Genomic DNA, 57,671 nt, shown 5'->3' with positions numbered 1-57,671 from the left:
TCACCGGGTAACGCTTCTCCGTATCCTTCAGGAAAGAGTAATCGGCGAAGTCGATGCCCATGCATTGCAGGTCGCTCTCACCCGCACCGGTCTTGGCGGAAATGATCGCCGATGAGCTGACATTCAAGACAAACCGGTCAACATAGGGTAACTGCCTGCCATTCTCGTCTATTCTATGAAAGAACGGATTTCGCTCGAAAATGAACTGCTCAGCCGGCGGCTTGGTCCGGTTCTGCCAGGGATCGAGCGTCGGCAACTCCGGGTTCTCCGGGCGATACTGCCGCGACATGCGGATATGCAGGAGCGTCCATTTCTGGACCCGGTTCTCCGTCATTAGGCCGGCGAGCCGGAACGGATCTTGGTATTTCTTGTGGAACTGCTTGAGATAGGCGCCCGGCAGAACAAGCGATAGCGGCGAGGCAGCAGCGAGCTTGGGCAGGAAGTCGGGATTTGGCGCCTCCCAACTGTAGCGGACCGTCAACGGGTCGACGATCTCGAAGCGTGGCGGCTTGCCATCTGCCACCAGGCCCGGAGCAAGCCCGCCTGGCGACAGCTCATCGTTCAGCCAGACATCTTCCCAGCAATAGCGGAAATCTTCCGACGTCAACAGGCTGCCGTCAGACCATTTATGTCCTTCCCGCAGCTTGAATGTGAAGACACGATCATGCGCGACGTCGAAACTTTCGAGGATGTCGGGTTGCATGTTAAGCTTTTCGTCATAGCCGACCAGGCGAGCATACCCATAGATCGTCATTATCCGGATATCTTTCTGGCTGCCGATGATCGTGCGCAGCGTGCCGCCATACTGGCCGGGTTGCCGGCCCATCGCAGCCAGATTCAATACGCGCGGGCTCTTGGGCAGGCGTTCGGCGAGTGCCGGCAGCGCCCTGGCCGTGAGCTGCGGCTGAAGAAACTCCGGCTCCAGATCGCCTGCGCGTAACGTGCCCGGCACAAATGCCGAAGCCATGAGCCCAAGGGCAGTGCGCCGGCTGATCAAGATCGTAGCTCGCTGACATTGGCCGAACGTCGGGCCAGCACGAGGTGGCCGCCGCCAAGGTCGAGCGGCGACAGCACATCCTCGTCGCCCTCGTCGCGGAATTGCGGTCCCCATGCGCTCTTGTCGGAAGCACCGCTGAGCTTCAGCGTCTTGAAATCCATTGGCCTGTCGAGATCGGGAAAGGGTACTGCGGCGACCAGTGAGCGCGTGTAGGGATGGACCGGTTTCCTAAGCAGAATTTCGCGCGGCGCAAGCTCGACGATACGCCCCCCGCACATCACCGCGATGCGGTCTGCCATGTAGTCCACCACCGCTAGGTTGTGGGATATGAATAGGTAAGTCAGGCCCAGTTCCTTCTGCAGGTCCTTCAGGAGGTTCAGAATCTGCGCCTGGACAGAGACATCGAGCGCCGAAACCGGCTCGTCGCAAATCAGCAGTTCAGGCCCCAGCGCCAACGCGCGCGCGATGCCGATACGCTGACGCTGCCCACCGGAGAAACTGTGCGGATAGCGCTTGATGAAGCGCGGATCGAGCCCGATTGCCTGCATAAGGCTCTTCACCGTGGCTAGTCGGGACGCGGCATTACCTCGTTGATGGATTTCCAACGGCTCGCTCAATATGTTCTCCACCGTCATGCGAGGTGAAAGCGATGAAACCGGATCCTGAAATACCATCTGGATCTTCGCGCGCAGCAGGCGCAGGGCGGCTCTGTCGCCTCCCAACACATCGATCGGTCCATCGCGGCCATTGAAAAGCACAGAGCCGCCGCTAGGCGTGACAGCTCGCATGAGCATCTTGCTGACGGTGGTTTTGCCGGAGCCGCTTTCGCCGACCAGACCCAGGCACTCACCCCGGATGATATCGAAGCTCACGCCGTCCACGGCGCGAACTGAGGTTTGATGATCGCCGCCGAACCATCCCGACTTGCGGATGGTGAAGGTTTTTGTCAGGTCCCTGACCGATAGCAGGATGTCGTGCGGCCCCTTCGATGCCGGCGCCGTCTGTTTGCCAAGCAGGTTCTCGACATTCACCGGCACCTCGCGCAGCGCCTTTAGCCGTTCACCAGGCTTCAGGTCGAAATGCGGAACGGCGGCCATCAGGCCCTTCAGGTAAGGGTGACCTGGCCGGCGGAATATCGCCTCGACAGGTCCCGCTTCCATGATCTCGCCATGGTAAATGACGACCACCTCGTCGGCGACATTGGCGACCACGCCCAGATCGTGGGTGATCAGCAGCATCGCCATATTCAGCTTGCTCTGAAGCTCGCGCAGCAGTTGCAGGATTTGCGCCTGGATGGTGACGTCCAACGCCGTCGTCGGCTCGTCGGCGATCAACAGGGCGGGCCGGCAGATAAGCGCCATGGCGATCATGGCGCGCTGACGCAATCCTCCCGAAAGTTCAAATGGATACATGTCATAGGCGCGCTTGGGATTGGGAAAGCCGACAAGGCTGAGCATTTCCTCGGTCCGCGCCTTGCGCTCTGCCCGAGCCATGGGCGTATGGATCTGCAGCGATTCGCTGACCTGGTTGCCGATCGTGTGCAGCGGCGAAAGCGATGTCATCGGCTCCTGAAAGATCTTGCCGATGCGGCTGCCTCTCAAGGCCCGGATTTCGGGTCCATCGCGCGGCATCTGCAGGATATCCTGTGTCGTGCCGGGCTTTTCAGGATCGGAAAATAGGATACGGCCACGAACATGGGCTGTGTTCGGCAAAATGCCCATCACGGCCTGGCTGAGAACTGATTTTCCGGAACCGGACTCGCCGACAAGCGCGGTAACCTTGCCGGGAAGGACGCGAAGATTTGCCCGCCTGACTGCATGCAAGGGTCCCCCGATAATGGCAAAAGAGATGCCAACATCTTCGACCCGCAGCAGATCAACGCCCGAATTCATTCTCACCAGCCCACTTTGCCGGCCTGCCGGGCGGCAAACCAGAAAGTGAGACTAGCGTATTGCAGGCTTAGAGCAACTTGGATTCGAAAGGGTTGCCAGCGGCGAACCGGGCGACCGACATAACAAGGTGTTCGGATCAGATTGGGCCGGGCTACTGGAGCTTCCTCGGGTCGCCCGGCGACAGCCGTGCGGCATCGCGATGAAGCAGCATGACCTGCTCTGCCTCCGATCTCCGGTCGTAGATCGCCTCCAGCGCACTCTCTTCATCGAGCGCGAGAGCGCCCGACAGATCTGGTGAAAGCACCGTCAGCTTCTGCTTGAGCCCCGCCAGTTCCTCGCTGCCGAGCGTCAGCCAGCTGTTGGCGCCGCAATAGCTGGCGAAGTCCTTGCTGGCGAGAACGCGGTGCGGGTATTTCTTGGTCAGGGTCTGGAGACGCTGGACCTCGTTTACAGCCGAGCCAAACACGGAGAATGTGAGCCGGTCGGTAAGCCCGACATTGCCGAACATCACGTTGCCGACATGCAGGCCGATGCCAAATTTTATGTCGGACAACCCTTTTTCCTTTCTTCGCAGATTGAGCTCCATCATGCGCGCAGTGGCCTTGTGCGCTGCCGCCAGAGCAGCCTGGCAGGCGATCTCGGACTGCGAGCGATGCCTTTCGCAAGGATAGACGGCAATGAAGCCATCACCTATGAAACTCATGATCTGCCCGCCTTTGCGATTGAAAGGTGCGGCAATGGCGTCGAAAAATTGGTTCAGCGTATCGATGTAGATTTCGCGGCCCGACGTTTCGGCAAGCCGTGTCGACCCGCGCATGTCGGCCATGACCAGTGCGGCCCGGATTGTATCGCCCTCGCCGCGCTTGATCTGGCCGTCCAGCACGCGTCTGCCGGCGTCGCCGCCGAGATAAGTGGTCATCATGTTGTCGGCCAGCTTGGTGAGCACCGCCATTTTGGTTGCGATGGCGAGATGGTTTTGGATACGCAGCAGCGCCGAAATCATGCTGTCGCTGAAACCTGAAGCACTGTCGGTCGACCAGGACCCGATCATGCCCTGACTGGTATTGCCGTTGAAGGGATGGACGAAAGCCATGTAGTCGGTCACGCCCATAAGCCTGAGTTCATCGAAGACAGGAAATTCCGACGGGACCGACGGGTCGAGACGACGCCGCAGATGGTCGAGCTTGTTGCTGAGCAGATGGTAGTATGGGCTGGTCAGGAACGTGTCGGAATGAACGCCGTCCTTTTTGCGGAAGCCTTCCACTTCCATGCCTTGGCCGCGAAGCCAGGTGAAGCCGAGCGCGTCATAGAGCGGATGAAGCATCGAAAAGCTCAAATGCACCCGCTTCAACGGCAGGCCGGCAGCAGCCAGCCGCTCGCAAAACCCCTTTACCAGTGTTTCCAGCTCGTTGCCTGCCAGCGCCGACTGAGTAAGCCAGTCGGCAACCTTATCCATGAGAATTGTGGAAATTTCTGCTCGCGCCATGCTCATACCACCTCGAAACCCGTCGACTGCGATCCGCCATAACACAGTCCGCCAGCGACCCAAAGATACCCCAAGTCAACGGTCGCGTGCGGCGGCAAAGGCGAAGGAATTCCCGAATGACTGTCGTTGCAACCAAGGTACAGGCTTAACTGCATTCATGCCTTGCGGCCTTATGTGGCGAAGCTGCGGCCGGAGTGCAATCACGTTCCTGACATCGGCAAAGTCGCCACCGGGGCGCTTGTCAGGCCTTCACCACCGTCTCTCGGAGCAGCCCAAGACGGCCAAAAACATTGCGTGTGTCGACGATCAGAAGGGCGTGATCAGCGACAGCCTTATAGTCGATCGCGTCATGGTCGGTTGCAACGACGACAGCATCGAAATCCTTCACCACCGCCTCGGTCAACTCGAGCGAGCGGCGCCCCCTGAGGGCCATATGCTCCCGTGTGGTCGGGATCTCGGGAACATGCGGATCGTGGAATTCCGCCTTGCCGCCCCATTCCTCGATAAGTTCGATGAGCCGCAATGAGGGGCTTTCGCGGATGTCGGGCACATTCTTCTTGTAGGCGAGCCCGATGATGAGAATGCGCGAGCGGCTGAGCGCCTTGCCGCAGCGGCGGTCCAGTGCTTTGGCCAGTTCATCGACCACGTGACGCGGCATAGCAGTGTTGATCTCTGCCGCCAGCTCGATGAAGCGGGTCGGCAGTTCGTATTCGCGCGCCTTCCACGTCAGGTAGAAGGGATCGATTGGAACACAGTGCCCGCCCAATCCGGGGCCTGGATAAAAAGGCATGTAGCCGAAGGGCTTGCTCTTGGCCGCCTCGACCACCTCCCAGATGTCGATGCCCATCGCGCCGAGCACGACCTTCAATTCGTTGACGAGGGCTATGTTGACTGACCGGAATATGTTTTCCGTCAGCTTGACTGCCTCTGCGGTTGCCGTGCTGGAAACCGGAACGACGGTTTTGACGACCCCTTGGTAGAAAGCCTGCACGAGCGTCGCCGCTTCAATGCCGTCACCTGCCACGACCTTTGGGATCGTCGCGACTTCAAAGTTGCGGTTGCCGGGATCCTCGCGTTCGGGCGAGAAGCCGAGGAAGAAGTCTATCTTCGACTGCAAGCCGGTTTCTTCCAGTATGGGCTTGATCACATCGTCGGTGGTGCCGGGATAGGTGGTAGATTCCAGCACGACGAGGTGGCCGAGACGCAGATGCTTTGCGATGATGCCAGTCGTGTTCCTGACAAAGGAGAGGTCCGGCTCACGGTTTTTTGTCAGCGGTGTCGGAACGCAGATGATGATGATGTCGCAGGTCGACAGTTCGGCAAAATCCGCTGTGGCGCGGAACCGTCCACTCGCCACGTGGCCGGCGAGGGCTGTCGACGTCACCGCCTCAATGTAGGATTGGCCGTTGTTCAGGCTCTCGACCTTCTGGGCTTCAATGTCGAAGCCGAAAACCGGGAAGCCGGCGCGTGCGACCGCAATCGCGAGCGGCAACCCGACATAGCCCAATCCGATCACGCCGACATGCGCGGTGTGCGCCGAGATACGGTTCAGCAGACGGTCATATGCCGAAGATCGTGAAGCGTCCAAATCTGCTTTCCCGTTAGTTGGGACAGGATGGCCGGTGTCAGGCGCGGCTTACCAGTCCCACAGAACCATGGCCGAGGCATATTGCGGAAAGTGGATTCTCGCAAGCCGTCATCCGACCGGCAACTTTGCCTTCAGGTCTGCAGCAGCCATCGCATAGCCGCCAGCCGCACCGTCTATGAAATGAACATGGTCGCGGTGCAGCGGCGAGGCGACGAGGCATGTCATCAAGGCCGATTTCTGGCGGTGCAGGCCATAATTGCAGATGCCGGCCTCTTCCGCCTGTTTCAGCCGGTTCTCTATCCGTTGCAACACATCAGCATCAACGTCGATGGTCATCTTCAAGCCGTCGTCGAATTTCCGGAAATCCGAATTGCTGGCCACGTCGCGTTTGTAGATCTTCGGATCGAAACCGCCGACGGTCCAGCCATATCTATCGGCGACGGCCGTAAGCGCCATCAGGAACACTATCCACAGCTTCGACAGCCATCGCCGTCCCACCGGCGCCGTGGCTCGCGCCTCGATATCGAGGCCGGCGGGCAGCAAGCTGTAACTCGGCCCATTCACCGGCACCGGGTGGCCATCGCGTTCCTGTCTGCTGGCAATGGCGATGATGTCGGACGCCAGAAACTGAAAACCGCGCAGATCGCGCGACGACCCCGGAGTGGCTATGATCGAGACGATTTCGCCATGACGGGTTCCGATCGGGTTCCAGCGGCAGGACAGGCCGGTCAGGTCCGGCCGTGCGCCAGCCGGAGCAGGATCGATGCGGTAGCGCCCCGCTTTCATCTCGGCTTCCGCCCAACTGCCGCCACCGCCGGCGAACATGGTATAGAAGATGGCATCGGATGCTTGGAACCTTGCCACGCGAACGTCGAGGCCTTGCGCTCGAATATCCTTTATCGGCACGATTGCGGCACGCAGGGTTAGGTCCAGTTCGTCCGCCACCCATCTCTGGACAGCCGCCAGCGCCTTGCGGGTGGGCTCCATCGCAGAGCCGGGAAAGGCGACGAGCGCCCCATCGCCGCCGAAGACAAAGGGAAGGTCTTGCCGACCCAGCGCGTTGAGGAGGGCCGAAATGACACTGGCGCCGGCCATATTGACCGTTTTATAGCGTCCCGTCTCGATCGCCTTGGTCGAGCCGACAATGTCGGCGGTGGCCAGCGCCCAACCATCGGGGAGGGGCCGATAGTTGTCGATGTCGGCAACGCTTTCGAATTTTGCGAAGACCGGCAAAGAAGCGACAAACGGGTCCGAGGCGGCAGCTGTTTCCATAAGTATCAGATAGCACATTCCACTGCTTGGAGGTGCAGTCGATGGTGCTTGGAATTTGACTTGCGCATGCTTTCCGATGATAGGGTCGCGCAATGCGAATTGCCTTCTACGCGCCGCTGAAGTCACCCAATCATTCCGTTGCCTCCGGCGACCGCCAGATGGCACGCACGCTGGTCAAGGCGCTGGAGCATGGAGGACACAGCGTCGAACTGGCATCCGAATTGCGCTTCTATCTACGCGAACCGGAGCCGGAACGTTTCGATGCGCTCAAGATAGAGGCCAAAGAGGAAGCCGCGCGGCTGACGCGGCTTTGGGATCGTGATGGCAAGCCCGATCTATGGTTCTGCTATCATCCTTATTACAAGGCGCCCGACCTGATCGGGCCCGGGCTGGCGTCGACCTTTGCTGTCCCATATGTGACAGCGGAAGCTTCCTATTCGAGGCGCCGCAATGCCGGTTTGTGGGCTGATACACAAGCGCTGGTCGTCCAAGCGGTCCAACAGGCGGCGCTGAACATCTGCTTCACGCAAAGAGATCGTCAGGGACTGGCAGATGCGATACCTGAGGTCGCGGTTGATATGCTGTCACCCTTCATCGACACATCGGTCTTCCATGAACTGCCGGCACGAGGTTGCCCGACGCGCCTCGTTGCTGTTGCCATGATGCGCCAGGGCGACAAAGTCGAAAGCTATCGCATGCTGGCGCAAGCGCTGGGTCAGATTGGCCATTTGCCCTGGACGATGTCGGTCGTCGGCGACGGGCCTGCCCGTGACGAGGTCAAGGCGCAATTCGCCGGCTTCGCCGCCGAGCGTATCGAATGGCTCGGCGCGATCGATCCAGCCGCCGTGCCGGATGTCCTCTATGGGGGAGGAATTTACGTCTGGCCGGGTTACGGGGAGGCCTATGGCGTTGGCTATCTTGAAGCACAAGCCGCCGGTCTTCCGGTGGTGGCTCAGGACATCGCCGGCGTGCCGGAAGTCGTGCGAGACGGCCAGACCGGGTTTCTCACCCCGCCGCGAGATGTGGCCGCCTTCGCTTCTGCCATTGAAAGGCTTCTGGCCCGTAAAGACGAGAGAACCATCATGGCTGCAGAAGCCAGACGTTTCATCCTTGAAGAACGTTCCCTCGGCATTGCAGCGGCGCGCCTGGTCGAACTTCTTTCGAAGGTCTCGGTTTCATGACATCCTGCGATCGAGTCTGGCAGCCCTTGGTGGAAGAATTGGCGGGCCGGCAACGGGCCGGTCGCAAGGCAGAGTTCTGGCTGCGCGACGATGATGCCGTGGATCCGACGCCGGCGCTTGATCGGCTGCTCGACCTCACGGGTGAGTTCACCGTTCCGGTCACTCTGGCCGTCATTCCGGCCCTCACGGATGAGAAGCTTGCTGCCCGGCTAGACGAGGCGCCGCATGCCACAGTGGCCATGCATGGCTGGGTGCATCGAAATCATGCTCCCGAGGGTCACAAAAAGCAGGAGCTCGGCGCCCATCGGCCAGGGGAGGCCGTTCTTGAAGAACTGGCTGGCGGGCTGTCGCACCTAACGGGCCTGCACGGCGCGCGAACCGTCCCGATGCTCGTGCCCCCCTGGAACAGGATCGACGCCGGCCTGGTATCCGACCTTGGATCGATAGGATTTGCGGCATTGTCGGTCTTCGGGCCCCCGGACCCGGCTTCACTGGCGGTCATCAACTGCAATGTCGACATCATGGATTGGCATGGCACGCGCGGCTGCCGCGACCACGGTCTATTGATCCAGGCAATCGTCGCGCGCTTGCAGGATGCATTCGACGACGAACCGGTCGGCCTGCTCACTCATCATCTCGTACACGATGAATCGGCCTGGCTTTTCCTTGAACGGCTGTTCACGGTCACTGCACAGATTGACTCCTGCGTATGGCTTCCAATCAGGACATTGATCGGGCGCTGCGCAGGTAAGGGAAGATAGCTCGCTCACCGCTTTTTGGGCAAGGAGACTCGAAATTCGAGGGTCTGCCCATCCCGCGCCGCAAATGCGCCGGTAAACCTGTCTTTGGCCAGTTTCTCGATCTCATCCAGTTCCTCGTCGGTGCGTGTCGCATCGTGATGAAACAGCGCAAGCCCTCGCGCACCGGCGGCGCCACAGAGTTTGATCCCCTGTTGCCATGTCGAGTGCCCGTTACCGCGGCGGCGTTCCATTTCCTCATCGGTGTAGGTGCAATCGTAGATGACGAGGTCGGCATCTTGGATCAGGCCGAGCACTGCGGGATCGAGTTTGTCGGGCTCGTGCTCAGTGTCGGTGATCACCGACACCACACGGCCACCCCATTCGACCCGGTAGCCGATGCAGCCGCCTGGGTGAACAAGACTGCCCGTCCGGACCACCACCCCTTCGCGGGGCCGAAGCACGTCTCCGGGCACGAAGTCGCGGCAGTCGAGGCTTGCCTTGCAGGCCTCCAGCTTCACCGGAAACCAAGGCGGCCGGATGAATGCATCGACCATCTGCCGGGTCGTCATGCGCCCGGCAAGGTGCCCGGACCAAAGCGTAACCGTGACGCTCCGGTCGTAGATCGGCGCAAAGAATGGCAGCCCGATAATGTGATCGTAGTGGCAATGCGTGAAAAGTAGGTCGAAATCGGTCACGCCCAACGTCCGAAGCGCCCCGCCGGCAGGCCGCAGGCCAGAGCCCGCGTCGAACAGAAGCGTATGCTTACCACAGCGCATTTCAATGCAGCTTGTGTTGCCGCCATAGCGAGAGAATTCTGGCCCCGATACCGGGATGCTGCCGCGCACTCCCCAAAACCTGACCAGGAAAACGTCGTCGTCCATGGTAGCCCCTTCGCAGTCCCGTCGCTCATCGTAGCCAAACAACTGCCGCTAGCACCAGGAAAAGTGTGAACCGTTTTCCGTTTGCCGATGTCCTCCAGTGACCTTCTCAGCCAAAGGCTTGCGCTATAATGACGGGGAGCGTCGACCGCATCTCATTGGCTATTTGGCACTTCGTGCATCGATCAGATCGGCGGTGGTGTGGCTTAGGCGATCGGCAAGAACCCGCAATATCTCGATGGTCATTTCCGGGGACTCCTTCATGAGTCTCAGGAAATGATCCTTGCGGATTCTCAAGGCTTCCAGCTGACTTGCCGCTCTGACGGTGGCTGTGCGCGAGCTGTTGCACAGTATGGCGATCTCGCCAACAATCGAATTTGGCGCCATTTCGGCTACTTTTAACGGCCCTCTGTCGGAATCGACCAGAATATCTGCCTTGCCTGAAAGGATGACATAGGCGGCATCTCCCTCGTCGCCCTGCCGGAAAAGGATCTGGCCCGCGCCGTAGCTCACGCGATCGGAGGTGAACGCAAGCAGTTTGAGCTTTGTCAACTCAATGCCAGAAAACAAGGGAACGCGTTGCAGCATTCCAACTTCATCCTTGAGCAGCATTGTCGCAAACCTCAAAATTCGCGTTTGCCAGATTAGAGCAACGCGCGCCCAGATGGAATTGGTTCCGTATCCGGGACGTCGCTCTACGACACCAGTTCCTTGAAGACGCCGTCGCCTGCCAAAAGTGTCTCGTGTGTTCCGTCTTCCACCAATTCACCCGAGTCGAACACGATGACGCGATCGAACATCATCGCCATGGACGGATTCGTCACCACCCAGACAATTGCCGGCGAATGGTCGTCGCGTCTGGCTTCCTCGAGAACGTTCCGCAACACCTTATCTTGCATGCGTTGATCGAGCGCCGACAGCGGCCGGTTGAGAATGAGAAAATCGGGACGCTTGAGCAGCGCTCGGGCAACGTCGAGCTTCTGTCGCTGTCCACCGGTCAGCCGCCTGCCGCCGGCGCCGACGTTGAAATCCAGGCCGACATTGAGAAGCTCGCCATAAAGCCCCAGCTCGTCAAGAAGGTCATAGAGGATGGAGCGTATGCGGTCCGGCGCGTCGGGGTGATTGTTGCCCAGACGCCCGAACAGCACATTATCCATGACAGTAGCGGCGGCAATGTATTTGCCCGGATCGTACCGTTCGATCGCGTCATGCAGCTCGGTCGGCAGGTTTTCATAGAACCGGTTGCGGGCAGTGACGATCTTGCTCATCAGCTCATCGCTCAAAAGGCCGAAGCGGTGCCGGGGCTCGATATAGGCAAAGCTCAAGCTAACGATCATGGCGCGGTCGGTCTCCGAAACCGCCTCGTAGGGACGGTTCTTGAGCCGTTGCAGCAAGGTTTCGTAGGCCGGTATCTCCTCGGCGCTCATGAAGGCGAGCTGCTGGAAAAACTGGTGATCGGCTGGCAGGTCGGCAAACAGCTCGATCGCCTGTTCGGCGATCTCCATGCCCATTTCGTAGAGCGTGCGGTCGAGACCGGCTTCATTGAGCACAGAAGCAAAATAGGGGTTGGCAGCCAGCGCCCTATCCGCCAGTTCAGGGCCGGCCGCAGCGCCGAAGAGCAGGTTCTGGCCGATTGTCGCTTCCTTGTTGTAGGCGCCCGGTTCGAAAGGAACCACCAGTCCGCTCAGCCCTTCCTGTTCAAGCCGGGTTCGCAACGCCGCACGCAGTTCGACGATGCGCTTGGCAAGTTCCGTGTGACGCTTGAGGTCGGCCGAAGAGCGCAAGCCAAGGTCCAGAATGTCGCGCGACAGAACAACCGCGTCGAGCACCCGGCGCACGGCTTCAAAGAGGTCGTGCGGGCCGGTGGCGCCGGCGGAAGCATAGTTGATCCAGTCGCTGCGGATATCAAGATCCGGATTGCCCGACCGGCGCGCCTCTTCGATGTTCCAGCGGTGTTGGTCTGCCGCTGCACCGTCGTAAGTCACCGGTGTCAGCGGCGCATGTTTCAACCCGTAGAGCAAGTTATCGCGGAGGCTTGCCTGGAACAGGAAAACATCCGACGAGGCATACGACATGCGCCGTCCGGTCACCGCTTCGGGGAGTTCAAGCAGGTCGTGGGTGCCCGAAACGATCCTTCCGCTGTCGGGCCAGTTCAGCCGCGCAAAGGCCTCTGCAAGCGCTTCGGCTCCCCCTGTTGCAGTGCTGACCAGCGCCACCGTCTCACCCGGCTTGACCTGGAGGGAGACACGGTTGAGAAGGATCGCACCGCCATCGTCTGCTATGGACAGACCGATTGCCGACAGGGGGGCGGTCATCGGATCGGGATCGTCGATCGCCAACGCCCCGATTGTAGGCGAAATGAGACCCTCCACAGTGAACTGTTCAACCACCTGCTGATATTTGACCTGGACATCCTGCCGATCCTGGTCCCAGTCGATCAGTTCCTTCATCGGTCCGGGCAGGTCCTTGTAGGCGCCGATCACGGCCACGAGCTGGCCGACGTCCAGCCGACCCTCAATGGCTAGGTAACCGCCGATCATGTAGAACAGAAAGGGCGTGAGCTGCGCGAGAAAATTGTTGAGGAACTTTACCATGAATTTCCATTGGTAAAGATCGAAGCGGATCTTGAATATGAGCCCGAGCCGGGCAGCTATGTCGGCGCGCTCGTAGTTTGATGTATCGTGGACGTGAACCGCGCCGATACCGTCGACGATTTCGCCAACCCGGCCCGAAAGTGCGCGCGCCGTCAATTGCCGTTGGCGCCCGAGCACGAGCAGCCGCCGCCGCATTCGCGGGATGAGCACGATCTGGATCGTCACGATCACGACCGCTATCAGTCCGAGCCAGACGTTCTGGACCATGATGAAGAGCATGGCGGTCAGCGCCTGACCGCCGAGCAGTACCGGCTGCAGAAAGGCATCGCCGATAAAGCCGCCCAGCGGCTCCACCTCGTCCTTCACCATGGTCGCCACTTCGGCCGATTTCACCCGCTTGAAATATATCGGCGGAAACCGCAGCACACGATCGACCAGATCGAAACGGATACGCCGCAGCATGCGTTCGCCCAGACGGCCCTTGTAGGTGTTGATGTAGAGTTTAAATAGGCCGTTGATGACGACCAGCAGGAGGAACACAAGGCTCAGGGCAAACAGCGTCGCCTTGCGGCCGAGCTGAAAACCGGAGAAGAACAGGACCTCGCCAATGAACGGCAGGCTATAATGCAGCCTCATGAATGGCTGGGTCGCGCCCACTTGGTCGAAGCCTTTACCTTGGATCGGGCCGTTGACGATCAGCTTCGGCAGGTCGAAGGACATGAAATAAGGGACCATCGAAAGCACGACGATCATCAATATCCAAAGCTGCTGCTTTTTCGTGTGGGTCCAGATATAGCGGGCTAGGCTGGGTTCCATATGCGACCGTGGACCCTTTAGTTGGAAGGATGCGGGACGAAGAAGCGGCTACCGGCGCATGGCGTATCGGCAATTTCTGCGTCGCCAATGACAAGCTCGAAGATGCAGTGCACGAACGACGCCGATGGTCCCGACAGATGCAGCCGGCTCTCTCCGGCACCGGGCAATGGCGAAGCGGCTAACAGCATAATCAAATCCGCGGATCAAAACGGCCTTGCGGGGGGCAAGATTGCGTTGTGTCGCCCGAAATCCCACCATACAAGACGAATATGATGGATGTCACGCAACCACGCAATGCCGGCATGGACTGGCGCGAGCAAGCCTTGGACCTCACGCGCGGAATTGGGGCCTATGTCGACCGACCTCTCGTGGCAGGGCTGGCGCGCGTCATCGCCCAGCATCCGAACGCCGATATGGGCAACGCGTTCAACCACAAACAGGTCGCCTGCAAGATGTGGGCGCTCGATCGGCTGTTCGACAGCTGCGGCGGGCGCTTCGGGCGCATATGGGTTCTGGGTGGTTGGTATGGCGTGTTGTCGGCGATGCTTTTCAACGATGTCCGCTTCGACATTGCGGCGGTCGACAGCATTGACATCGATCCCGAAGTCGCGCCCGTCGCCCTGACGCTAAACCGGGACGCCGGCGACCGGTTCCGGGCCATGACGGCAGATATGTACGCACTCGACTATGCGGCCGGGCGTCCCGACCTGACCGTCAATACGAGCTGCGAACACATAGCCGATCTGCGCGCCTGGCTTGCGCTGCTTCCGCAGGGCACGAATGTTCTGCTGCAATCGAATGATTATTTCAGCGAGCCGACGCACGTCAACTGCGTGGCTTCGCTGGCAGCCTTCGAAGCAATGGCGGCACTGCGGGAGGTGCGCTTCTCCGGCGAGCTGCCGACCAAAAATTATACGCGCTTCATGCTGATCGGAACTGTCTAGCTTTTCGCCCAAAATTGCGTAGCGGTTTGGGGCATTAATACACGTCCTTGAAGCGCCTTGCACGAAGCTCACCAGAAGCGACACGCGTTAGAGCAAATTCCAGGAACATGTGAACGGCTCTCCGTTCGGACTTGCGGCAGAACAAGGAGGTAGAGCGGTTCAAAGGTTTACGCGAAACGAGGAACCGCGTTAGGATCCATCGTCTGTTGATCATGAGCTTTTCTTGAAGCCGGGGCCCTGTTTTAGGGACCATGTTCGATGCCGGTCGCGCAGGATTTGCGCCGAGTGACGGGCGCCGTCCAGATTGAGGCGATGCGCGGATGGTCTAGGTGCCACAAGCGCAGCTTCGATCGCTTTCGCCAAACCTTCAGGCGTTAGGTCCCTTTCCATAACAACCGTCGCAAGACCGAGTTCTTCAAGCAGCAGGGCGCGAACCGTTTGTTCTGTTTCACCGCCGGCTGCAAATGGGACGAGCAGGGAGCGACAACCCGCGCGCAGGACATCGCAGACCGTGTTGTAACCCGCCTGCGAGACGGACAGGCGGGCAGCTGTCAGCAGGCTCGCGAAATCCTCGCGGAACCGGAAGATGGACAGGCCCGGCGTGACGTCGTGTGCGATCGCGTCAAACTGGTCTTTCGGCAGGTTTGGGCCGGTGATCAAACACCATTTCCAACCGTTCTTGGCATTCCGCGCCGCTGCGATGGTGGAGCTTACAAGGCTGCTTCCGGCAGCTCCGCCGCCAACTGACACCAGAACGTCGAAGCGCTCGGAGGCCGGGGGCGAGGGCGGCGCGGCAACGAGCCCCGTGTAGGTGACCTCGGCCTTGATCGCCCCGGCCAGTGGAAATGTCTTGTCGACGGTTGCAAAAGCCGGGTCGCCGTGGACCATAACAAGGTCGAAGTGCGTATTGACGAGATCAACCGTTTCCTCATTTCGGCCCGGCTTCACGCGCTCCTGAAGGATGTCACGGATGGACGTCGCCAGCAGCGGTTTGGGCGACGTCGCGTTGATCGCCTCGATCAGCGGCAAGAGTTCGAATCGCATCTGCCGGCGTCCAAATGGAAACGCCTCGACAATCACGACATCAGGCCTGCAATCCCGGAATGCTTGGTGCAGCATCTCTGAACGGCGTTTCTTGAAATCATCGTCGACGGGTATGCCCTGCAGATCGACAAGTCCGGAAAATGTTTCATCACCGGAGGTGACAGGTGGCAGGGTTACAGATTTTACCCCCGGTCCCGGAAACCCTGCGACCGGCGCTCCGCCGGTCACGATCGTTACGTCAAACCCGTCATCGACCAGAGCCGCCGCGACGCGGCTGGTGCGAGCGAGATGTCCGATACCGAGCAGGTGCTGGACATAGAGGAAGGCACGGAGCTGCTTCAATCGATGGCCCGCCACTCGCGCTCGAACAATTCCTTGAGTTGTCCAATGCTCGCCGTATGATCGAAATTGCCGCGCACGTGCCGCTCTGCGGCGTCGCCCAGGCGGGCGCGCAGGACGGGATCCCGGATCAGGCGCTCCAGCGCCTGTGCCAGGGCGATTGGGCTGTTTGTCGGTACCAGCAGCCCGGTTTCATCGGGCGATATAAGCTCCGGCACACCAGAAACATCGGTGGACACGCATGCGAGCCGCTGGCTAGCTGCCTCGACAAGAACATTTGGCAAGCCGTCCCGGTCCCCATTCGCGGTGATCCTGCAGGCCAGGGCGAAGATGTCGGCGCAGCGGTAGTGCTCAAGCACCTGCTCCTGCGCAAGCGCCCCTTTCCAGGCGACGCGATCATCCAGGCCGAGTTTTTGCGCCAGCGCCTTGAGCCGTTCCAGTTCTTCGCCGTCGCCGATATGCTCGAAACGCCAGGCCAAATCGCCAGGCAAGAGGGCAAGGGCCTCCAGCAAGGTATCGTAACCTTTCTTTTCGACGGCCCGTCCGACACTCAGAACGACAACCGCTCCGCCGCGCTCCGAGCCGTCATACTGTTGTCGCGCGTCGCCAAAACTTCCGAAGCGATCAAGGTCGAGCCCATGATAGCTCAGATGCACAGACGAGTTGCCTTTGGCGAGTTTTTTCAGACGATCGAAGCCGGTTTTCGTGCAGGTGACTGTCCAGCGGGCCGAGGAAAGTTTGCCAGCCAAATCCCAGTCCGCCGAAGTCCAGATGTCCTTGGCATGGGCTGAGCAGCTCCAGGGCAGGCTACGAAGCTGGCTGGCGTAGCGCGTCACCGATGCCGGCGTGTGCACGAAATGCGCATGCAACCATCCCGCTTCTTCCGGCCATTCGGCCGCCAGCACGAGCGCTTGCCCGAAGCGGCGTGCGCGATTGCGCGTAAAGTCGCGGGAGATATCGGCTACCAGCGAACCGAGCGCGCGCCAGAAGCTCGGCCGCGGCAAATAGGCACAAAGCGAGCGAAGCACGCGTAGCGGCTCATCATGCAGATATTCCGGAAGGTAGTGGACCGGCGCTTTGATCTCGTCATGGACGGGGTGCCGTTTTGCGTCGGTGGGCCGCCTGAGTGCGACGAGTATCAAATCGAACCCCGCGCGTTCCAGACCGAGCAGTTCCTGTGCGATAAAAGTTTCCGACAGCCGCGGATAGCCCTTCAGGACCACGACGATCTTGCGACGTTGCAAGTCAGTTGGTTCCTTCAACGACCGAAAGGTGATGGCCGGCCCGCCGGTCGAGCAATTCCGCGACAATCTCGGAAATGTGAGGCAGCCCTTCTAGCGTCAGATGCGGATTACTCTGTGAGGGGCGGGGCCGATCCGGCAGCGCCACGAGTGCATCGGCGAATCGCTGGGAGTCCTTGGCTTCGTGCGGCAAAAGCAGCTCGATGAGGCCGAGTTCGGCTGCGCGCCGAGCGCGAATTAGTTGTTCCTGACGTGGCTCGATGCGCGGCACGATCAACGCCGGCTTGTCGAAAGACAATATCTCGCAATAGGTGTTGTAACCACCCATGGCCACCACCGCCTTAGCGCCGGCAATCAGGTCTTCCATGCGGTTGTCGAACTCGATCATCTTGATGTAGGGGATCTTGGCCCCCTTTTTGAGCAGCTTGTTGCGCTTGCGGGCCGGCATGTAAGGCCCAAGCACGATCAGCGCCCTGTGCTGCAGTTGCGGATCCTGCTGATAGACATCGATGACGTCGTGAATCAATTCGGCACCGTCGCCGCCGCCGCCGGTGGTGACCAGGATATAATCGCCCTCGGGCCGGTGGCCGGGCAACTCGTTCCGCTGCAAGCTTCGTTGCAGGAAACCGACGAAACTCATCTTTGCCCTGACAGCCGGCGGCACATCCAGGCCGGTCAGCGGATCGTAGAAATCCGGCGGCCCGTAGACCCAGACCTTGTCGTAGAACAGGCCAATCTTGCGCATCACATCTCTGCGCGCCCACTCTGCCTCGAGCAGGTGCGGCGCATCCATCACCTCGCGCAGGCCAAGCACCAGCGTGGTGCCACGCGTCTTGAGGTAGGACAGAGTATCCTCAATCTCACCGCGCAGGCCGAGCGGTTCCTTGTCGACAATGAAGATATCCGGCCGGAAGGTCTCAGCGGTGTGGCGGATGATCGACTGGCGCATCCTCAGCGTCTCATGCAGATCAATATCCTTTTCCAGCGAGGTGTATTCGCCGTTGCGCAACTTGATGACGCTGGGGATCTTCACGAAGTCGACACGGGCTCTGTAGTCGAAGGCGCCAGCGATAGTCGCACCCGAAATGATAAGCACCTGAAGTCCGCGGAAATCCTCCACCAGCGAATGCGCGATGGTCCGGCAGCGCTGCAAGTGGCCAAGCCCGAACGTGTCGTGGCTGTACATGAGAATTCGAGCGTTTTCTGTGTGCTGGGTCATTGTTGAAAGTCTCTTAGAATTCTCGACTTGAGGGACCGTGAGCGACGCGCCGCTTCGAAACCATCGTGGCTGTGAAAAATGAGGTCGCCATTCTCAAATGTATCGCTTCTGTGGAACGCCTGTCAGACAGGCCTCCCGATTGTCTGACTTCGAAACTTGCCGGGTAGGGAATGTCGCCTTGCGGGAGCGGGCCGAGACTCCCTGTTGAAGTTTGAGGAGGGATCGAAGGGGGCGTGGTATCCAAAAGATCGGCAGAAATCATCCCTCTTGATTCCAATAAGTTTCGGTGTCTCCAAACTCGATTGGATCGGAACGGTGAAGGCGAATTCCGCAATCCTGCCCGTATAGCCGATTGATTGGTCGCCAGGCGTCGCACGGCCCAAATCTGTTGTGGAACTCACTTCGTGCGCCATTGCCCTTGGTCTGGGGGGACCAAAGGTGCTGCCCATCAACCTCTTGAGGGGCGGTCTGATTGTGATTCACCGACCAGAACTGAGTCATCTGCCGCCCAAGCTAGCCGGAATTTCAGTAAGAATCGAGTGGATGCCATCGCTGGCAACACACCGCCCGCAGGTGGGGTGTGCAAGACCTGTGCTTGTCGATCGCCAAGGCCTCCATTTATCTCGCAATGTTCCACCAAGACCAACCCAATTGACCATGCCGCCGAGATGGCTCGCGACCATTTGGTGGCCGTTCATTGGCCACAATGTCCGTTTTTCCCAGATGCGCCAATGCCATCGGAGCGCCTCACCAAGCTTGACCCCAAATCCCCGGCGTCTACAAGTGCAACGAATGGCCTGCCATTCCCTATCAGGGTCGGAACGGTGTTTGAGCGAGATCGGCCCGCACAAATGGATGCTGGGTTGGCACCTCAATGCCTCGTCCAAGAAAGCCGTGTCCGCGCCCCAGCTACTCGGCGTCATCTATACACGGCATTCGCGACCCGATGTCGGACAAGGTTAAGCCGTGGCCCGCTTGACGGCGAAGGCAAGATCGTAGAACGAAACCCACATCGGGGCGCGGGGACCGCGATTACCTTTCGCCACAGCTCAACGGCCAGCCCGCTTGAAGCGCAAGATGAAGCCGAAGGGCGCTGTTGTCGGTCTGGTCGAGCGTGGTAGCAAAGCCCGCGTGTTCGCGTCCAGCACGCCACCAAGGCCGTTGTGCGCGGTATCCTGCTGCGCAATGCCAACCGCAATCGACGCTCTACACCGACCAATCGCTGCACAGCATGACCGGCAAGAGGGGTTGCTAACCCTGTTTTGTTTGGGGTTCCAATACAAACGGCGGTGATTTTCCCCAATCACCGCCGTTGATGCACCCAAGCCACAGGGAAGGACGGGCTAGGCACATGAGAATGCGCAAATTAGACCTACCGGCGAGTCCGTCAAGACGTCCGTGGCGTTACGCATGAAAATACCCAATGGGCGGAACATTCGAAGTCAAATTTCACTGACCCGATAACGACGACCCAGACCGCCGCGGACGGGCCCCAAACGGTCGCTGCCCCGCCCTCTCCAGCATGCACATCCGGCTCAGACTTTTGCCCTTGGTGTTAGGGGCGCGCTAGGATAGCATATCTGCGGATTGGGGTATGCGATGCCAGAAGTCTCGATACGCCGAGCGGACTTCATGATGGTCCTCGCTTATGCATCGGACCTCGCGACAGGCCATTTCCGCGACTTCGCCCTGAAATCCTGCGTGCTTGCGATGCGGATCGCCGAGCTTGCCGGCCTTTCGGAGCAGATCCGGCGCAATGCGTATCACCAGTCGATGCTGCGCTATGTCGGCTGCAATGCCGACACGGACCTTCTGTCGGCCACCTTCGGCGATGAAATTGCGTTGCGCCAGGATCTCGTCGGTCTCGACATGGGCAACCGCGCGGAACTAGGCAGGGTCTTCGTACAGGCCTTCAAGCGGCTTTACTATGATCTCGACCCAGATGCGCAGGCCAAGGCGATCGAGGCCGCGATGTCGCAGGCTCTCGCCGTGGCCCGCCCGGTACTCACCGCCCATTGCGAGGTTGCGCAACGGATCGGCGTGCGCCTCGGCCTGTCCGACGAGATCCGGCGCAATCTTGGACAAATCTACGAACGCTGGGATGGAAAGGGCCTACCGCGTGGGCTGAGCGGCGAAGACGTCTTGCCCGCCGTGCGCCTGATTACTTTGGCGCAGGATGCTATTGCGCTCAGCGACGCGGCCGGCATCGACGCGATGGCCGAGACCATCGCCAGTCGTGGCGATGGTGCCTACGAGGCGGAGCTGGCCCGGCTCGTCGCCGCCAACGCCGCCGTGCTGATGGAGGGCATCGGCGCGACGGTCGACCGCGAGACGATCCTGGCGCTGGAGCCCGATCCGCCGGTGACGCTGGACGAGGCGGCTTGCGACGAGGCTTTCCTTGTCGTCGCCGACATGATCGACATGCGCATGCCGTTCACACAAGGTCATTCGCGGATGGTGGCGGAACTGGCCGAGGGTGGAGCACGACGCCTCGGGCTGCCCGAGCCCGATGTCCGCGCACTGCGCTGGTCTGGCTGCATCCATGACATTGGCGAACTGGTGGTGCCGGTGGCAACCTGGATGCGGAACGGGCCGCTATCCGTCCGCGAGCGGGACGCCGCACAGTTGCACGCCTATTACGGCGAGCGGGCGCTGGCCTCGTTCGGTCCCCAGGGCGATGCTATTGCTGGGCTCGTGCTTCGCCATCACGAGCGCCTGGACGGCTCGGGCTATCACCGCAAAGTTGGCGGCTCCGACCTCTCTCCGGCGGCGAGGACCCTGGCCGCCGCCGAAGCGTACCAAACTTCGCGGGAGGAGCGCCCACACCGCAAGGCGTTGTCCAGCGAGGCGGCGGCGGCGCAGCTGCGCATCGCTGTTCGAGAGGGCTGTATCTGCCCCGACGCCGCCGAGGCTGTACTGTCCTTCGCCGGACAGCCGTCGCGACGCCCGGCCCCGCGCTCGCTGGCCGGCATGACGCCGCGCGAGATCGAGGTGCTGCGTCTGATCGCCGCCGGCCTGACCGCGAAGGAGGCCGCGCGCAAGCTGCTTATCTCACCCAAGACCGCGGATCACCATATCCAGAGCGTCTATTCCAAGATCGGCGTGGCTACCCGTGCGGCCGCGGCGCTCTACGCGGTCGAGCACGGGCTGGTCAGGCCAGGCGAAACGCAGCCATAGGGAATACACCCCATGTGCGCCCCCTGCGGCGCGCGCATCCTAATCCTGTCGACGGACCAATGGTGGCCGCGACCGACAGGAGGAAATTCAATGCTTCTTGCAACGACGAAGGTGGCGGACGTCGACCGCTTCATCCACATCTTTTCCACCAAGGGCGCCGACAAGCGCCGACTGCACGGCTCGAACGGCGCAACCGTGTTCCGCGACCCAAGCGAGGCCGACCGCATCTGGGCCATCTTCGACTGGGACGCCGAGGGTTGGAAGAATTTCGTGTCGGATCCGGAGGTTCCCGCGATCCTGCAGGAAGCCGGCCATGTCGGCAAGCCGCAGGCGGCACTGCTGCTGGGCCACTACGAGGCCTGATCTTCGCGCTACGCGCCGTCGGCCATGCACGGCGGCGCCCGACGAAGACCCGGAGATGAACCCTACAATATCGGAGAGATTAGATGAACCAGAATCCTATTAAGATCGGCCTCATCGCCGAACTCACCGGCCCCTTGTCCTTCATGGGCATCGCCAATGCCAATCTCACCACCATGCTTGTCGACGACATCAACGCAAAAGGCGGCCTCCTCGGCCGGCCGGTGAAGCTCATCATAGAGGATGGCGAGACCACCGACAGCGCGGCCAAGGCAAGCGCCGCCAAACTTGTGGATGTCGACAGGGTCGACTTGGTCGTTGGCGGCATCTACAGCTCGACCCGCCTCGCCATCAAGAGCGAGGCGGTCACCCGCGGCAAAACGCTCTACATCTACACCGAGCAGTATGAGGGACAGGAAAACGATCCCTTGATCTTCTGCACGGGCCCGGTGCCGGCGCAGCAGGTGGAACCGCTGATTCCATGGCTGATGAAGAGCACCGGGGCAATGAGGTTCTATTTGCCGTCGGCCGACTATATCTGGCCCCACATTCTAAATAAGGCGGCAAGCCGGGTCGTGCGCGCCAATGGCGGCGAGATCGTCGGCGAGGAGTACTTCCCGCTCGATACCGTCGATTTCCAACGGACGGTGCAGCAGATCATGGTCAGCGGCGCCGATGTCGTGTTCAACACCATTGTTCCGCCGGGGCTGACGCCGTTCCTAGATGAGTTGCATAAAGCTGGGTTCGGCAAACGCGGCGGCAGGATCGTCTGTACCTATTTTGACGAGAACTTTCTCAACCTCGTCCCGTCCGAGCAGATCGAAGGCCTCTACAGCTGCCTCGACTACTATCAGGAACTCGACGATCCATATGGCCGCGCGCTTTTGAACCGCTACACAGCGCGCTTCGCCGGGAGCGCCATGTTGACAGCAGGCAGCGGCTGCACCGGCCATTACCGGGCGATCAAGATGTGGGAAGCAGCAGTGACCGAAGCCGGTACCCTCCAGCAGGGCGCCGTCATCGCGGCGCTCAATCACGCTCGGATCAGCGAGGGACCGGGTGGACCGGCCGAAATGGTTCCCGGTCAGCACCATGTTCGCATGAACATGTACATTGCGCAGGCGGAGCGCGGTCGATTCCGGGTTGTCAGGAAGCTGGGTCCGATCGATCCGAACGAGCGCGTTCTGACGGAAGAATTGCAACCGAGCAACTGAGGTGAACTGCGCAGACCTCGATTACTGTTCTTCCAATCGGCGAGGGCGGCTCGATGATGCTGCCCTCGTCCTCCTTTTGTCGGCTCCCGGAACAGGCGGCTTACCCAGTGTGGTGAGGGAGATATCGCTTGCTCGCCGAGCGCCTCATTGGCTGTTACTACATGATGGCGCATGGAGGCGAAATCGGGCAGGAATGTGCTGATGTCAGTTCCCAGCCGTAACCTTGTCCGATTAACGTCCGCCTCCCTGCTCATAGGGTTTGCTGCGCTCATGGCCATCGTGGTCATTTCTGGCTTGGCCAGAGAGCGCAATCCTACTTCGATGATGCGATCGCGGCGCGCGACACCCGGGTCGCGGCGGTTGAATTGAGAAATGCAATGCAGACGGCTGAGGCGTCCGAACGCGGTTTCGTGATCACCGGCAACGAAATCTATTTGGGACCATATCAAACAGCCAAAGCCCAAGCGCAGCGCCACCTCGAAGCGCTGCAGACGTTGCTGACTTCCTATCCCGACTCCCAATCGACGCTGCACCGGCTCACCGCAATCGTTGCCGCCAAGTTCGGAGAGTTCGATCAGACGATAGCACTCAAGCGCGACCAGCGTGATGCAGAGATCTCAGCGTTGTTCCGAACGAACAGAGGTAAGGCTCTGACGGACGAAGCCAATGTGTACTTCTCGGGTGTTATCGGGCGGGCGGATGACCGACTTACATCCGGTGTCGCCGAGCAGCGTGCCAACAGCGGATGGCTGCGGCTTGTTTCTGCAGTCGGCGGGCTTGTCATCGTCGTCGTCGTTGCCGGGGCTGCCTATGCAGCCGCTCGTTACACCAGAGAACTTCGCAAGACACGCGACGAGGTCAATGCACTCAACAGCGACTTGGAACTACGTGTCAGCACCCGAACTGAAGATCTGGCAAGGGCCCGCGACCGGGCCGAGGTGCTTCTATCGGAAGTCAATCACAGGGTCGCGAACAGTCTGGCACTGCTCTCATCGCTTGTAACTCTCCAGTCAAAAGCAGTCGGGGATAATGCGTCAAAAGATGCACTGGCCGAAACCCAGGACCGCATCTTCGCGATCTCGCTGGTGCACAGGAGGCTCTACAGTTCTTCCGATGTCCGCTCGGTTGCCCTCGACGAATACCTTGCTGGGCTGCTCGATCACCTGCGAACGTCGCTTCGAAGCCAGGGACATGGCGTAAGGCTCTCCTACGAGGTAGATCCGATCAAACTCGAGACAGATGCCTGCATCAACCTTGGGGTGGTGGTCACTGAACTCGTTACAAACGCGTTCAAGTATGCCTACCCCGATGGGGCGGGAGACATTCAGGTACGGCTCACAGCACTGCCGGGCGAACAAGCGGAGCTGCTGGTCGAGGACGCCGGCATCGGGAGGGCCGAGGGCCTGCCCGCCAAAGGTACAGGGGTGGGCAGCAGGATCATCAATGCCATGGGTGTCAGCCTTGGCGGCAAGATAGAGTATCGCAATCTCCAACCGGGGACCGCGGCTCATTTGGTGTTTTCGACAAAACCACGGCGTGCTACCGCGGTTTTGTAGACAGCTGAGCCACTCAGTAGAAAGTTACCGTCAAGCGAATGCGCGTTGACGAGAGGAGAAACGGTGTTTGGTCTAAAGAGGAGGACTGCCCGGCTGCTCGGCCAAGCGATAGCTCTGCTGCTCATTTCCTCTATGGCCGGGCTTGCTTCGGCGCGCGCCCAGGAAGGTGCCCCAGGCATCACTAGGCGGGCGGTGTTTCCCGTCTTCGACCCAAATGCACCCTCATGCAGTGCCCCGGTCGGCCTGAGCAAGGTTTTGGCCTATGTACAGGAAAACGACCGGGACTTTTTGCAGGGGGTTGATCACGGCCTATCCCTGGCGGCAGTAAATCGCGGCTTGGGGTATCGAAGAGTTCTGGCTGAAAATGACGTCGGCAAGGCCATAGACCAGGTTCACTCTCTCGTCGCGGCGAGGGTTGGCGCCATCGTGGGCACGTCTTCGGATCCGGTGGCTTTCGGCCCCTCGCTTCAGCAGGCGATCTGGTCGGGAGCGTTTGTCGGCACGATCGTGCCTCCACCCGCGACGTTGCTGCTCAATGCTCCGCAATATCGTACAGGCAAGGTGCTAGCTGACGCAGCGATCGAGCACATCAAGGCCAAGCTCGGCGGGAAGGCCAAGGTCGTTCTGCTGACCCAGGACACCATGGAGTTCCTGGCCCCTCGGTTCACGGCAATGCGAGATGGCCTGAATGCCATTCCCGGCGTGACAATCGTAGCCGACATCGCACCGAAGCCGGTCAACAAGGAAGGAGGGTTCGCCACGATGCAAACGATCCTTGTCGCCAACCCCGATGTCGACGTGGTGCTTGGCGGCGATGCCGTCGTGCTGGGCGCGCTGGAAGCATTGCGCGCTGCCGGCAAAGACAGGCCGGATCAATTTCTCGGCGGAATTGATGGCGAGCCAGAGGCGGTTTCTGAAATCAGAAAAGCGGACAGCCCCTACAAGGCGAGCATCGCCTTGTCATCACCGGTTTTCGGGTATGCCATGGGGCAGTTTGCGGCCGATTGGCTCGACGGCAAAAGCATCCCGCAGGCTATGGATATCCTTCCCATTGCACTGACACGCGCCAACCTTGAGTGGTACAATGCCGACTTGCTGGATCCAGCCTCGGTTTACGCCGATCCAGCACGCCGTGATCACTACCTGAAGATGTATGGAAATATCTGTTACGACAGCCGCAACGAGTATGTGAATTTTCCTTGGTCGTCAGAGCTGAAGTGATCTCTTGGCTTGAGGGTCGGCGTGTCGCACGATGGAACCCGCAGCAGAGACGGGTAGCTCAAAAGCCAGTTATGGGTACAAGGCACAGCCGCGATCACGGCCGTGAGGCCCGACAGGCAATTCCTGTCCGGGGGGCGGGCTCCCCAACTCGCGTTCAGAGGGTCGAGGGGTAAGTTAGCAACCACACGAGGATCCACGATGGCGGAACTTGTCACGACGGCGCCCGAACACGCTTTCCCGCCAGCCTCGCTTGAAGAAGGACGACGACAAGCAGGAATAGTCCACGGATTACGGATTGCCAGTACGCTGAGAGCGAAATCCAGCCCATACCGTTCTCAAAGTTCAGGATGTTGAAAAGGATGCCCAGCAGGAGGACGCCAGCAAGCGTGGTCAACACCGAGCCCGAGCCGCCGGTGAGCAGCGTCCCGCCCACGACCACCGCCGCGATAGCGAAGAGTTCCCAGCCGACGCCCTCGATCGGTTGGCCGGCGCCAAATTGCGAGGCAAGGATGACGCCGGCCAACCCCGCGAGGCCGCCGCTCGCGGCATAGACGAGAAACTTGACCCGGTCAGTGCGCAGTCCCATCAAGCGTGAGGCGTCCTCGCCACCGCCAATTGCCAGCACCGTGCGTCCTGCGCTGGTATAGTTCAAGCAGACGGAGCCGATCACATAGGCGGTTACCGCAATCACCGCCGGGACAGGAAACACCCAGAAATTTCCTTGACCAATCCTGGTGAACCCTGAGGCGTAAGATACCGAGACGGTTTGATTGCCGGCAAGCAGCAGCGCCGAGCCGCTGGCTGCCAGCATCGTGGCGAGGGTTGCAATAAATGGCATCAGCTTGCCGCGGGTTATGAGGAAGGCATTGATCAGGCCCGCGGCAAGCCCGACGCCCACGCCGGCCGCGAGCCCTGGGAGCATCCCAAAAGGACTTGCCAATGCGGAGGCGACACTGCCCAAGGCGGCTACGGAGCCAACGGACAGGTCGATGCCGCCGGTCATGATGACGAAGCACATCCCAAGGGCGACGAGCGCGAACATCGAGTTATAGCGCATGACGCTCATGACGTTGAAGAAGCCCAGGAAACGATCGTAGCGCAGGAATCCGAACAGAACGAGCCCCGCAAGGGCAACCAGCACACCGTAGGTGCCGATGATGCGGACAAGATGGGCGCGGTTCACGGCCTATGTCCGATGCTGCTGCTGTAGCCAGACAGCAAGTGCGATGATGATCGCCTTCACCACAAGCGCCGCAGCGTCGGGCACCCCGTTGGCAAGCAGGGTATATCGAACGAGCTGGATGGTGAGCGCGCCGAGCAGGGTACCGATAATGGTTGCCTTGCCGCCGCTGAGCAACGTTCCGCCGACGGCGACCGCGGCGATGGCATCCAGTTCCATGCCCGACCCGACAAGATTTGCGTCACTTGAGGAGTTGATGGCGATGACGATGAGTCCGGCCAGCCCGGCGCAACTCCCGCTAATGGCATAGACGGACAGCTTGATTTTGGGGACGTCAATGCCTGCGAGTTCAGAAGCCTTTTCGTTGCCGCCGACCGCAAGGATACTACGTCCGAACACGGTGCGTTTCAGGATCCAAGCCGCGCCCGCAACAAGCATCATCATGATGATGACCTGAGCAGGTATATTGAAGGGGCGGGCAAGCCCAATCCATTGGAATTGTGGCACGCGAAATGTCTGCAAGTTGCCATTGGTCATAACTTGCGCGATCCCTCGCCCGGCGATGAACAGCACCAGCGTTGCCACTATAGGCTGGATGCGGAAGCGGGCGACCAACCAGCCGTTGAAGAGACCAAACAAGCTGGCGACAAGGATCGCCGCGCTCATAGCCAGCGTCACTGCTACGTAGATATTATCAATCGGAAAGATCTTGCCCATGAAGATCATCGGAGCCAGCGCGCCGGAAATGGCCATCAGCGAGCCGACCGAGAGGTCGATGCCGCCGGTTGCGATCACCAGCGTCATTCCGACCGCAACGATGACGATTGTACAGACCTGCGTGAGATTAACGTTGAGCGTCTGCATCGTCGCGAAGTTCTGGGTGTAGGCAAGATTGAAGGCCATTAGCAGCGCCAGCACGATCACCATTCCGTAGCGTGCCAGAAAGCCGAACAGATCGAAGCCGCGCGTCCCGGTGTCGCTAGCCGTTGAGGGTCTCGTCAGCTCGGTCACGCTTACACCTCCGCCGGTGAACCGCCATGCGCCATGGCTGCGATGACGTCCTTTTCGTTGGCGGCATCGCCTTCTAGCTCGGCCACGCTGATACCTTCGCGCAAGACGAAAATGCGGTCCGCGCCCTCGATGACTTCTTCCAGTTCAGAGGAGATCATCAAAACTCCCAATCCCTCATCGGCGAGCCGTCGGATGAGACGCTGGATCTCGCCCTTTGCACCGACGTCGATGCCGCGCGTCGGCTCGTCAAGGATAAGCAGCTTCGGATTCATCGCCAACCAGCGGGCAAGCAGGACCTTCTGCTGATTTCCGCCGGAGAGTTCGCGAACCCTCTGGTTCGGGCCGGAACATTTGATGCCAAGTTCGCGGATGAACCGCTCGACGATTTCACGCTGCCGCGTCTCGTTCAGGACACCGTTGCGGCTGATCTTCGGCAGCAGCGCAAGTGTGACATTCTCCGCCACCGTCATTTCCGGCACGATGCCCTCGGCCTTGCGGTCCTCGGTGCAGAAGCCCATGCCCGCGGCGATGGCATCGGCCGGGCCGGCAGGGCGGTAAGGCGAGTTCTCTATCGTCATGTCACCGGCGCTGAGGGGGTCGGCCCCAAAAACAAGCCGCGCTGTTTCGGTGCGGCCGGCGCCAAGCAGGCCCGCAAAGCCTGCAATTTCGCCACGACGTACGTCGAAGCTTACACGGCGTACCGACTGTCCGGCGGCAAGGCCGCGCGCGGAAAACAACACATCGCCTAGCTTGGAGCGATCGCGCTCGCCGAAGGCTGTTGCGTGACCCTCGACCACGGAGACATCGCGGCCGAGCATCGCCGCCACCAGCTCGAGCTTGCTGATGTCCTCCATCTCAGCGCTTCGCACCGTCCGGCCATCGCGCATGATCGTAACCCGATCGCAAACCTCGAAGAGCTCGTCGAGCTTGTGGCTGACGAAAATGACGGAGACGCCCTCGGCCTTCAACTGCCGGATCACGTTGAACAGAACCGCAACCTCACGCTCGTCAAGGGAAGAGGTCGGCTCGTCCATAATGACGAGCCGGGCCGAAAAGCCGATTGCTCGGGCGATCGCCACCATCTGCTGGGTGGCGGTGTTGAAATCGCCGAGCGGACGGCGCACGTCAATGAGGATCGAGAACCGGCTAAGCAGGCGTTCCGCATCCGCGTTCATGGCAGACCAGTCCAAGAGGCCGTAGCGGCGTTTCTCACGACCGAGGCAAATATTCTCGGCCACCGAGCGCAGCGGGACGAGATTGACCTCCTGGTAGATGGTGCTGATGCCACTGAGCTGCGCCTCGTGCGGCGAGCCGGCCTCGAATGGACGGCCTTGGAAAAGGGCCACGCCGGCGTCCTTGCGATGGTAGCCCGTAAGCACCTTGATCAGGGTGGATTTCCCCGCCCCGTTCTGGCCGATGAGGGCGTGGACTTCACCCGCACGGACCTGAAGCGTGGCCTCGGTCAGCGCCGGGATGCCGGCAAATTTCTTCTGGATTTCGCGCATATCCAAAAGCAACCGAGCGGATTCAACCGGCTGAGCGGTCATGGGCCAAGCTCCGAATGGCCCGCCCGCGGATGTGGGCAGGCCATGAAAGTGCAATCAAAACGCGATGTCGAAATCCTTCTTGGCGTTGGTGGCGTCAAAGAAGTGATCTTCGTTCTTGATGAAGGGCGGGATTTTCTTGCCGGCGGCGTAGTCGGCCATGGTGGCGAACGCCTTCGGCCCAAACAGTGGGCTGCATGCGCAAATAGCGCCGATTTTACCGTCGATGATCGCCTGCACGCCTTCTTTTTCCCCGTCGATCGACAAGATCAGGACGTCCTTGCCCGGGGCCTTGCCGGCAGCTTCCAAGGCGGCAATGGCCCCCAGGGCCATCTCGTCGTTGTGGGCATAAATAATGTCGGCGTCGGGATGCGCCTGGAGCAGCGTCTCGGCCACCTGGCGGCCCTTGTCGCGGGCGAAGTCGCCCGACTGGGACGCCAAAATCTTGAATTCCGAGTGCTTCGCGATGAAATCGTCGAAGCCCTTCTTTCGGTCGGTCGCTGCCGACGCGCCAGTCGTGCCTTCGAGTTCGATGATCTTCGATTTACCGTTGGCGTTCTTGACCAGCCATTCGCCGATGCGGGTTGCCTCCTCGATGAAATCGGAACCGATGAAGCAGACATAGTCCTCGCCGGGCTTTGCCATCGTATGGTCGACGTCCCGATCGATCAGGAAGACCGGGATGCCGGCATCGCGGGCGGCTAGGACGACCGGCACCAGCGGTTTGTCCTCGCGCGGAGGCAAGAAGATAGCGTCGACGCCCTGTGCGATCATCGAGTTTACGTCGGCGGCCTGCTTTGCAGACGACCCGGCTGCGTCGGTGTAGACCAACTGATGGCCGAGCTTCGCGGCCTCGTCGTGCATGCTCTTGGTCTCGGCCAGCCGCCAGGGATTGTTGCTTTCCGTCTGCGCGAAGCCGACCTTGTACTTGTCCTTTTTGGCAAGTGGCGGAAGCGCCGCGAAGGCCCGCGATCCTAGTGTGAGTGCCGCGGCGCCAACGGCGGAGCCTATTAACAATTTCCGACGGGTAATGATCATGCTCTTTCCTCCTTGATTTGTCGTTTTTGACGACTGTGAATGTTCCTCACCATCCTTGCATTGGCGGCTGCCCGCTTTGCCTTTGGATTTCCTTGGCCGCTATGCCGCCTCCAGGATGAAGTCGGCGCAGCGGTCGCCCAGCATCATCGCCGGCGCGGCCGTGTTGCCGGCATTGATGTTAGGACAGGCCGACATGTCCGCGACCCGCAGATTGTCAATCCCGCGCACGCGCATCCCAGCGTCCAGCACCGCCATCCGATCGCTGTCGGGGCCCATCCGACAGGTCCCGGCCGGATGGTAGTTCGTCTTGACGAACCGCTTGCAGTGCTTCGCTAAAGCCTCGTCACTGTCTTCATTGCCTGCCGGCACGGCTATGGCCTTCACGCGATCAGCCAGCGGTTTCGTTCGGAATGCCTCGAGGAAATAGCGCTGGCCCGAGATCATCTCCTTCATGTCCTCTGGGTGTGCGAGCAAATGAGGAGAAACGACCGGCATGTCCTTTGGATTTGCCGAACGAAGCTTCACAAAGCCGCGCGACTTTGGCTTCACAACCACCGTCGTTACGGTCAGCCCATAGGTATTGGCGACCAGCGTGAGGATGTCGCGGTCCAGGTACACGTGCGGCACGCAAAATGCTTGGATCGTCGGCTCGCCTTCGGGATCGGCAGGATTGACGAAAGCTCCCGCCTCGACGCCAGCAGACAGGATCGTGCCGGTGCCGAAAAGCTTGAACTGCAGACCGTTTCTGACCATTCGCCAGCCTTGGCCCTGCTTGAAGTAGCCATAGGATCCGTTGGTGGTGGCGATGATCGGCACCTCAGGATGGTCGATCAGGTTCTCGCCGACCCCTGGCAAGTCGGCTGTACAGGCGATGCCATGCTGCGCAAGCGCATCGGCGGGGCCGACGCCCGACAGCATGAGAAGTTTCGGCGAAATCAGCGCGCCTGATGAGATGATGACGTCGCCGTCGGCATAGGCGGTGTGTTCTGTGCCAGAGGAATCCACATAGGCGACTCCTCTGGCGCGCTCGTTTTCGATCATCACGCGGCTGACCGCACAATTCAGTCTCAGGGTGAGCCTGGGATCACGCAATAGAGGCTCGATGAACGCATAGGCGGCACTGCTGCGTTTTCCACCGCGGTTCGTGAACTGGTAGAAGCCTACGCCGCGCTGCGAAGCTCCGTTGAAATCATGGTTGTAGGGCAGTCCCAGCCCTTGCAGCGCCTGCACGAACCAGCGCGAAACATCGTCAATATAACCGGGGTCGGAGACAAGCAGGGGGCCGGCGGTTCCGTGCAACTCGCCGCCAAGGCGGTTGTTACCTTCCATGCCGGTGAAATGCGGCAGCACGGCCTGCCAGTTCCAGCGGATACCGGCATTGTTGCCACGCAGCAATTCATCCCATTCGTCATAATCTGCGGGCCGGCCGCGCATGTAGACCTGGGCGTTGACCGAAGTACCGCCACCCAGCACGTTGCCTTGCGAGATTTCGTGGACGCGGCCGTCGAGGTGCGCCTGAGGTTCGGTGCGATGATAGCTCATGAATTTTGAGCCGTTGATCATCTTAAAAATGCCGGGCGGCATGTCGAGCAGCGGATGGCGGTGCGAATGCCCAGCCTCCAGCAAGAGAACCCGCCGGCCCGCTCTCACCAGTCTGGCCGCTACAACGCAGCCCGACGCTCCGCCTCCCACGACAATATGATCGTAGGACCTCGTCATCCTTCCTGTCCGTCAGGTGTTTCAAAGGTTCCGCGGACATATTCCCATGCCGAGGCAAGATGGTTGAGCAGGGCCCGCTCGGCACCATCGGGGTCACGCTCGATGATCGCGGCACAGATGTCACGATGGCTGAGGAAATTCACCCGATTGCGCTCAGGCGATCTCGGCATGCGCAGCCAATGCGGGGAGAGCCAGGCGGTAAACGCCTTATGCACGGCGGGCAACACCGGGTTGCGCGCGATGTCGTAAAGCACCGCGTGAAACGCCACATCGGTGGCATAGAAGTTCTCGGAGTCCGGTATCGCGGCCTCGTTCACCGCAAGTGCCGCCCTGAGCGCTGCGACATCGTCCTTGCGGGCGCTGATCGCGGCACTGCGAGCCAAGGCCGCTTCCAGGAAGACGCGCATGTCGTACAGGGTTTTCACGCCGGCCTTATCGACCAACAAGTGGCCGACCATGCCTTCCAGCGCGCCAAGGGCTGTATCGAGCCCCGGACGACGGGCCACCGGGCGAAAGCGGGGGCGCGCTTCGACTAGCCCCCGGCTTGCCAGCCGGGCGATTGCTTCGCGCACCACGCCACGTCCCACGCCGTATAGCGCCATGAGTTCCCGCTCAGCCGGCAGATAGCTGCCATCATCAAGCTTTCCGGAAATGATGTCGCGCTCGATGCCCGCTACCATGATGTCGGCCGCGCGAGCAGATCCGACCATCGCCGGCGCTCCCCGATGCTGTTCCGTCTGCAGCAAGCCTGATCTCCATGTCGCACCTCCATTAAGGCGCAAATCGGACCAAAGCACAAGCAGCTACGATATTTCGTCGGACCAAAATGGCGGCTGCCCGGCTTTAACGTTGCAGTTAGGCCATTTCTGATGCAATTATGGTCGTACCAAATTCACACGCACAAGAGGACTCCGATGTGAGCAGCACGGCAATCCAGGGCGTCGAGACACGGCTGTTCCGTGTGCCACTGCGCGAAGAGATGAGCGATGCCAAGCATGGCGCCCACACCCATTTCGAACTGGTGACCGTGACTGTCAGGCTTACCGATGGCAGCGAGGGTACCGGCTATACTTACACGGGCGGCAAGGGCGGCCATGCCATCCGCGCCCTCATCGAGCGTGATCTGACGCCCTTTTTGCTTGGGCGCGACGCCGCTGACATAGATGCCGTCTACGACGGCATGTTGTGGCATATTCACTATGTCGGGCGCGGCGGCATCGCTTCCTTTGCAATTTCGGCGGTCGATATAGCTTTATGGGATCTCAAGGGCCTGCGGACGGGCCTTCCGCTCTGGAAGATGGCAGGCGGAGCAGGCCGAACTGCGAAGGTGTATCGCGGCGGCATCGACCTGAATCTCACCCTTGATCAGCTCCTTTCCAACATCGAATCTTATCTCCAGGCAGGCTTCACGGCAGTGAAGATCAAGGTAGGTAAGGACAACCTTGCCGAAGATGTGGCCCGCGTGAGAGCCGTCCGGGAGCGTATCGGACCTGATACGCCGTTGATGGTGGATGCGAACTACGCGTTGGATGTTCCGCGCGCGATCGAAGCGGCAAAGGCTTTCGCGCCCTATGACATATTATGGTTCGAGGAGCCTATCATTCCCGACGACTATGAAGGTTACGCGACCATCGCGCAGGCAACTGGCATGCCGCTCGCGATGGGAGAGAATCTGCACGTGATTGAGGAGTTCGAGCACGCCTTTGCGTGGTCGAGGCTGTCCTATATCCAACCGGATGCCTCGAATTGCGGTGGCGTCACCGGCTGGCTGCGGGTCGCTCACCGTTCACGCAAGGCCGGGGTGCCGGTGTGCAGCCACGGCATGCAGGAACTTCACGTCAGCCTCGTCGCTGGCCAGGAGAATGCCGGGTGGGTCGAAGCGCACAGTTTCGACATCGACTCCTATACAACCAGGCCCTTGGTGCTTCATGGCGGGCTAGCAGTGGCACCCGACGAGGCGGGCGTCGGTGTGCTATTCGACTGGCAAAAATTGTCGGCAGCCAGCGCCGCTTAGCTGGCATGCAGGTGAACGCTCCACCCTAGCATCCCAGTTGGCGATAGCGTGGCCTTGCGCGTTCACGTAATAGCCGGGGGCCTCGATATGGGCGATATTGCTTTGGCGGCGGACCTGATTCCGCTCGGCCGGCGCCAACCACGCCACCCAGCTCCCACCCGGCGCCGGCCACCTTCGGCTTACCGATTCATCAGGTACGTCTGGCCAGCTGCTCGCCTTCGCCAAATCACATCACGCAAGGGCGCTTTTCAAAGAGGGGGCGGAAAGAGGTATTCTCCAGTTTCACCGACGAGAAGGACCGTCTCCGGGTTCGCCCAGAGCTCCTGTTCCGAAAGGTGGCTCGGAGACGGACAACGGGCGCCTCGTGGCGAGGAGCGCGACCGCAAAGCAGGCCACCAGCGAAGTCGGCGATCGCAAAACCAGCTTGTCAATGTCACGCCTCGAAACTTAGGCGGCAAAATCTCGACGTCGCGATCCGGTCAAAACTCCGATATGCTCAAGCAAAGCATTGGGGGTGACATGGACCCGATCAAGAGCCTAGTCGTGGTGCGGGATGACATAATCGCCGCGATCCTTCGCCTGGAAGCAATCCCGGAAGACGACAAGCATTATGGTTTCGCTCTTCAAGAGCGCGGCTACTTGAAGAGCGTGGTTATCAAGATCGAGGCCGACATTCGCATATTGCAAGAAACGCTATAGATGCCGACCGAATCGCTTCGGGTGGCTAGGTTCGCACCTCGCCATCGAGCAAGCTTTCAAGACCAATCCTGGCGACCAGATCGAAGTCGGAAATGGCTATTCGTTCGACAGGGAGCCGGGCGACGGTGGCACACACTGCGCGCAAGCCTGTGATCGCGGCGGTTCGGTGCACGACCGACATGCATGAAATGGGCAACGTTCGATTGGAACAGCTGTGCGCAGGAAGAAGACGAGGAGCAGTGATCGACCCCCTCTCATTAATCCGTTCGCGCCTTTGCCGGGGTGGTTTGACTTGTCCACGACCTGAAAGACCGCACACCTTGGCCTCGAAGCGGTCGTTAATTTCAATCCGGCCCATCCTTACCAATCGTGTATGCGTCGGATTGGGCAGCCGACCGAACTATGCGAAAGACGGGTTGATCTTTCGCGTTCCTGCGCAGCCGGGAGAGCTTCGCTAGGAAGATCTCTACATTTCGCCTCTGCGGCTGTCGCCGTTGTCCACAGCGGGATTGACCTCAGACGCAGCATTCATTCGCATGGTGCAGATCAGTCCCGATTTGTGGAACTTCAGAGTGACGCGTCCGGACGTGCCGGACGCAAACACGCGCTCGAGGAGCTGCGTGCCGAAGCCCTTTCGCTCGATCGGTTCGACGGGCGGACCTCCCCGTTCGCGCCATTCTAAATTGAGCCAGCGATGCTGTTTTTGACCGACGAGCTTCCAATGAATCGACACCGTGCCGGTTTGGTTCGACAGTGCTCCATACTTGAGCGCATTCGTCGTAAGCTCATGAAAAGCCAGAGCGGCCGAAAGAGCGACGTTCGGTGATAGCCAGACCGACTCGCCGCTAATCCCGAAGCGGTCGATCGGTGCGTGTGAGCTGACCGATGTGGCAATCAGATCCCTGACGTCGGCGCCACTCCAGTTCTGCTGAATAAGCAGGTCGTTGGCCTTGGCCAGCGAGACGAGACGGCTGGAGAGCGTGCGTCCTGCTTCAGCCAGGCTTGTGGCGTTGCGAAGTGTCTGGGAGGCAATGGACTGAACCACGGCAAGGATATTCTTCACGCGATGGTTCAGCTCATTGGTCAGCAATTTGAGCTGCTCCTCGCCGCGTTTGCGCTCCGTTATGTCGAGGCTGATTTGAACGGCGCCAATAATGCCGCCACTGGGGTTGCGAATTGGACGTGCGCTGGAAAGTAGAAGGCGCTCGACACCTGACGGCAACGTGTAGACGAACTCTTCGTGATCCGTCAGCTGCCCGCGCATGGCGCGGCTAAGAGGGCGGTCTTCGCGGCTCACTATGTGCCCGTCCTTGACGGCCACCGTGTCGATGACAAGGTCGGGGCTGCCGAAGGTTTTGTGCGCGTCTGTCGGCAGGCCCATGAGTTCTGCCGCGAAGCGGTTGCGGATGACCTGAAGAGCCTTCGGATCATAGGTAAACCAGACTGCCGCCGGCGCTGTCTCCAACACCGCCTCCAGCTCGTAGCGCCGTTCGGCGATCGCCCGCTCTGCATCCACCATCGCCTGGGCGATGGCAGCGAACTCCGTAACCGAGGTCGACAAGGCTTCGACGCTGCGGCCGTGACCCAGCGCTTCGGCCCGTGTCGCCAGTTCAGCGGTGGCCCGGGTGAATCCTTTGCCGACGAAATATGCCAGAGCAACCGAGACAAGAAGCGACAGGAGACCTATCCCGCAGATCGCCGCAAGCGAGCGCCAGAGCGGCGCCTGCGCTGCTGCAAGCGGCACGTTTGCTGTGTAAAACCAATCAGAGTCCGGAGACCTGTAGTAGCCCGCCAGCAGCGTCTCCCCTTCGAAATTGCGTGACGTGAATGAGCCCGAGCGCGCGACTATCTTTTCCACGTATTCGGGCAATCCGCGCTTCCCGGTCCATTCGTCGTGGAACCTGGAACGTGCAACGTAATTTCCGTCGCGATCTCCCACGCCCACAGTCCATCCTTGCGGGACCGCCGGCATCAGAACATCGCGGATCCGGGCAGTCGGTACAGAAAGCGTAAGAAGCAGGTCCTCCCCCTTCGGGGCGGGCACCCGAACGGCAACAGCTACGCGGTATTCGCCCGAGCCTTTGCCGCTGAAGACATCGCTGACGAAAACACCGGAACGGCTGAGTTTCTCGCGCTTGACAGAAGCTATAGGTGCGACTGACGGCAAGGCGGCACCGTAGCCTATTTCGGTGTTCATCAGCTGATTGCCGCCAAGATCGCGCAGGACGATCGTCCGGTCCGTCCCGTGGACAAGATCGAGCGCCTCGCGGTGAAAGGCTTGCAGATCGCCACTGGCGAGCGCGGCGGATTTGGACAGGCCGTCGAGGATGGTTTTGAGATTCGCCAGCTCGCCCTCTACAACGAGCGACACCTGGCGAGCCGTTTGCACGGCATCCTGCTCAAAACGATATCGTTCATGCAGGGCATATTGGCCTAGCAGATAGCCGGCAAACAGCCACACCGGGACAACTGCGGCGGCGGTCAAAGCAAGCAGATGCGATCGAACTGATCGACGAGGCAAGTCCATATCCCGTGCCGGCTCAGGAACCTCACCATAATCGGCGGGCCACGAACGGCAAGCGTTAGTTTAAGCGAATATAATGCTTCCGGTGCGCCGTGGCGCACGCGATAAGGTGCCATGGCCGCCGGTCACTGCCGTGGGCTACTCTTTGACCGCGCCGGTCATTGACGACACGTAGTGCTCGACGAAGAAGGAATAAAGGATCACCACCGGCAGCGAGCCGATCAGGGCGCCTGCCATAAGCGAACCCCATTCGTAAACGTCGGAGCGGACCAGCTCGGTCAGCACGCCCACCGGCACGGTCTTATTCTCGGACGACTGGATGAAGGTGAGAGCGTAGATGAACTCATTCCACGACAGCGTGAAGGCGAAGATACCCGCCGAGATCAGCCCTGGTACCGACAGCGGCAGCACGATCTTGGTTAGCACTTGCCAGCGGCTGGCGCCGTCGATGAGGGCGCACTCCTCCAGTTCGAAGGGAATGGAACGGAAATAGCCCATCAGCAACCAGGTGCAGAAAGGCACCAGGAAAGTCGGATAAGTCAGGATCAAGGCAAAGGGCGTGTCATAAAGCCCGAGATTAAACACCATCACCGACAGCGGAATGAACAGGATGGACGGTGGGACCAGATAGGCGAGGAACACGGCCAGCCCGACCTGGCGCGAGCCGGAAAAACGCAGTCGCTCGATCGCATAAGCAGCCAACACCGCGGCGACAAGCGACAGCACGGTAGCGGCGACCGCAATAATCGTCGTGTTGAGCAGCCAGCCGGGATAGGAGGTCTCGAAAAGCAGATAGCGGATGTTCTGCAAGGTCGGGTGGACGACCCAGAACGGGCTCGATGTATCGTAACTCGTCATTTCTGCGTTGGGTTTGATGGCGGTGATCGTCATCCAGTAAAAGGGAAAGAGCAGCACGATGACAAATATGGCCAGCGGGACATAGATCGTGACCACGCGACGCGGCATGCTTTGCAGATAGCTCATGCCACCTTCGTCGCCGCCGGCTGCGTTGGCCTTGGGGTCGGTCAGAGCCATCTCAATCTCCGCCGCCTTGCTGCCATCTGCGTCGCTGCAGGCCGAAATAGCTGAACAGGATCGCGCCTAGTAGGAACGGGATCATCGCCACGGCGATGGCTGCGCCTTCGCCGAGCTGCCCGCCCGAAATGCCACGTTGGAAAGAAAGCGTCGCCATGAGATGTGTGGCGTTCACCGGGCCGCCGCGCGTCAGCACATAGATGAGCTGGAAATCGGTGAAGGTGAACAGTACCGAAAAGGTCATCGTGATGGCGATGATCGGCGTCAGCAGCGGCAAGGTGACATAACGAAACAGCTGCCATCGACCGGCGCCGTCCAGCGTGGCGGCTTCGTAGAGTGATTGCGGGATCGTCTGCAGGCCGGCAAGCAGCGTTATGGCGACGAAGGGAATGCCGCGCCAGACATTAGCGGCGATCACCGAAGCGCGCGCGTTTTGCGGATCGCCAAGGAAGTTGATGTTGTGGTCGATGAGGCCCATCTGCTTGAGGGCCCAGGAGATGATCGAGAATTGCGAATCGTAGATCCACCAGAAGGCGATCGCCGATAGCACTGTCGGCACCACCCAGGGAAGAAGCACCACGGCGCGGAAAAACGATTTGAACGGCAGGTTCTCGTTGAGCAGCAACGCCAGCCAAAGGCCGAGGGCGAACTTCAGGATAGACGCGCTCACCGTGTAGAGAAGCGTGTTGAACACGGACAGCCAGAACACGCTGTCGTCCCAGAGGTATTCATAATTCTCCAGGCCGATGAAGACGCCCGGCCTGCCGATGCGGGCGTCGGTAAAGCCGAGCCAGACGCCCAGCCCGAGCGGATAGGTCAGAAAGACCAGCAGCAGCACCACTGTCGGCAGCATAAAGCCAAAGCTGAGCAGGCCACGGCTTTCGGCAATGCGCGACAAGAAGGAAGGGCGGGGCGGGGCGGCGGTTGTCACGGCCATGAAAGGCTCCTGTGGCGGGTATCGAGTTGCAGCAGTCCTTCGACCTTCGTGGACTACAGGCGCGCGGGCCCATTGGTCCGAGCTCTCTCCTTGCGTGCCTTTCGGCGGCACGTCGCGGCGCCTGCTGGGGTCGACTGGAAAACAACAAGCGTCTTCCCCCGCGAATGGAAGAAGACGTCCAGACTACACCCGGTAATACCTGTTGGCGCGCTTTTCGGCCTCTTCCATTGCCTCCTGCGGTGTCGCCCGACCAGTCACCGCCTTGGCGAACATGTCGACCAGCACATAGTCGGCCATGGTCGCGGCGGACGCGTAGCCGAGCGGCCCTGCGTAGCCGTTGTTGCGCAGCGTCGCTGACGCCTTGGCATAGGGCGCATAGTTTGGATCGGCCTTCCAGATCGGATTGTCGTCGTAGGCCTTCAAGGTCTGGCAGCAATAGCCGGAAGAGCCCTTGATCCATTCCGACATCTGCGGTTCCTCGAACATGAACTGCAGATAGGCCTTGGCCGCGTTGGGATAGGGCGTGTAGTTGAAGATCACCGCCGAAGTGACCTGGTAAAGCTCCACCGCCTTGCCGACCGGACCGATCGGCAAGCTGGCCGTGCGGATGTCCTTGGCCATTTCAGCCAGCTTGGGATCCTTGTCCTTGTTGATCCTGGCTGTTTCATAGGCCGAGATACCGTTGGCGATGACCGACAGCTCGCCGGCCAGGAAGGCACGATTGTTGTTGACGTCGAGCCAGCTTTCGGTGCCAGGGATGAAGGTCTTGTAGAGGGCCTGGGCATATTCGATCGCCTTCAGCGTCTCGGGACTGTTGATCACCACCTTGCTGTTCTCGTCGACCATCTTGCCGCCATGGCTCCATAAGAGCCAGTGGGCGTAGTTGTTGCCGTCGCCGACGCCGTGGCCGTGGGTGAAGCCGGCTGGGTGGCCCTTGGCTTGCAGAGCCTTGCACAATTCGAGGAAGCTGTCGGTGTCCTTCGGGAACTCGGAAAAGCCGGCCTCCTTGACCCAACTCTCGCGGTAGACGATCGCGTTGCCTATGGTAGCCAGCGGCAGCCCGATGAACTTGCCGTCCTTGGTGGCGTAGCTCTTTGGGCCCTCGTGCCAGCCGCCATATTTCTTGCCCAGATAATCTCCGAGATCGGTCACATCGAGGAGCTTGTCGGGATATTGGAACGGATCGTCGAACCAGACGAACATCAGGTCAGGACCCGAGCCGACATTGGCGGCGACCGCCGCTTTGGGACGAATGTCCTCCCAGCTCTCCTTGTCGACGCGCACCTCGACACCGGTGGCATCGGTGAATTTCTTCGTCTGCGCCAGCCAGGCGTTCTCATCACCCTGGACGAATGGTGACCAGCGAAGGAGCCTGAGCTTGGCGCCCTTTTCGGGCGTGTATTTCGGCCCATCCTGGGCAAAGGCTGACGTGCCAAGCAGCCGGCTACCGATTGCTCCGGCCGCCGCAGCAACGGCGCTGGTGCGGATCACGTCTCTTCTGGTGTATCTCATGGCCATTTCCTCCTGTTTGATTGGCTAACCTCGGCATATTCAAAGCCGGCGGCCCGTATCTGCGTCAAAGAGATGGACCAGGCTTGGTTCGGCGGCGAGCCTGACGGTTTGGCCCGGCTGGAACGGGTGGCGCTCCCGAAAATTCGCGACGATCTCTTCGCCGCCAGGCGCGCGGCCGATGATCTGCAACTCCGACCCGGTCGGTTCGATGACGGAGATGGTGACGGGAAAGCCCTGGTCGCAGAGGCGCAGATGCTCTGGCCGGATGCCAAGTACCACTCGACCTCCATTCAGGCCTTTCGGCGTCTGCGGCAAGTGTACGGCGACGCCGGAGCTGCCTTCAAAGCCGCTGGCGCCAATGCGTCCTGTCAGCATGTTCATGGCTGGAGAGCCGATGAACATCGCGACGAAAAGATTGTCGGGGCGGTCATAAAGATCGAGCGGGCGCCCGATCTGCTCCACATTGCCGTCATGCATGACGACGATCTTGTCGGCCATCGTCATCGCCTCGATCTGGTCGTGAGTGACATAGACGGTCGTGGTCTTCAGGCGCTGGTGCAGTTCCTTGATCTCTGCGCGCATCTGCACGCGCAGCTTGGCATCCAGATTGGAGAGGGGCTCGTCGAACAAGAACACCTGCGGGTCGCGAACGATCGCCCGGCCCATCGCCACGCGCTGCCGCTGCCCGCCGGAAAGCTGCCGGGGATAGCGCGACAGAAGCGGCGTGAGGTTGAGAATTTCCGCGGCACGCGCAACCTTGGCATCGCTCTCCTGCTTCGAGACACGCTTCAACATCAGGGAGAACGCCATATTCTCTCGCACCGTCATATGTGGATAGAGCGCGTAGTTCTGGAACACCATGGCAATGTCGCGCTCCTTGGGGGCGACCGCGTTGACAACGCGCCCACCAATGGCGATCTCGCCGCGCGTGATGCCCTCCAGGCCCGCGATCATGCGCAACAGCGTCGACTTCCCACAGCCCGAGGGGCCGACGAGCGTGACGAACTCGCCGTCTTCTATGTCGATGCCGACGCCATGGAGAATCTCGGCGACGCCGAAGGACTTATAGACATCGCGGATCGCAACGGACGCCATCGATTTCCTCCCGAGCGATTAGACGCCTGCAAGAAGACGTCCACTTCACATACGCAGCTTCCGGTCTTGCCGCGTCCTCCATCTGAAGTGGTAGCGCTACCAGCAGTGCGTGTAAAGCACGGCCTGATCTCCCTGGGCCACAGTGATCTAGATCGAATTTTCAATGTTTCGAGAGGCGCTCGGCCGCTCGGGACAAACGCAGCATTCCTCGGCCATCGCCGTCCCATCCTTGTGCACCTCCGATTCTCCAAATATTGCGGAACAAGGCGGCGGCCAGTGGCGGCGACCTCAACGGCAATCGAATGGACTGACGGCCGGCGAGCTGGTTGGCCGACGAGGCTCGGCTCCTGGTAGGCCGACCGCTGGAGACCGCTCGTCCGCATTCATGCCGCCCATCGCGCCTCTCGTGATCTCCTTCGTGGCATTGGTCCGCATCGCTGCCGCTGTCCGGAGATGCTCCTGCCGGAGCGCTGAGGGATGCAATCTGGGCTGCCCAGCTTGATGCGAGCCTTTCTCCAGCCGTGACAATGTGATTGTCTTCGAGCCCGGGCCCAGGATTGTTCCCTGCCCACGCGCGCGCCGTCCACGCCGGTGCGGGTGATCCATGCGAGACCTGGCTTCGCAGTGCCGCAGCAATACCGCGTGCACGTCTAGAGCCGCGCCAACCGGCCGCCATCCACGTTGAGCGCCGCGCCGTTCACAAAGGCGGCGTCGTCTGAAGCCAGGAAAGCGGCGGCCGCGGCAATCTGCTCGGGCTTGCCGACATCTTCCGGGCTAATGGTTTCGACGCCGGACTTGATGTTCGGATTTTCCCAAAGCATCGGTGTGTCGATGGCCCCTGGCAGGATAGCATTGGCGCGTATGCCACGCGCCCGGCCTTCGATCGCGGTCGACCGGGTGAGCGACAGCAGCGCGGCTTTCGCCGCTGCGTAAGGGGCAACATGCGGCGTCGTTTCAAGCGCGTGCACGCTTGAGATGTTCACGATCGACCCGCCATTGGTCATGTGCGCGAATGCCTCACGCGTGAAATGGACTGCCCCCAGCAGGTCCACACTCAGCACCTTCAGCCAGTCCGCGCTGGTGAACGCCTCGAGAGGCTTGAACATTATCAGGCCGGCGTTGTTGACGATAATGTCCAACCTGCCGAATCGCGCCAGCGCCAGTCGACAGCACTGTGCGACTGCAACCTCGTCTGAAACGTCGCCAGCCGACACGGCGGTGTCCGGTGCGCCGGCTTTTCGGACTGCCTGTGCGGCCGCCTGCGCATTGGCTCCAACTAGGTCGGCTATGACAACGCGGGCGCCTTCGGTGCCCAAGCGGGTCGCGATGGCCAGCCCGATGCCGCTTGCAGCGCCGGTCACAATTGCACTCTTGTCAGCCAGGCGCATCGGGTTTCACCTTGTCCTTGGAGGGTTCGAGCGGTTCGGCCCCAGCTTCAGCGATCCGGTCCACATGCAAAAGGCCCCGCGCATAGTCCTGCTGTGCGCGAACACTTGGGTCGTCCTGCTCGGACGGCAAAAAGACGGGCAAAGCCAGGCACACACTTTGGGTGGCGAGCAGCTTGTTCCAGTTAGCGATGAGCGCTTTATATGCGGTTCCCACCGCCCTGGGATTACGGTCCAAGTCATAGAGGCCGACCGCATTGACCGTTCCGTTGTTCTCGCGCAGGGCGCTGTCCCAGTCCACCTGATCCGTCAGCGAGTACCAGGTGAATCCGACGATCGGTATGCCGTCGTTGCGGATCCTAAGCACGTTGGCCCACTCCTTCCACAACCAGTAAACGGCTTCGTCCCCGTTCGGGCCTTCGCGAATGTTTGTCTCTGTATGCATGACAGGCAGGCGGTAACGGTTGAAATACTGGCGCGTAATTTCGTCATAGCCAAACACCTCGCCGGAAGCCGACGTGGTTCCGTCCGCCCAAACCCGGTGCTCGTTGGTCTGGTAATAGTCAGTGCCCATCACGCAATGCCTGCGCAAATGGTTTTCCAGAAAGAAGCTGTACTCCTGCGCGGTCATCCCGTTTTCGAGCAGGTAGCGATACGTACGGGCGTCGACGTCATGCCCGTAATTGAGGTCGAGCGATAGGAAACGCTGGCTATTGAAGCGCTCCGCCTTGCCGATGGCCTCGGGGGAGTCAGCGTGGAAGTATTCCGAGGATTCACTTTGAATGAAAATAGCGTCGGGCCTCACTTGCAGGATCGCCCGCATCGCCACCACGTTGCCCTTCACGATATGCTTGAGAGCGGTGACGAACGCGGCATCGGTGCTCAGTTGCTCGTTCCACCAACCCCAGCGCGCTGAAAAGGTGGCGCAGATGAACATCTCATTGACGGGTGTGTAGAGCTGGATCCAAGGAAAGCGGGTTGCGAAGTCGCGCGCGTAACATTCAAATAGCCGCGGAAAATCCGGATTCTGGAAATTGCCCACCCAGTCCGGAACGCCGAAATGGCAGAGGTCGACGATCGGAAGAATATCCTTAGCCTTCAGGTCAGAGAAGGTCTCATCGGCGAAGGTCCAGTCGTAGTGTCCGTCGCCCAGCCAAGTCTTGTGAATTGGAGGCCCGTAGCGGAGGAAGCGAAGACCCAGATCCTGGAGCAGTTCGAAGTCGGTGCGCCATTGCTGGTAGAAGCGACATTTCTCCATTTCGTCGACACGCTCCCGACCTCCACTAATCGTGGGAGCGCTGTTTTCAATGCCGGTGGCAAAGACGAAATTGAACATGAAAGGGTCCTGAGCCAGCCAAGCTGCAGCCATTTCCCAACGTCCAGGTTGCAGCGCAGTTCCGGTCAGGCGGCAGGTCATCGCGCTTCTTGGCGATACGCGACCAATACCGGGATGGCGTGGCGGGTCTCGCCGGGTATGCCGCGTTCTGCGTGTTCAGTTTCTTGACGTGGCCGAGTGAGGGGATTTTCGCCGAAGGTGATTTCGTCCTGGAACCCCCAAGCGAAGAGATGGCCACACGATGCGGATAACTGTTGCCGCCTGCGTGCTCTGATGGCCACTGGCGGAACGCGTTCGTCACGACGACGGTGTCCTGGTGGCGGCTATGGCGGCGGCGCGAAACACCCTTGCCGTAGCCCGCCGGTTCGGCACAAGGGCAGCCTCCCTCCTTTTTGCACGACAGTGGAGCAGCCAAAGGAATGGGCTGGAGCCAAGGCGGGAAGCCAAGCAAGGCACGCACTTAAAGAACGAATCTCCCGTTCGTTCGAATGATGGCAGCTAAGGAACCAGCAGTTAGGTTCGAACTGATGCTTTGGCGCGCGCTGATGTTTCGCTGGCTTCGCGCTTTTGCTCGGCTGCGCGGATGTTCAACAGGTGGAAATACAATGCGGTGAGGGCCGCGGTCTTGAGGTTCAGCGATGCGTCATGGGCAGAGCACGAGAGCGATTTCCCCCCTCGGTGCGTTCAGCTTGATTGGGCGATGGACTTCGCTTTTGCCGCACGCAACGCGCGGAAGTCCAGGCCGGGCCATTTTCACCCTCTCTGCGCTATGCCTGGTTTTGCTGTTCGCATCTGCGGCACACAGTCAGCGGGCGCCTGACGCGTCAGCGGCTCCCCCAGCCAGCGACAGCTCGTCGGAGGCATTTGCAGAACACGTTAATGTCGCCAAAGAGCCCGACGAGACACCGGCGCGAGCGTTCGGATCCCACGCACCTGGAGAGCTGGTGGCCGGCCAAGCACAGGCACCCGACACAGAGGCGCAAACGCTGCCCGGCGAAAATCAGGAGATGTTACGACGCGAATTGGATGCCGCACGAGCCGAGCTAGCCAAGCAAGCACAAGCTCTAAAAGAGCAGCAGCAAAAGGACGAAGCCCTTTCGCTCGATCTGCAGACGGCGCAGCGCGCCATCGAAAGCTTCAGGGCCGAAGCCACTCTCTGGGGCGGTGAGAAGCCCGCCGCCGCCGCTGCAACCCAACGCTCCAACCACCTCCCCGAGACTGCTGTGACGCAAGCTCTTGACGACCAACGGCACAAGGTTGAGCTCTTGGGACAAGAGCTCACAACGGCTCACCGAACCATCGAGGCCCTCAAGACAGCCGCAAATGCCGCCGCCGTCGAGCTGGCCAACGCCAATAAGAACCGTGAGGCGGCCGAAGCAGGCCTACGGCAAGCTGGAGAAGCGCTCGAACTGGAACGCAAACGAGCCGATTCAGCTGCCCGTGATCTCGACGTCGTTCGCAAGGAACGTGACGCTTCAAACCGGACCTCGGTAGGGTTAAGCGCGGCGCTGGACGAAGAACGTGAACGGGCGACCGGTCTGGCCCTGAGCCTGAGTGCCGCGCGCGAGGCAATCGACGACCTCGCAACCAGGAACCGGCCTGCGGCTGCAGCGCGCTCGCGAATGATCCATAAGCCGGCAGGTGTGGTTGCACGTGCACCACCCAGATCAGGTGTCGAATGGAGGCGCAAACCGGGCTCGCGAGAAAAACAGAAACAGGCTGCTGTCTTGGGCCCGCTCTCTCTTCCCCTCGCATTGCTGCCGACCCGACCACCGAAAGGGCTCGACCCGCGCCAGTGAACCGTGGAGCCGAATGTATGCCGAGGTCAACATAGCAATGAAACAGTACGTCGCCGCCGCCCTGATGATCGGGATTGGAATCGGACCTGCCTGCGCTCTCGACAAAGGGGTAGGCGCCAGCGTCGGCGGAATCGGAGTCGGCGCCGGAGTAAACGCCGGTTCGCAAGGCGCATCGGTCGGGGTGGGAGCGAGCGTCGGCGATGCAGGCGGATCACATGTCGGAGCTTCGGTTGGCGCGGGCAAGGGATCAGTTGGCGTTGGCGTTGGTGCCAGCGGCAATGTCGGCGACCCAGGCGCAGGCGTTTCGACCAGTATTGGTACGGGCGATGATCCGGCGGCCTACGACGGGTCGCCTACCGGCAGTGGCAGTCCAGCCACCACACCCAAAGGAACGGCTGGGCCCACCGCCGCTGCGTCCGCCGGGAGTGGTAAGCAATCGATTGCCTTGCCACCAATTCTTAAGCCTTCCGTATCTACTGACGGCGGCTTCACCGACGGCTATCCAATCAGGCCTCAGAGACCCCTCAGAGCGAAGCCCGGTATACCGGCTGCTGTTGTGCAGGCCTGCCGCTCCGCAATCACATCCGCGGCCACGCTGCTTGGCGCTGTCCGCGTGCGGGCGTTAAGCGCAGGGTTGTTGCGTCGAGGTGGAGGTGCATTCACGGCACCAATCAAGGTGCAAATAGAGTATGCAAGGCAAGGGGGCGTCGAAGTTCGGCAGGCCGAGGTCGACTGTCGACTGGACAGGGCCGGCAGGGTCACAGCGATAAAATGAGAACTCGTTTGACCCCGTTCGAACGTCGCACCGTTTGGCTGGCCGGGCAATATGCCGTCATCTCGTGATGCTTGTTGCACAGCCAGTGGACATCGTGATTTCTATGCGACGCATCGGGGGGCGGCCATGGCGCATGTCAGGTACTTCATTTCAAGGACCGGTGATCAATGGCTGGTCCGGTTTGACGGCAAGGACTATCGCTATTCAGCGCATTCGGAGGCCGTCCGTGCGGCTGTCAAGGCAGCCAGCAGTGCCTCGGCCACTGGCTACGATGCAGAGGTATTGGTTCAAGGCGTCGATGGAAAGTGGCGTACGGAATGGCCCATTGATTAAAGTCGGGACGCCCTGAGCGTCCTGCGCTGACGGCTGTAATGCGCTTTGGCGCTCATCTGTTCGCAGTTTGCGGCTCCGCCTTTGTGGCGACCTTTTCATCGGTTCGCCATCGATCGAGGCTATCGGTCAAGCTGTCGAACAACATAGGTATCCTCCTGATACACGCCGGCGATGTTTGGTCTGCCCGGTAGGTTGCACATTTCAGCTGCGGCACCCCGGTTGCTCGCCTCAAGTAATTCGAAGAACGGATTACGCGGCTTTACTCCTTCTACCAGTCCGGTTCGAAACATCACATTGGAAACCTTGTAGGAAGTCGGACGTTATCGCTGACCTCTATCGAGTGAGCAAAGAGTGCCTGACAACGCTAAATCACCGTCAGCCCTCCATGGCGACGCGCCGGCCGCAGCAGCCACCACTGCATGGGCGGATCGCAAGGAGTTGGCGTCGGCGGCGTTCGAACGCACGCGCATGCCCATAGTCATCACCGATGCTCGGCAGCCTGACAATCCTATCGTGCTCGCCAACAGAGCTTTCCTGGATCTGACCGGTTATACATCCGATGAAGTCTTGGGTCGAAATTGCCGCTTCCTGCAAGGGGAGGGAACATCACCCGCGGCCGTTGCTGAAATTCGAGCGGCGATAGAGCGTGAACGCGAGACCAATGTAGAGATACTGAACTTCCGCAAGGACGGATCGCCGTTCTGGAACCAGCTCCATCTGAGCCCTATCAAGGACGATGAAGGCGCGCTCCTTTACTACTTCGCGTCGCAGATCGACGTTACGAAACATCGCATGATCCAGAGCCTGGAAGCGGCGGAGCACCGCCTCCTTATGGAGGTCGACCATCGCGCAAAGAACGTTCTAGCGGTTGTCGATGGTATCGTTCGGCTGAGCAAGGCGGACAATGCATCGCTCTATGCCGCGGCCGTTCAACGACGGATCCAGGCTCTGGCAGTCGCACACGCTTTATTGGCCGAGCGCGGCTGGCGCGATGTGCCGCTGGACGAAATCGTCTCCAGGCAGGTCGCCCAGTTTGCGTCTGGCAGGACGGCAATGAGCGGTCCTGAAGTACTGATCCCGGCGGTGGTCGTTCAACCACTGGCTCTCGTCGCCCATGAATTGATCGTCAACGCCGCCACCCATGGGACCCTCGCCCAGGGTACGGGGCGGTTGCAGGTCAGCTGGCATGGGACGGGCCATCATGGCGGCTTTAACCTGCGGTGGGAAGAAAGCGGGAGACGTAAAGCTGAATCTCGGCCAGGGGCGCCCGGCTTCGGAACGACCATGGTCAATGCAATTGTCCAGAAGCAGCTTCAGGGTGAGATCCTACGGGAGTGGGCAGCGGACGGTTTGAAAATCAGCATAAGCATCCCGGGAGCAGCTGCCGTTTCGACAGCCAAGGGTATCTGAGACGCTCGTTCATCTGGCACTCCCATTTTTCCACAGCGGCGTCGCAGGCCGACCCCCGCTAGACGAAGGTTCATCAAAAAGTCTAGCCATGAACTATTTCATCAAGCCGGCAGCGCGAAGGGCGCTTTCGATAAGCGGACCGGGCCCAGCCGTCAGACCGCTGCGCGGTTCGAAGGGTGGGTGTGCGACCACCAAAGGGGAGTGCCCAACAGATTTTGCCGGTAAACGCACATCTGGCGATGGGACCTGAGAGCCCGCTTCTTCAAATCCCCAGAACCGGGAGATAAGCGAAGTGGACGATATGCCGGTATCGATCATAAAGGATCCGCCGTGACTCAATCCGTCCGCGGAGTCCACGGGGGTCCCGTGCGCCATGCCTGCGATCAGGTACGATTCGATGACTTCCTCATTGGCAGCGTTCTTCCAGACCTCGCGGCGATAGCCCTGATGCACCTGCGTCTCGGGTTGCACTCTACTTTGGCCGCGCAATGCAAGCCACTGCCCGACGAGCTGCTCGGAGTTGACCGGACTGACTGTTGTGTCGGCGCTTCCGTGCCAGACGGAGAGTTTCGGCCATGGTCCGTCATGACCGGAATCTTGCTGGACGGTCGTCGCCAACTGCTTCGCAGTGGGGCCGCCGTGCCCTCGCATGCGGTCGAAAGCCTGCGGCAGGCTAGTGGCGCTGCCGTAGGGTAGACCGGCTATGATGGCCCCGCCGGCGAAGACTTCCGGGTAAGTCGCCAACATGGCGGCGGCCATTGCCCCGCCGGCGGAAAGTCCGGTGATAAAGATCCTGGTGCGGTCGATGTCGTGAGCGGTGACCACGGCCTCTATCATTTGGCGGATCGAAAGCGCCTCGCCGGAGCCCCGTCGGGTGTCGTCGGGGACAAACCAGTTGAAACAAAGATTGGGATTGTTGCTGCGCTGCTGTTCTGGAAAGAGGACGGCAAAACCATTGCGATCCGCCGTCCTCGACCAGCCGGCGCCGCGGTCATAGGATGCAGCGGACTGCGTACAGCCATGGAGGACAACCACCAGAGAGGCCTTCGCCGCAAGATCCTTGGGGCGGTATGTCCAGCCTCGCAGGTTTCCGGGATTTGACCCGAACGCCTGAAGTTCGGAAAACCGGTCTTTTTCGGAACCATTCAAGACGCCGTCGATCTGTTTTCGCCGAGCAGCCAAGCGTGCAACGGTATCGGCGAGACTTCTCATGTCGGTATCCTTTCATCGATCCAGAGCGGATCGAACAACGGAACGCCGCGTCTCCAGATTGGTTGCTGCAGTGCAGCATAAATTGCCTGCAAGCAATCGATTCCGCATGGGATTGGCTTTGCATCGCCGGTGCAGAGAGCCCTCCGATCGAGCAGCATGGGTGGAAAACGGACTGGCCGCTCTCGACTTTCACACACTGACATCCTCTTTGTGTGGCTGACAGAGCACAAGCCCGCCAAGTGGCGGCTTGCTGCTCATCAGGTGCACAACTGGTCCATGGCCTGCGTCCTCAAGAAATCCCCACGACGCTTCGCCACGATAGAGTTCCGCGTCGTCAATATCGTCCTGCCTCAGCACGTGAGAAGCTGCCTGTGGAGGGCTTCTGCCTTGGCGAGATAAACGCCTAGGGCCTTTCGCAAGCCGTGCAGCGTCATCCCCTTTCCACAAGTCCGGCGAACTTGCCTTAACGGGACCATCATCGCGCCTGGACACTGCGCCGAGAAAGGCTCGCCGTCCGACGGTGACCAACACGATTTCGCCGCGCCGGCGATGGTTCCGGCTTCGGTCGGAGCAAGGCCAAAACGGTTGACACGGGGCATGCCGTCCCGGCGTCAAGGACGTCCAGAAGTGCCACACGGGAGCGGAACATCAGAGCTTGCTGACGGTTCTACCTCGGTGGAGTTTTCCAATTGAGAGGACGCCGTGTCAGCGTTTGAATTCGTCTTTTTTTCTGGTCTGACGGGGAATGATCTCCTCGGCGGTGTCGTCTCCTTGTTGGCGTGCTGTGTTCTCTACAACGTTATCGCGGAGGATCGCCCGCACCGGTGAGAGCGGGACCGCAACAGGTGGGCCCTTGACCGGCCGCTCTCCACTTCGGACGCGTGTGGCCGGTATCAGGTTGGTATCTCTCACTATTACTCGCCGCGGTCCTCCATGTGACCTGCCGTTGGCTCGGGCGGGCTTTCCCGACGACGTCGCATGCGGATCATTTCTGTTTCTACGGTGGACCTGCTCCGCCAGTCATCGTTGGCCCCGTCGGCCGACTGCAGAGTTGCCTGGCGGGTCCCGCCCGACCTGGCGGGCTGGAACATTGCTTGAGACCAAGGTTCGGGTGCCGGCCTGCCTGCTCCCGGGCAGTCCTTCCCATGTGAACTGCCCGTCTGGCTTACAGCCAGCGGGCTTTTTTGCGGCTCTGGCTAACCCGCCCATCCGCCGCAGTTCTCTCCGCGTTGAGGACACCCCCGCGGGAGCCCGTGGAGGCGCGTTCTGAGCAAATCTGCACGCCTGTCAGTCGTGTGGGCACGACCTCTCGGGCCATGATCGTGACAGGCCAGCTGGGGAACTTTCCGGCGCAGGGCGAATTGAGCCACGGCGGCCGATTCCCACTCCGAATCCGCCGCTGACCAAAGACCCAATCTTGGTCGGCCCGCGACTCCTCAGGAAGGCGCGGGCCAATATTGTGGCAGGATTCGGGTGCGCGCCTGGGGCTGATTTGAGTACCCATGTGAGATAGCGGCCCCCTGAACCAAAGCTGATCTTGCCGTCCGAAGAGCCCCGCGCGCGAAGGGTAGGACGTCACCACGGCAAGACAGTTGCGCGTTGCGTTAGAGATACCGAGCTTGCGACGAGGCCGGAGATCAGCCGCGCTCTCGGGGAAAACAGAACCGTGATGACCCCAAGATTCCGTACGACGAGGTGGTGCATGCACGCGGAACTTTTCGCGTCCATTCGGCACAATGGGCATCTCGCACGGTGACTAAATAGCCGGCTGCCGCCGCAGCAGGGGGCGTCGGGGCCACAAGACAGGATGACGGTCGAACGATCAAATGCAGGTTCATGGATTAGGCGTGGGGGAGGATCGCGACGAAAACGAGTCCCGCTCCTCCTCAACCTTGAAAACGATGCTTGCTCGAAGGGCCAGATCGCCGCCCTCATCTCTTACGAGAATTTGTGGTGATCACCGTCTGGAAGCGCGTCTTTGGTCATCTCCGCCAAAGCTTTGATCGCTTCATATTTGACTGCGGCAAGGTCTTGGCCTTCTGTTCCCTCATCGTCAGGGAATATCGTTCCGTTGTCGTCGAAGTCGAAATAATAGAGCGCCATCGCCGAAAGGCTCGCCGTTTGTTCCTCGCTTTCCCTGATGACCCATTACAGGGGGCAGCGTCAAATGCGCAAAGTCACGCCATGAGCGAGGCGCGCGCCAATTCACCCTCCCCAGCCTTCATCTGTTCGACCTACTTGAAAGCGGGTGCGCGGCCAAGTCAGCCCAGTCGATGCCTGTGCGTACAATCCGAGCTTCCGTGTCGCGAAAGATGGTGTCGTGCAAAATTGCCTGCAGGCGTCTCGTCTGTCTGCGGGCTTGCGACGCTGTGCGTCGGTAGAACTTCTCCGGCCAATCAGCTGGACCCGTGTTTGGTTCGGTGGTGGCCGACCTTGCGGATGCTTCGACTGCCGATCGAACATTCAAGCTAAAATGTCCCGAGGGCGATCGATCCCAATTGGCTGCGGCCTTGGCAAGCAGAGTTTTGTCGGCTCGGCGCCCTGAAGGAGAGTTGCCTGAAAGACGCCGAGCCCAGCCAGAGAGATTAGCGGGGGGCCGCGTCCTCTCGCCGGCCAAGAGGTTATGCGCTCCCTTAGGCACTCGTGAAGCATTCGAACGCACTAGGAGGCCGGAACATTTTCCCTGAAATCCGACTTGCTGGACCAATTCATCCCGCGAGCAACGTATTGTTTCGTCCAATCGTCTGGTCGCTAAGGACCTGACTTTCCTGTCCGCACTGCAACGCTAACCCGGCTCGGAAGGGGCTTCTGGGTGGAGGCCGTCACGAGGTTCACCTGAATTCGCTGTGCAGGCCAAGATCGTTCACGGGACGCGGCAGATCACCTTCATCGGCCGCGAGTGCCTGACCTCTTGAAGCGGGCCTGTTCGTTAACCTGCTCGGCCACAAACGCCGCAAACGGCTTCACATTCATGCTGCCGCTTATTCATGAGGAACCGCGCCATACGGCCGTTGCCGTCCAGGTAAGGGTGCACATAACCTACATGCCAGTGCCGTAGTACGGCAAAGTTCCGGAACTATTTTAGCTCAAACTAATTTAATGGCGGTTGTGTAACAGTCGCGAGGGCGCGAAGTGGCGGAGTATCGAGTTGAGATAATGGCCGGCGAGTCGGTTGTGTCTTCGCAGGTGCTCATGGCCCAGGCGCCGTTCAAAGCGGCAGAAGCACACGTCGGCCAGCCGGTCACATTGAGACACCAAGAAGAAAACTGGGTGCGTGTCTGCGAAACAAGGGGCGGGAGGCGAACCTTCGCTTACGTTCGTCGCATGAGGGCGGCGGAGACCACTCGCGGCCGTAAACTTTTTGGACAAGCGGCTGAGCAGGTCTGTCAGGTCTGGCCAGGTTCGACGGGATCTCGGTGGCAGAGGCTATTCAGAAGCTTTTCCCGATGCGAAGGCGATCGGGATCGGTAGCACCGACATCGAGCAAGAGACCGGCAGCATTTTATGAAACCGTGCTCGATGCCATCGTGCATAATGCATCTGGTCTTGCAGAGTAAAGCTCAATGGCGGGTAGGCGGAATTGCGGCGTGTTCGTCGTCTGCTGAACTGCCCATCCGTTTGTCGCCGGCCATGCGCTCGCTGGGATTTCTTATTTCCGCTTTGGAAATTCGATCACCTTCGCCTCAGGCTCGGGCTCCAGCGGCTCATGACCAGGCCGCTCGTGCCAGTAGATTTGGCGCAAATCGCGTTGGTCGACCCGCTGACCGCAGTACGGGCAGTTGTAGAAGTGAAGATGCTCTTCAATATGCTGCCCTCCACGCAGTTTGCGGGGAATCGGAGGGCCAAGGTCGGATAGCTTTGTCATGCGGGCTGCAACATCCGGTCAGGCTAAATGTTCCGGAGCTGTTTTAGCTAAAGCTTATTGGAACGGACAGTTCGTCAGTGAGTTGATGCGTTTGAAGTTCACCAGGCCGATCGCGCCCGAACTGGTCGGCACCCCCGCCGCAAGGCGATGAGTGGATCCATGAGATAAAATTCGATGGGTGGGTCATTGGATGACAACGCGCTTCGGTTAGTCACCAAAATGGTTACGATTGGAGGGGGCTGATACATCCAGCTTGCCGGCGAAGCAGCGGCGATCGAGGCGAAAGACTTTATTATCGACGGCGAGGCGATCACTATCCATGAAGCTGGCCTGCCTGACCTGCACTGCAATCAGCCGTTACCAGTCTCACATCGGCGCGACCTCTATCTGGTGGTGTTCGACCTCCTGCACCTCGACGGGACGACTTGCGCGACGTGCTGGTGAAAGACCGCCGCGACATTCGCCAGGCATTGATCCCGACCGGTGGCCGCATTCAGTTCAGCGAAGCAATGCCTGGAACTGGTGATGCGTTCATCACCTTATCGACCGAGCTGGCCTGGAAGCATGGCGCTGCCAGCGGGCTTTTCGCCTGATGCTTCGCCGCGGCACATTCGACTGCACTTCGGCCGCCGAGCTGGTTGCCGGAACATGTGTCCGGCCAGAGGTTCCGGAGCCGGACCGCTTATCCTGTTGCGGTGCCTCCTTGTGATCTGCGCGCTGGCTCAGGCCGGCGCTTTTTATGCAACGTAGGGGAACCTGATATTCGTCGGCTGGTTCGACAGGCGGCAGCACCCGTGCTGCTGGTCAGGTCCCCAATACCTGGCCGGGCCCGCTTCCCTTGCCAGTGAGGCGGGCCCACTGCGATCGCGTCTGGCGCCTTCGTTTGAAACCTAAACGACCATGGCTGGGTGGGCGGCTGGTGGGCGCGGCGTCGTCTATTGAAGGGCCAATAGTCGTCGCAAGGTCGACAGGCTAAGGCAGGAACAGACCGACCGGGAAACTCGCGTCGTCACCGATGCCGAGCGCAAAGCTCGCGAAGCGAAGATGGCCTCGTCTGAGGGCCGATCGGCTGGGATAGCATTCCGTCCTGCATGCAAATGTCGAGCCGACGAAGAAACGCTAGGTGGATGCCAAGGCACCGAACTCACTGCCTTTACCGCGCCGGCCATCGCAGCCCGCCGGTCCGCCGCGCGCCGACAGGAGACATGGCCATGGTCACACGATCAGGTACGGGCAAACCGATCGGGCGAGGCTGTGTGGGGACGATCGCGGCAGATGAGCGCAGGCGGTGTGGACATTGAACCGATGCCCAGAAGACCAAATCGGGCCGGGTGCCGCGGCTCCGTGTGACTGCCCGCTGGCTCGGGCCGGCGGGCTTTCTGCGTCTGGAGGGAACGTATCGAGGGCACGCAAAATCGGGTGAGCGCCTGCGAGTTGTCGGCCAGAGGGCGCCGGTAAGTTGTGTTCGAACAGCCTTCGATTGAGCCCGCCACCGAGTGCCTAACTCTCTCTGCCGCACAACCTGCTGCAAACGGCATCTAAAGCGCGACTTCCCAACTAAACCGGCCGGAATATCAGATCCATTGGAAGCGGGTCGCGTGATCTTCAGCCTGTTGATGGTGGTCACCGCTCCGAATGCTGGGAAGCCGAAAATGAACCACAGCCGGAACAATGATCGCAACGTTCGGGTGGAGGCTGGCCGGCCGCCGCGGCCTGGCACGCCGTCTGCGCCGCTGTCAGCCCCAAGAGCACGGCTTCTGAACATTCGCCGTCCATACCGGCTGAGTGGCCACAGGGTTTCGGACATTGTGTACCTGCCAACGTCCAGCCGCGCTGTGCGCGGTCTCTCGGCTGCGCGAATATCGCCGCGTGAGGTGCATGACCTACCGCCATCGGCGCCGAGTTCAGCCACGACCAAAAGCCGTCGGCGGGCGCCAATTCCTTGCAGAAAGCGATTCGAGGCCATCGGAACCAATGCCGACGCCAGAGATTTGCTTTGGAGTCATTACAATGCTTGGAGGAACCATCATGCGGATCGGAGACTTCGATACCGGACGGGTCAAACACAGCCCGTTGTACCGCGACGCCAAGCTCGCAATGCTCACCCACCAGGTCCTTTATCACATGCAGCTAACGGAAACGGCGGTGAGCGGAGTGGAGCACGCATTGGTGCAGTTCGCCCAAGCCACTAAACACCCTGCCCACGACGCTGCTCGTCGCTCGCTCGCAGCTTTCCTTCATCTGGAGCCCGATCAAACCTTGGGGATGTGAACAGTGCCGACATGTCGGCAAGTTGATTCGGCAGACTGCGAATTGGTATTTGGGAGAGCTCGGCGATCCGCCGAACGACTAGCCCTAAGGGCCATCGTCGCTTACAACCTGCGACTTCACGGGCCATGAACACCAGCCGCAGGTGCGGACGGTGGCAAGCAAACCGACCGTCGCGGCCGCTGAAGGGAGTGCGCTCGACAGGACTGCATCACTGCTGCAGAAGCGATCAGTCGAAGTTCCCACTGCAGATAAATCTGCGCTCGCGGGCAGCCGTTCATCACACGGAACTAATTGTTTCCGCGCGTTGTGCCATCCGGGGCGAATCATGGCAAATGGGTCGGTTCTGATCGTTTTGAAACGAGCCAATGATACTGCTCGACCTACAGGACGCTCTCGAAGAAGCTGGCTTCCAGGTTTTGTGAGTAGCGCTGCGAAGCCCTGTCGACCTTTGATGCGGACCCGGGTTCGTACAGCGCTCTGATCTCGTACATACGGCTGGGTGATGGACGATCGGGTTGGGAAGTTGCCCGGCATGTGCGGCAATCCAATGCGACGATGGTATATCTAAGCGGGGACAGTGCCTCGCACTGGGGCGCGGAGGGCGTCCCAGAAAGCATCATGCACGAAGCCGTTTGCTTTGCCTCAGGTCATCACAGCCCTTTCCACGCTGCTCAACCAGCAACATCCGCAACCATCAAACGAACCAAGGGCGTAACAGGTTTTTGCCCGCGTGCAACCGATCTCTGGCAGCCAAACCGCTTGCGGCGGTGCCTCTCTCCTAATCCGGGTCGACACTTTGTCCGTTTTAGAGGGAGTAGCCCGGTGGCTCACCGACCAATACTGCCGACAGCCCACCCGAGCGAGATGGCCACGACGAACCCCAGCAGTATGGCCGTAAAGAACCACATGAGGCGTCCCTTCGCTCGTTGTGCGAGCATCAACGCGGCAAGCGATTTATAGTTGCAAATCCGCAGGAGCAGCGATCCGCTCGGGCGCTCGCCGACGCCGGGGACCCTCATATCCGGTCGTCGGTGTAGGAGTGGGTCTTGTTGGACTTAGTTTCCACCCGTGGCTGGACCGGTTCAGGTCGGATATGGATTGAGCGGTAATAGGCGCTGCCCACGAAAGCGAGGCATGGCTGGCCGAGAAGGAGATCAGCAAGGCGAAGGCGGTCACGAGCAAGAGATGGTCCCCTGTTGAGCCAGACATAACCACCGC

General features: G+C 60.4%; 42 protein-coding genes and 1 pseudogene (1 of these 43 running past the window's edge). 15 read left to right on the top strand and 28 right to left on the bottom strand.

The genetic code is table 11. The annotated features are described in order from the left end of the window. From FJ954_RS11440 to FJ954_RS11420, 5 genes are all read right to left on the bottom strand, one after another. A protein-coding gene (locus tag FJ954_RS11440; protein ID WP_140661347.1) for an ABC transporter substrate-binding protein crosses the window boundary here: on the bottom strand, window positions 1-997 show its 5' portion. 902 nt of this gene lie to the left of the window's left edge; 997 of the gene's 1,899 nt are visible here — the first part of the coding sequence; the start codon lies at window positions 995-997; the stop codon falls past the left edge of the window. After that, window positions 994-2,889: an ABC transporter ATP-binding protein gene (locus tag FJ954_RS11435; RefSeq protein WP_140619042.1), complete on the bottom strand. Its 1,896-nt coding sequence runs from the start codon at window positions 2,887-2,889 to the stop codon at window positions 994-996. Before FJ954_RS11435 ends, FJ954_RS11440 begins: the two co-directional genes overlap by 4 nt. A 151-nt stretch (window positions 2,890-3,040) precedes the next feature. Next, on the bottom strand, window positions 3,041-4,381 hold the full coding sequence (locus FJ954_RS11430) for an adenylate/guanylate cyclase domain-containing protein (protein WP_140619044.1): 1,341 nt from the start codon (window positions 4,379-4,381) through the stop codon (window positions 3,041-3,043). 235 nt (window positions 4,382-4,616) lie between these two features. Then, window positions 4,617-5,963: a nucleotide sugar dehydrogenase gene (locus FJ954_RS11425; protein ID WP_140661346.1), complete on the bottom strand. Its 1,347-nt coding sequence runs from the start codon at window positions 5,961-5,963 to the stop codon at window positions 4,617-4,619. A gap of 108 nt (window positions 5,964-6,071) precedes the next feature. Continuing rightward, on the bottom strand, window positions 6,072-7,235 hold the full coding sequence (locus FJ954_RS11420; RefSeq protein ID WP_140619280.1) for a DUF3095 domain-containing protein: 1,164 nt from the start codon (window positions 7,233-7,235) through the stop codon (window positions 6,072-6,074). A gap of 92 nt (window positions 7,236-7,327) precedes the next feature. On the opposite strand from FJ954_RS11420, the gene FJ954_RS11415 reads away from it, so the two are divergent. Together FJ954_RS11415 and FJ954_RS11410 are read left to right on the top strand one after the other, a co-directional pair. Further along, entirely contained in the window at window positions 7,328-8,416 is a 1,089-nt protein-coding gene (locus tag FJ954_RS11415; RefSeq protein ID WP_140661345.1) for a glycosyltransferase family 4 protein, read from the top strand. Continuing rightward, window positions 8,413-9,177 carry a polysaccharide deacetylase family protein gene (locus tag FJ954_RS11410; protein ID WP_140619051.1) on the top strand — a complete coding sequence of 255 codons (765 nt, stop codon included), beginning with the start codon at window positions 8,413-8,415 and terminating at the stop codon, window positions 9,175-9,177. The genes FJ954_RS11415 and FJ954_RS11410 overlap by 4 nt, the downstream gene beginning before the upstream one ends. A 5-nt stretch (window positions 9,178-9,182) precedes the next feature. On the opposite strand, the gene FJ954_RS11405 is transcribed toward FJ954_RS11410, so the two are convergent. The 3 genes from FJ954_RS11405 to FJ954_RS11395 all read right to left on the bottom strand — a co-directional run bounded on the left by FJ954_RS11405 (window position 9,183) and on the right by FJ954_RS11395 (window position 13,444). Further along, window positions 9,183-10,037 (bottom strand): MBL fold metallo-hydrolase, encoded by an 855-nt coding sequence (locus FJ954_RS11405; protein WP_140661344.1) that lies wholly within the window; start codon window positions 10,035-10,037, stop codon window positions 9,183-9,185. A gap of 159 nt (window positions 10,038-10,196) precedes the next feature. After that, window positions 10,197-10,646, bottom strand: a complete 450-nt coding sequence (locus FJ954_RS11400; protein WP_140661343.1) for a cyclic nucleotide-binding domain-containing protein — start codon at window positions 10,644-10,646, stop codon at window positions 10,197-10,199. A gap of 83 nt (window positions 10,647-10,729) precedes the next feature. After that, window positions 10,730-13,444: an ABC transporter ATP-binding protein gene (locus tag FJ954_RS11395; RefSeq protein ID WP_140661342.1), complete on the bottom strand. Its 2,715-nt coding sequence runs from the start codon at window positions 13,442-13,444 to the stop codon at window positions 10,730-10,732. Window positions 13,445-13,716: 272 nt separating this feature from the next. On the opposite strand from FJ954_RS11395, the gene FJ954_RS11390 reads away from it, so the two are divergent. Beyond that, window positions 13,717-14,388, top strand: a complete 672-nt coding sequence (locus FJ954_RS11390) for a class I SAM-dependent methyltransferase (RefSeq protein ID WP_140619282.1) — start codon at window positions 13,717-13,719, stop codon at window positions 14,386-14,388. A 210-nt stretch (window positions 14,389-14,598) separates the two neighbouring features. On the opposite strand, the gene FJ954_RS11385 is transcribed toward FJ954_RS11390, so the two are convergent. The 3 genes from FJ954_RS11385 to FJ954_RS11375 are packed head-to-tail and all read right to left on the bottom strand — an operon-like array spanning window position 14,599 to window position 18,231. Then, window positions 14,599-15,774, bottom strand: a complete 1,176-nt coding sequence (locus FJ954_RS11385; RefSeq protein WP_140661341.1) for a glycosyltransferase family protein — start codon at window positions 15,772-15,774, stop codon at window positions 14,599-14,601. Next, window positions 15,771-17,015, bottom strand: coding sequence for a glycosyltransferase family 4 protein (locus FJ954_RS11380; protein WP_140619062.1), 1,245 nt, complete (start codon window positions 17,013-17,015; stop codon window positions 15,771-15,773). The genes FJ954_RS11385 and FJ954_RS11380 overlap by 4 nt, the downstream gene beginning before the upstream one ends. A 1-nt stretch (window position 17,016) precedes the next feature. After that, on the bottom strand, window positions 17,017-18,231 hold the full coding sequence (locus FJ954_RS11375; RefSeq protein ID WP_140619064.1) for a glycosyltransferase family protein: 1,215 nt from the start codon (window positions 18,229-18,231) through the stop codon (window positions 17,017-17,019). Window positions 18,232-19,863: 1,632 nt separating this feature from the next. On the opposite strand from FJ954_RS11375, the gene FJ954_RS11370 reads away from it, so the two are divergent. The 5 genes from FJ954_RS11370 to FJ954_RS11350 all read left to right on the top strand — a co-directional run bounded on the left by FJ954_RS11370 (window position 19,864) and on the right by FJ954_RS11350 (window position 25,759). Beyond that, window positions 19,864-21,408, top strand: coding sequence for an HD domain-containing phosphohydrolase (locus FJ954_RS11370; RefSeq protein ID WP_246681053.1), 1,545 nt, complete (start codon window positions 19,864-19,866; stop codon window positions 21,406-21,408). 90 nt (window positions 21,409-21,498) lie between these two features. Then, window positions 21,499-21,771 carry a hypothetical protein gene (locus tag FJ954_RS11365; protein ID WP_140619068.1) on the top strand — a complete coding sequence of 91 codons (273 nt, stop codon included), beginning with the start codon at window positions 21,499-21,501 and terminating at the stop codon, window positions 21,769-21,771. A gap of 83 nt (window positions 21,772-21,854) precedes the next feature. Next, window positions 21,855-22,982, top strand: coding sequence for a substrate-binding protein (locus FJ954_RS11360; protein WP_140619071.1), 1,128 nt, complete (start codon window positions 21,855-21,857; stop codon window positions 22,980-22,982). A gap of 230 nt (window positions 22,983-23,212) precedes the next feature. Continuing rightward, the gene (locus FJ954_RS11355; RefSeq protein WP_348641134.1) at window positions 23,213-24,538 is read left to right on the top strand and encodes a CHASE3 domain-containing protein; all 1,326 of its coding nucleotides are present in this window, start codon (window positions 23,213-23,215) and stop codon (window positions 24,536-24,538) included. 63 nt (window positions 24,539-24,601) lie between these two features. After that, on the top strand, window positions 24,602-25,759 hold the full coding sequence (locus tag FJ954_RS11350; RefSeq protein WP_246673918.1) for a sugar ABC transporter substrate-binding protein: 1,158 nt from the start codon (window positions 24,602-24,604) through the stop codon (window positions 25,757-25,759). Window positions 25,760-25,970: 211 nt separating this feature from the next. Here the strand turns inward: FJ954_RS11350 and FJ954_RS11345 are convergent, their stop codons facing one another. The 6 genes from FJ954_RS11345 to FJ954_RS11320 all read right to left on the bottom strand — a co-directional run bounded on the left by FJ954_RS11345 (window position 25,971) and on the right by FJ954_RS11320 (window position 32,997). Next, complete coding sequence (locus FJ954_RS11345) at window positions 25,971-26,942, bottom strand: ABC transporter permease (RefSeq protein WP_140619075.1); 972 nt, start codon at window positions 26,940-26,942, stop codon at window positions 25,971-25,973. Between the two features lie 3 nt (window positions 26,943-26,945). Further along, window positions 26,946-27,950, bottom strand: a complete 1,005-nt coding sequence (locus FJ954_RS11340; RefSeq protein WP_140619077.1) for an ABC transporter permease — start codon at window positions 27,948-27,950, stop codon at window positions 26,946-26,948. A gap of 2 nt (window positions 27,951-27,952) precedes the next feature. Continuing rightward, complete coding sequence (locus tag FJ954_RS11335) at window positions 27,953-29,497, bottom strand: sugar ABC transporter ATP-binding protein (RefSeq protein ID WP_140619079.1); 1,545 nt, start codon at window positions 29,495-29,497, stop codon at window positions 27,953-27,955. Window positions 29,498-29,551: 54 nt separating this feature from the next. Beyond that, complete coding sequence (locus FJ954_RS11330) at window positions 29,552-30,532, bottom strand: ABC transporter substrate-binding protein (protein WP_140619081.1); 981 nt, start codon at window positions 30,530-30,532, stop codon at window positions 29,552-29,554. Between the two features lie 99 nt (window positions 30,533-30,631). After that, complete coding sequence (locus tag FJ954_RS11325) at window positions 30,632-32,251, bottom strand: GMC family oxidoreductase (RefSeq protein ID WP_140661339.1); 1,620 nt, start codon at window positions 32,249-32,251, stop codon at window positions 30,632-30,634. Continuing rightward, window positions 32,248-32,997: an FCD domain-containing protein gene (locus FJ954_RS11320; RefSeq protein ID WP_224641807.1), complete on the bottom strand. Its 750-nt coding sequence runs from the start codon at window positions 32,995-32,997 to the stop codon at window positions 32,248-32,250. The genes FJ954_RS11325 and FJ954_RS11320 overlap by 4 nt, the downstream gene beginning before the upstream one ends. A gap of 170 nt (window positions 32,998-33,167) precedes the next feature. On the opposite strand from FJ954_RS11320, the gene FJ954_RS11315 reads away from it, so the two are divergent. Both FJ954_RS11315 and FJ954_RS11310 read left to right on the top strand, forming a co-directional pair. Further along, window positions 33,168-34,265 (top strand): mandelate racemase/muconate lactonizing enzyme family protein, encoded by a 1,098-nt coding sequence (locus tag FJ954_RS11315; RefSeq protein ID WP_140619085.1) that lies wholly within the window; start codon window positions 33,168-33,170, stop codon window positions 34,263-34,265. 519 nt (window positions 34,266-34,784) lie between these two features. Then, a complete protein-coding gene (locus tag FJ954_RS11310; RefSeq protein WP_140619086.1) occupies window positions 34,785-34,964 on the top strand; it encodes a hypothetical protein in 180 nt (59 codons plus the stop codon). Window positions 34,965-35,430: 466 nt separating this feature from the next. On the opposite strand, the gene FJ954_RS11305 is transcribed toward FJ954_RS11310, so the two are convergent. From FJ954_RS11305 to FJ954_RS11275, 7 genes are all read right to left on the bottom strand, one after another. Continuing rightward, entirely contained in the window at window positions 35,431-37,491 is a 2,061-nt protein-coding gene (locus FJ954_RS11305; protein ID WP_140661338.1) for an HWE histidine kinase domain-containing protein, read from the bottom strand. A gap of 135 nt (window positions 37,492-37,626) precedes the next feature. Continuing rightward, window positions 37,627-38,523 (bottom strand): carbohydrate ABC transporter permease, encoded by an 897-nt coding sequence (locus FJ954_RS11300; protein WP_140619090.1) that lies wholly within the window; start codon window positions 38,521-38,523, stop codon window positions 37,627-37,629. 1 nt (window position 38,524) lies between these two features. Then, window positions 38,525-39,460 carry a sugar ABC transporter permease gene (locus FJ954_RS11295; RefSeq protein WP_140661337.1) on the bottom strand — a complete coding sequence of 312 codons (936 nt, stop codon included), beginning with the start codon at window positions 39,458-39,460 and terminating at the stop codon, window positions 38,525-38,527. A gap of 183 nt (window positions 39,461-39,643) precedes the next feature. Then, the gene (locus FJ954_RS11290; protein ID WP_140619094.1) at window positions 39,644-40,972 is read right to left on the bottom strand and encodes an ABC transporter substrate-binding protein; all 1,329 of its coding nucleotides are present in this window, start codon (window positions 40,970-40,972) and stop codon (window positions 39,644-39,646) included. Window positions 40,973-41,011: 39 nt separating this feature from the next. After that, entirely contained in the window at window positions 41,012-42,067 is a 1,056-nt protein-coding gene (ugpC, locus tag FJ954_RS11285; RefSeq protein WP_140619096.1) for a sn-glycerol-3-phosphate ABC transporter ATP-binding protein UgpC, read from the bottom strand. A gap of 650 nt (window positions 42,068-42,717) precedes the next feature. Further along, entirely contained in the window at window positions 42,718-43,455 is a 738-nt protein-coding gene (locus FJ954_RS11280) for an SDR family oxidoreductase (RefSeq protein WP_140661336.1), read from the bottom strand. After that, complete coding sequence (locus FJ954_RS11275; RefSeq protein ID WP_140661335.1) at window positions 43,442-44,788, bottom strand: family 1 glycosylhydrolase; 1,347 nt, start codon at window positions 44,786-44,788, stop codon at window positions 43,442-43,444. Before FJ954_RS11275 ends, FJ954_RS11280 begins: the two co-directional genes overlap by 14 nt. A 944-nt stretch (window positions 44,789-45,732) precedes the next feature. On the opposite strand from FJ954_RS11275, the gene FJ954_RS11270 reads away from it, so the two are divergent. The 3 genes from FJ954_RS11270 (at window position 45,733) to FJ954_RS11255 (ending at window position 49,105) form a co-directional block, all read left to right on the top strand. Then, window positions 45,733-46,587, top strand: a complete 855-nt coding sequence (locus FJ954_RS11270; protein ID WP_140619102.1) for a hypothetical protein — start codon at window positions 45,733-45,735, stop codon at window positions 46,585-46,587. A gap of 37 nt (window positions 46,588-46,624) precedes the next feature. Beyond that, complete coding sequence (locus FJ954_RS31985) at window positions 46,625-47,362, top strand: hypothetical protein (protein WP_140619288.1); 738 nt, start codon at window positions 46,625-46,627, stop codon at window positions 47,360-47,362. Between the two features lie 684 nt (window positions 47,363-48,046). Then, entirely contained in the window at window positions 48,047-49,105 is a 1,059-nt protein-coding gene (locus FJ954_RS11255) for a PAS domain-containing protein (RefSeq protein ID WP_140661333.1), read from the top strand. A gap of 93 nt (window positions 49,106-49,198) precedes the next feature. On the opposite strand, the gene FJ954_RS11250 is transcribed toward FJ954_RS11255, so the two are convergent. The 3 genes from FJ954_RS11250 to FJ954_RS11245 all read right to left on the bottom strand — a co-directional run bounded on the left by FJ954_RS11250 (window position 49,199) and on the right by FJ954_RS11245 (window position 53,351). Continuing rightward, entirely contained in the window at window positions 49,199-50,317 is a 1,119-nt protein-coding gene (locus FJ954_RS11250) for a PHB depolymerase family esterase (protein WP_140619108.1), read from the bottom strand. Between the two features lie 1,938 nt (window positions 50,318-52,255). After that, a complete protein-coding gene (locus tag FJ954_RS31545) occupies window positions 52,256-52,420 on the bottom strand; it encodes a hypothetical protein (protein WP_181172997.1) in 165 nt (54 codons plus the stop codon). 826 nt (window positions 52,421-53,246) lie between these two features. Continuing rightward, complete coding sequence (locus tag FJ954_RS11245) at window positions 53,247-53,351, bottom strand: Fic family protein (RefSeq protein ID WP_246673917.1); 105 nt, start codon at window positions 53,349-53,351, stop codon at window positions 53,247-53,249. 1,256 nt (window positions 53,352-54,607) lie between these two features. Between FJ954_RS11245 and FJ954_RS31540 the strand changes: the two genes are divergently transcribed. Then, on the top strand, window positions 54,608-54,775 hold the full coding sequence (locus FJ954_RS31540) for a hypothetical protein (RefSeq protein WP_181172996.1): 168 nt from the start codon (window positions 54,608-54,610) through the stop codon (window positions 54,773-54,775). Between the two features lie 998 nt (window positions 54,776-55,773). On the opposite strand, the pseudogene FJ954_RS31980 reads toward FJ954_RS31540, so the two are convergent. Then, window positions 55,774-55,854, bottom strand: a pseudogene (locus tag FJ954_RS31980) (DUF2269 domain-containing protein); the annotation flags it as partial. A 338-nt stretch (window positions 55,855-56,192) separates the two neighbouring features. Here FJ954_RS31980 and FJ954_RS11230 point away from each other — a divergent pair. Then, entirely contained in the window at window positions 56,193-56,453 is a 261-nt protein-coding gene (locus FJ954_RS11230; protein WP_140661332.1) for a hypothetical protein, read from the top strand. The last annotated feature ends 1,218 nt before the right edge of the window (window positions 56,454-57,671 follow it).

Source organism: Mesorhizobium sp. B2-3-15 (assembly GCF_006442875.1).
GTDB lineage: Bacteria > Pseudomonadota > Alphaproteobacteria > Rhizobiales > Rhizobiaceae > Mesorhizobium > Mesorhizobium australicum.
The sequence above is the reverse complement of the archived record's forward strand: the minus strand, read 5'-3'. Positions and strand labels throughout refer to the sequence as shown.

What these genes read in the sequence shown, in the direction of transcription:
- FJ954_RS11330 (WP_140619081.1), bottom strand. Translation starts at nt 30,532, where the DNA reads ATGATCATTACCCGTCGGAAATTGTTAATAGGCTCCGCCGTTGGCGCC.
- FJ954_RS11420 (WP_140619280.1), bottom strand. Translation starts at nt 7,235, where the DNA reads ATGGAAACAGCTGCCGCCTCGGACCCGTTTGTCGCTTCTTTGCCGGTC.
- FJ954_RS31545 (WP_181172997.1), bottom strand. Translation starts at nt 52,420, where the DNA reads ATGGCGCTCTATTATTTCGACTTCGACGACAACGGAACGATATTCCCT.
- FJ954_RS11395 (WP_140661342.1), bottom strand. Translation starts at nt 13,444, where the DNA reads ATGGAACCCAGCCTAGCCCGCTATATCTGGACCCACACGAAAAAGCAG.
- FJ954_RS11280 (WP_140661336.1), bottom strand. Translation starts at nt 43,455, where the DNA reads ATGCGCCTGGCTGACAAGAGTGCAATTGTGACCGGCGCTGCAAGCGGC.
- FJ954_RS11435 (WP_140619042.1), bottom strand. Translation starts at nt 2,889, where the DNA reads ATGAATTCGGGCGTTGATCTGCTGCGGGTCGAAGATGTTGGCATCTCT.
- FJ954_RS11310 (WP_140619086.1), top strand. Translation starts at nt 34,785, where the DNA reads ATGGACCCGATCAAGAGCCTAGTCGTGGTGCGGGATGACATAATCGCC.
- FJ954_RS11405 (WP_140661344.1), bottom strand. Translation starts at nt 10,037, where the DNA reads ATGGACGACGACGTTTTCCTGGTCAGGTTTTGGGGAGTGCGCGGCAGC.
- FJ954_RS11325 (WP_140661339.1), bottom strand. Translation starts at nt 32,251, where the DNA reads ATGACGAGGTCCTACGATCATATTGTCGTGGGAGGCGGAGCGTCGGGC.
- FJ954_RS11290 (WP_140619094.1), bottom strand. Translation starts at nt 40,972, where the DNA reads ATGAGATACACCAGAAGAGACGTGATCCGCACCAGCGCCGTTGCTGCG.
- FJ954_RS11360 (WP_140619071.1), top strand. Translation starts at nt 21,855, where the DNA reads ATGAACCAGAATCCTATTAAGATCGGCCTCATCGCCGAACTCACCGGC.
- FJ954_RS11365 (WP_140619068.1), top strand. Translation starts at nt 21,499, where the DNA reads ATGCTTCTTGCAACGACGAAGGTGGCGGACGTCGACCGCTTCATCCAC.
- FJ954_RS11300 (WP_140619090.1), bottom strand. Translation starts at nt 38,523, where the DNA reads ATGGCTCTGACCGACCCCAAGGCCAACGCAGCCGGCGGCGACGAAGGT.
- ugpC (WP_140619096.1), bottom strand. Translation starts at nt 42,067, where the DNA reads ATGGCGTCCGTTGCGATCCGCGATGTCTATAAGTCCTTCGGCGTCGCC.
- FJ954_RS11400 (WP_140661343.1), bottom strand. Translation starts at nt 10,646, where the DNA reads ATGCTGCTCAAGGATGAAGTTGGAATGCTGCAACGCGTTCCCTTGTTT.
- FJ954_RS11275 (WP_140661335.1), bottom strand. Translation starts at nt 44,788, where the DNA reads ATGTTCAATTTCGTCTTTGCCACCGGCATTGAAAACAGCGCTCCCACG.
- FJ954_RS11370 (WP_246681053.1), top strand. Translation starts at nt 19,864, where the DNA reads ATGATGGTCCTCGCTTATGCATCGGACCTCGCGACAGGCCATTTCCGC.
- FJ954_RS11250 (WP_140619108.1), bottom strand. Translation starts at nt 50,317, where the DNA reads ATGAGAAGTCTCGCCGATACCGTTGCACGCTTGGCTGCTCGGCGAAAA.
- FJ954_RS11390 (WP_140619282.1), top strand. Translation starts at nt 13,717, where the DNA reads ATGGATGTCACGCAACCACGCAATGCCGGCATGGACTGGCGCGAGCAA.
- FJ954_RS11305 (WP_140661338.1), bottom strand. Translation starts at nt 37,491, where the DNA reads ATGGACTTGCCTCGTCGATCAGTTCGATCGCATCTGCTTGCTTTGACC.
- FJ954_RS11375 (WP_140619064.1), bottom strand. Translation starts at nt 18,231, where the DNA reads ATGACCCAGCACACAGAAAACGCTCGAATTCTCATGTACAGCCACGAC.
- FJ954_RS11415 (WP_140661345.1), top strand. Translation starts at nt 7,328, where the DNA reads ATGCGAATTGCCTTCTACGCGCCGCTGAAGTCACCCAATCATTCCGTT.
- FJ954_RS11410 (WP_140619051.1), top strand. Translation starts at nt 8,413, where the DNA reads ATGACATCCTGCGATCGAGTCTGGCAGCCCTTGGTGGAAGAATTGGCG.
- FJ954_RS11295 (WP_140661337.1), bottom strand. Translation starts at nt 39,460, where the DNA reads ATGGCCGTGACAACCGCCGCCCCGCCCCGCCCTTCCTTCTTGTCGCGC.
- FJ954_RS11430 (WP_140619044.1), bottom strand. Translation starts at nt 4,381, where the DNA reads ATGAGCATGGCGCGAGCAGAAATTTCCACAATTCTCATGGATAAGGTT.
- FJ954_RS11230 (WP_140661332.1), top strand. Translation starts at nt 56,193, where the DNA reads ATGCTTGGAGGAACCATCATGCGGATCGGAGACTTCGATACCGGACGG.
- FJ954_RS11335 (WP_140619079.1), bottom strand. Translation starts at nt 29,497, where the DNA reads ATGACCGCTCAGCCGGTTGAATCCGCTCGGTTGCTTTTGGATATGCGC.
- FJ954_RS31985 (WP_140619288.1), top strand. Translation starts at nt 46,625, where the DNA reads ATGAAACAGTACGTCGCCGCCGCCCTGATGATCGGGATTGGAATCGGA.